This window comes from Dietzia sp. PP-33 (assembly GCF_033790845.1).
Classification (GTDB): Bacteria; Actinomycetota; Actinomycetes; order Mycobacteriales; family Mycobacteriaceae; genus Dietzia.
Map to the genome: position 1 here is coordinate 115344 of NZ_JAMYEI010000007.1, position 57671 is coordinate 173014.

Below are 57671 nucleotides of genomic sequence, written 5' to 3' on the forward strand. Positions count from 1 at the left end.
CAGCCCGCCCGCGCCGATCATCACGCAGGTGTCGCCTGCGCGCAGCTTCGCTGCCGCCTTGGCCACCACGTGATACGCCGTGAGCCCGGCATCCGCCAGGGCCGCCACGTCGGATGGCTCCAGGGAATCGTCCAGCCTCACGCACGAGCGCGCGCTGGTGAGGAGGTACTCGGCGTAGCCACCGTTCGTACTGATGCCCGGGAACGCGTCGTTCTCGCAGTGGCAGTCCTCGCCGGATCGGCATGCGCGACACAGGCCGCAGGTGATCAGCGGGTGGCAGATCACCTTGTCGCCCACGGCGACGTTGGTGACCGCGTCGCCGATCGCGTGCACCCATCCAGCGTTCTCGTGGCCGATCGTGTACGGGAGCGTGACGCCCGACTTCTCCCGCCACTGCTCCTCGAGCACGTGCAGGTCCGTCCTGCACACGCCGGCCGCGCCGATCCGCACGATCACGTCGTGGGGCCCCGTGATCTCCGGCTCGGGGATGTCGTGCATCTCCATGTCCCGGTGGTATTCGACCACCCGCACCGCTCTCATGACCGGCCCCTCGAGTCGGTGACGCGCGTACTCATGTCCCCGGCCTCGTCGTCGGAGTACCGGGTCGCCAGCAGCCCGCGACAGAAGTGCGAATTGCCCTCGATGGACACCCGCGCCGCCCGGGCGAACTTCAGCTTCATCGGGATGTCCTCGGCCGGGACGGGGCGACCTTCGTCGGTCACCATCACCGGGGCGTCGTCGGCGGTGGACAGCCCGATCGCTGCGCGCCTCTGGACCAGGGCGTCCGTCGTGCGCCCGGCCGGGAGCTGGCCGAGTCGCACCGACCCGAGGTCCGCCACCGCCAGCGAGGGTTGCGTCCTGAGCAGGCTCTGGAGGCTGCGCTCCATCGCCGCGGTGTGCGCCTTGCTCTTGAACGCCGCCCGTAGGTCGTCGAGAGAGGTCTGCGCCTCCGAACCGAACGTCCCGCGGTACCCGGCCTCGGCGGCCAGGCCCGCGTTGATCTTGTCGGAGTCGTGGTGGTCATCGAGTTCGACAACGATATGACCTATGTCGGGGACTCGTTGAAGCGCGTCCCGGGCGTCGGAGGCCATTAGGTAGGCGAAGTTGGGCGAGCAGAACGAGGTGGGGAGCCGGAGGTGGACGGCGACACCGACGTCGTCGATGTCCACCGAGCGGACGAACCCGAGATCGGTCACGGGTTCGTCCAGCTCGGGGTCCACGACGGTGTCCAGTGCGGCCATCACCTGATCTGCCAGTGATGTGATCGTGGAGGTCATGGCGATCAGGCCTCCGCACCGACGGCGACTTCTTGCTTGCCGACGTCCGCGTCCGTGCCACCGGGCACCTGGAACTGCTCAGGCACCTCGATGTCGTACATCGCGGCGGTGTTGAGACCGAGGATCCGCTTCTTGTTCTCCACGGTGATCTGCCCGTACTCCTCCACCATGTCCTCGGGGAGCTGGAAGTCCAGGAACGACTCGATGAGCCACTTCGGCTTCCACAGGGCGTAGTCGGACGAGAACTGCATCTTCTCGTCGCCGACCCAGTACAGCAGCTCCCCGATGACCTGCGCGAAGTAGCGAGGGCGAGTGTGGATGAACGGCATGACCACCGACAGGCCGGCGTGCACATTGGATTCCTGCGTCGCGATCCAGCAGAAATCCTCCAGGCGGGGTAGGCCGCAGTGCTCGACGATGAAGTTGAGTTCGGTGTAGTCCGACGCCACCTTGTCGACGTCCATGACATTGAACGCGTCCATGTCCAACGGCCGCAGAGTCGGCCCCTTGTGGACGTGGATGTTCTTGACGCCCAGCTCGATGCACTTCTCGAGGTAGCGGCGGGACCAGGGCTCGTCCAGCTTGTACCCGCGTGAATCCCCGTGCCATTCGGCGGTGTACAGCTTGACGCCCTTCAGGTCGTACTTGTCGGCGTCCTCCTCGAGTTGCGTGAGCCCCGGTTCGCCGTAGCGCGGGTCATAGGCGTGGTTGTAGGTGATGCGCTCGGAGTTCTCCTGTGCGACCCGCCAGTTCTCCTCGGTGGGGGAGAACCCTTTGTGGTAGAAATCCGAGAGCATGGTGGTCTGCAGGATCGCGTGATCGACCTGGCCTTCGTCGAAGACGTCGCGCAGCATCCTGTCCCCGCCGTAGTAGAGGAATTCCTCGTATCCCCACTTCTCCTCGCCAGGGGAGAGGTTTGAGTGATAGCCGAAGAACGTGTCGATGAACTGCTTTCCGTGGATGTTCTTCTGGTTCTCCTCACTGCCATCCCAGATATGGATATGGCTGTCGACGATGAAGTAGTTCTCTCCGTTGTGCGTGTACATGGCGTCCGGAACTCCTTGCCTGGATTGTGGAACCTCGGGGCGATCCGTGCCCGAGGGGTCGTGCCCTCCCGGGCCGCGGGGCAGGCGCCTCACGGCCCGGGGTCATCAGGGGTCGAGCGGGAGCCTCACCTGCTCTCACTGGCGGTGAGGTTGAAGCCGATGTACTCCGCGGCCGCCTCCGGACTGGCGAAGATCATCGTCTGGTCGTCCAGGTGGACCATGCGGCCGTAGTGGGTCGACGAGATCTCCTCAAAGGTCATCTCGTTGAAGTCCTCACCGAGCGCATCGGTGAGTTCCTCGTAGTCGAAGACCAGCTTCTCGCTGCCGTCCACGCGGATCATCGAGGGGTACTCGACCAATTCGACTCCGGGCTTGGCCTTCATCACCTCGGCCACGACCTGGCCCACCGGGGTGTTCATCAGCGTCACTCCGCACATGTTGGAGAAGGTGGCGTCTGAACCGAATGTCATCTCACTCATGACTGCAGCTCCTTCGGGATTTCCAGCTCGAGCTCTTCGAGCAGATTCGAGAATTTCTGGCTTGCCAACTCACAGGAGGTCGTGAACGTCACCGGCTTCTCGGCGGGCTGCGACCAGATCGGTTGAAGAGCAGTGGCCGCGGCGACCGCCTTAGGCATCCACTTGGTCAACCACTGGCCGAACAACTCCTTGTTGGCCTCGCCGTGGACCTCGTCGCGCACGAGCATGCGGAACAGTGCGCGCGTGTACTTGAGGTCCCGGTCGTAGTCGTTCTCGCCCGTGCCGACGATGGTCGGCGTGATGTAGTCGCCGTTCTGCGCGGCGATCTGCATGACCAGTTCCGAGCGGAAGAGTGATCCGACCAACTGTTCGAAGACGATGTTCGTCGCGAACAGGAGTTCACACCAGTCCTCCGTCGCCGTGAGTTCCTCGACGAGTCTGCGGGTCGGCTGCCACTCCGGGGACGACTGCCAGACCTCCTTGTGGATCTGTCCGTCGAACTCTTCGCGCTCCTCCGAGAGGTCGAGGTTGAACAGCGCCAGGTCCTGCGCGAAACGCATCTTGTGTGCCGCGTTCACCGCGACCGCGTTGTTGACCATGTTGGTCGGACCCGAGCGTTGGATAGCCGTGAACACATGGAGCGCCAGGCCGTTCTCGACGTGCATCCACGCACCGATGTTGCGTGCGACGAAGGACTTCCACGCGGTGTTCCAGCCGTCGTAGGCGTGTGCCCGCTTCGCGTTCTCGAGGCACAACTGCACCTGCCGAACCACCGCCGCGTTGTTGCGGTAGATGGTCTGTTCCCACTCCTGGTTGGGGTCGCGGAAGTCATGCCACACCTCGGACTTCGCGGCGGTCCAGTCCTTCGGGTAGCCACCGGCCCCCTCGGCGAAGCCGTAGATCCAGCCCTGTGTGAGATACCGGTCCGGGTCCGGCTGCACGTCGACGGTGACGTCCTCGTACATGGTCGCCCTGAGCTTGGCGGGCGTGAAGTAGCTGTAACTCCGGCTCTTCGAACTGGGGAACTCCAGTGAGCCGGCCTGGGCATCGGTGAACTCGATCGAGGGGTATCGATCGTCCGTCGCCGCCTTGGCAGTCGCTTCGGTCATTTCCATCACTTCCGTTTCTCTGCTCAGACGCCTTCAGACGTCATCGGGCTCGTGAACTTGTCGTAGAAGACCTGGTCGCTCGGCACCATCTGGCCTTCGAGCATTTCGGTCGCGGCATCCACCATCGGCGGCGGGCCACACATGTAGACCTCGGTGGACCGCAGAGCCGGTTCATGCCGTTCGGCGACCGAGTGGATGAACCCCTCCTCCAGGACCACGTCGTCGTATCCCCACTCCGCGGGCAGCTCGTCGGACAGTCCCACCACGAATCGGAAGTCGACGAGCCGCTTGCCGATCTCACGGATCTCGTCGAGGTAGAAGAGGTCGTCGACTCGGCGGGCGCCGTAGTAGAAGTGGACGCTGCGGTCCGAATTCGTCTCGGCGAGGTGCCGCAGGAGTGAGAGGATCGGTGCCATACCCGCGCCGCCCGCGATCCCGACGACGGGGAGCACCCGGCCCTCCTTGATGGTGCAGTTCCCGTACGGGCCGTTGAGAAGCAGTCCGGTGCCGGCCGAGATCCCGGTGTCGAGGAGCGAGGAGAAGCGGCCACCCGGGTACTTCTTGATGATGAACTCGAGATGGTCCGCACCACTCGGAGTGGTGGCCATCGAGAACGACCGTTTCTCCCCGTCCTCTCCACCCGGCACGAATACGTCCGCGTACTGCCCCGGCTTGAAGTCGAATACAGCCCCGTTCACTGGGCGCACTTTCAGCGACACCATGTCCGAGGTGAGTTCCACCACCGACAGGACCTCACAGTCGACATCCTGGATGGGTATCGAGTTGAGCAACTCCTCCTCGTCGAAGTTGAGGAGCTCGATGGTGCAGTCCTCGAACGCGTGGGCGCGACAGAGTAGGACGAATCCCTCCTCGACCTCGGTGTCGTTGCAGGCGAAGGTCGAGTACTTGTCCATCTGGATCTCGCCGTCGAGGACGAAGGACTTGCACGCCGAGCATTGACCCTCGCGACAGCCGTGCATGAGGTGGACGTTCTGCCGGAAGGCCGCGTCGAGGATGCGCTCGTCCTCCGAGACCTCGATGTCGATGTCGACAGGTTCGAAGTGGATGCGGTGTTTTTCGGGCACGATCTCGCTCCTGTTAGGTGGAGAGTCGGAATCGGGAAGAGGTGTGCATGGCGCCGTCGTCCTACGGAGTCCGGCGCCACACCCCCTCCGGGGCCGCCGCCCTCTCACCTACGGCGGCCCCGTCCTCCCTCTGGCGTCAGACGCTGATGTTCGGGTTGGCGCGGTACGCCGCGACGTGCGCCTCACGCTCGGCGTCGGACATCTGGTTGAGGAGCACGTTCGGACTCTGGAACGTGATGCCCCGGAGGTCGTCGGTGGTCCACATCTTCGCGGGATCATCGAGGTCCAGATGCGGCTGCGGGATGAGGGTCCTGCCGTCGTCCCGGACGTACCCGAGCTTCTCCACCACGTCGGCCAGATCCTCGTTGTGGTGGAGGGTCTCCCACTCGCGGTCGCCGGTGAGCCTGCCCATGTTCGGCGTCGGCCGGCCCTCGTACTCGCTGCGGAACGCCACGGAGTCGGTCCAGTGACAGGCCTCGGAGCAGTAGGTCCGCCACTGCCCGTCGACCTTGTCCACGACCATGTCCTCGCGGATCAGGGCCGGGACCATGCAGGTCCAGCAGCGGTGCGGGTACTCGTACCCGACCTCCTCGAAGGCGATCGGCTTGTTGCGGCCCGGATACTTCATCCGGTTGTAGTTCTCCCACCACTTGCCGAACCGCGAGTACCAACCCGGGTACTTCTCCTCGAACCACTCGAAGTCCGCATCCGTCATCGGATCGATCTTCCAGTAGTTCACCGGCCAGCCGGTGGCGAAGAATCGCGCCACCTCGTGGTGGTAGAACTTGTTGGTGATCCGGTTCCAGGCCTCCTCGACCAGGTCGTGCGGGATCGTGAGCCCGTACTTCTCCAGGGGGAGGAGGTAGGACCGGTAGTAGTCGTCGTAGATCCACCGACGCCACATCTCGGCGTAGGACTCACGGTTCTTGCGACGGTCCTTGGTGCCGTACTCGATGAACGTGCCGATCGCGGCGTCCACCACGCAGTGGTTGTTCCACCACGCGTAGCGCAGGTCGCGCTCCAGCAGGGGCCGGTTCCGCTCGTCGGCCAGGGCCATGAGCAGGATCGAGTAGCCGTTGGAGATGTGCCGCGACTCGTCCGACTGGACCGAGTGGAACACCGTGGGCAGCAGGTAGTCGCCGTTGGCGGCGGCCTCGTCGGGCATCGCGACGAAGAGCGTGTTGGTGAACGCGGTCTCCGCGACGACGGTCAGATAGATGTTCGCGGCCGTGATCGCGTCACCGGTGATGAAGCCCTCGCCGAACTGCCGCCCGATGGTGCCGGCGTAGTTGTTCGCGAACCCCTTCTCCGAGATGTCGAACCCCGCCGGGTCGACGTAGTGGTTCATGTAGAGCTTCTTGAGGTTCATCTGGATGGTCGAGTGACGAACCTCGTCGATCATCTGCACCGCTAGCCCGTTGTGGATCTCGGGGTTCGGGACGGCGTCGATCGCCATTGGCATCGCGCGGGCCGCGGAGATCTCCGGGAACGGGATGATCGACAGGAACAGCTTCTGCCATTCGAGCCAGCGGGGCTGGACCTGGCGGAACATGTTGCCACGGATGGCGCCGTCCATAGCGCCGTAGACCCGGTTGTCCTTCTCCTCCTCCATCGGGAAGTAGGACCGCATGATCTGCTTCAGCGGGTCCTTCTTCGGTGCCTTCTCGAAGGTGTAGTCGGTACCGAAACGTGTCGCGGGTGTCGCGAAGGTCGGTTCCCACGTCAGCTCGCTGATCTTGTTGTGGGCCTTGGTCAGACTCTGTCTGCTCATTGCCGTTCGCCTCCTGGTGGGTTGGCATCTGGAATGGTGCGGCCGGGCCGGGGCGTCCAACCGGTTCGACCAATCCGGGCGTGAGCTCTGCCCGTGGTCCGAGTACAGCCGAGCGTGGAAGTGATTTATGTCTCACACTGAGAACGGCCTCCGAATGGCCGCCACACTGGTGTCTCATCTTGAGACGCGCACCAGAAAAGCCCTGTAGCTGCGCATTCGTCGGCAAGAGGATTGTCCGGAACCGCTCGGGAGGCCGTACTGTGAGTGACGTACCCCACACATCGTGGGTTCCGATTCGCCCGGCGGTGTGACCGCCTTGATCGCGTTGCCCAGCGACGAGGGCGCGGCGGAACCGATCCGGTGAGGAGCACGAAGGAATGGCGAGAAATCTGGGACACCAGCACGTGGACGCGCAGCTGGAGTACGCGGAAATGGATCTCCACTCCGGCACGCCCGGCCCCGAGGAGCAGTTCCCCCTCGTCCGGGGGCCGATCGCGGATTCCTGGCGGCGGAGTCAGCTACTCGGCGTCGATCGATCCGAGATCGAGCCGCGGTCCTCCGACATCTCCTGCCACGACGACCAGGTCCTGCGATGCGTCAACGCGGTGCTCACCCGCAACGCCCAGCGACTGGCCAATGAGCCGGTCACGATCATCTTCGCCGCGCCGGACGGGTCGATCATCCAGCGCTTCTGTGGCGATTCCAGCCTGGCCCGGCAACTGGACTCGGTCCACCTCGCGCCCGGGAGCGGCTACGACGAGGAGACGATGGGGACGAACGGCATCGGGACAGCCGTGGAGACCGCGAGCCCCATGCTGGTCCACGGCAGTGAGCACTACAACGACAAGCTGGCGGTCTTCACCTGCGCCGGCCAACCCGTCTTCCACCCGCTCACCGGGTCACTCGTCGGGGTGGTCGACATCACCTGCTACGCAGACGACGCCACGGGGCTGCTCATGACCACGGCCGGAGCGTTGGCCGACCAGATCGAACAGTCACTCCTCGATGCGGCCAGCCCCGGCGAGACCCAATTGCTGCGCGAGTACCTGGGAGCGTGCCGGCACACCTCCAACCCCGTGATCGCCCAGAGCGAGGAGGTGGTGATGATGAACCGGCACGCCCAGCAGCTGCTGACGCCGGAGGATCGGGCGTCGCTGTTGATCCACTCCGCCGACTTCACCGGCGACTCGCTCCAGGAGTCGGTCGTCGCCGATCTTCCCAGTGGCCTGTCCGCACGACTGACCTACAAGCCCTCCACGCTGAACGGCAGGGTGGTAGGCGGGATCGTCCGCGTCCGCCTGGGTCAGTCGGCCGCCCACGAGGCGCCGGCCGGTCGCCATCGGCCACTGCGCGGCCTGGTCGGGACGTCGCCGGAGTGGCTTCGTGCGTCCGAGTCGCTCCTCGGACACGCCCGCCGGGGGACCTCGGTGATCGTGACCGGCGAACCGAGTGTCGGCCGGACCACCATGACGCGCGCGGTCCACGCCACCGCTTTCCCTGGCGAGCGGCTGGCCGTCATCGACTGTGACGACTCCGGCGACGTCGAGGCCTTCATCGCGGAACTCGAAGCCGAACTCGACGGCCGCGGCTCGCTTCTCCTGCGGCGGATCGACAGGCTCGACGAGCAGGCGATCAGCGCTGTGTCGGAACTCCTCGTGGAACACCGGTCCGTGCCTACCGGCTCCGGCCCGGCCTGGATAGTGGCCACGCGCGCGAGCGGGTGCGACGACACGGGGATCGACTCTGCCGTTCTCCCGAACTTCGACGTCACCGTCTCCCTGCCGCCTCTGCGCCACCGGCCGGAGGACATCACCAAGCTGGCGATCCACCTGCTGCGCCGGCTCGACCGCGAGGGACGGGTCCGGTTCGACGACGCCGCTCTGCGCCACCTGTCGCGACTTCCGTGGCACGGCAATCTCGCCCAACTGCAGGGCGTCGTCCGGGACTGCGTGCAGACCAAGCGCTCCGGACTGATATGCATCGATGATCTGCCCGCCCAGTGCGACTCCTCCATCCGCCGCTCACTGACGCCGATCGAGGCGATCCAGAGGGACGCGATCGTCGATGCGCTCCGGATCCACAGCGGCCGCAAGCTCGCCGCCGCCAATCATCTGGGCATCTCCCGGGCGACCATTTACCGGAAGATCCGCGAGTTCGGCATCTCCGTCCGCAACCGCACCCCCGAGGCGTAGCCACCGCTCCCGGGGGCCATCCCTCACCGAGCGTCCTCAGGCCTCGAGCAGCTCACTCGCCGAGCGGCGCCCCGTCGCGCAGGTGCGGGGCCAGCGTGTTGTCGAACATCGTCAGCGCCGACGCGATGGCCATGTGCATGTCCAGGTACTGGTAGGTGCCCAGACGGCCGCCGAAGATCACGCGGTTCTCCGCGGTCTCGGCCTTGGCGCGCTCGCGGTAGACGGCCAGCCGCTCACGGTCGGTGGACTCGTTGATCGGGTAGTACGGCTCGTCCTCGCGCTCGGCGAAGCGGCTGAACTCGCGCATGATCACGGTCTTGTCGGTGGGGTAGTTCGTGCGCTCGGGGTGGAAGTGCCGGAACTCGTGGATGCGGGTGTAGTCGTACTCCGCGTCGTTGTAGTTCATCACCGGGGTGCCCTGGAAGTCGCCGGTGGGCAGGACCTCGGTCTCGAAGTCCAGTGTGCGCCACCCCAGTTCACCGTCGGAGTAGTCGAAATACCGGTCGAGCGGGCCGGTGTAGACCACGGGCGCGTCGGGGCTGGCGGCGCGGACGGCCTCGCGGACGTCGAACCAGTCGGTGTCCAGGACCACGTCGATCCGCTCGTCCGCCGCCATGTTCTCGAGCCACGCGGTGTAGCCGTCGACGGGCAGGCCCTCGTGGGTGTCGTTGAAGTAGCGGTTGTCGAAGGTATACCGCACGGGCAGGCGGGTGATGTTCCCGGCGGGCAGGTTCTTGGGGTCGGTCTGCCACTGCTTGGCGGTGTAGTCCTTGATGAACGCCTCGTACAGCGGCCGGCCGATCAGCGAGATGGCCTTCTCCTCGAAGTTGGCCGCGTCCTCGGCCGAGAACTCCGCGGCCTGCTCGGCGATGAGCGCGCGGGCCTCGTCGGGCGAGTAGTAGCGGCCGAAGAACTGGTTGATCAGGCCCAGACCCATCGGGAACTGGTAGGCCGTGCCCTTGTGCATCGCGAACACGCGGTGCTGGTAGCCGGTGAAGTCGGTGAAGCGGTTGACGTACTCCCACACCCGCTCGTTGGAGGTGTGGAACAGGTGGGCGCCGTACTTGTGGATCTCGATGCCGGTCTCGGGCTCGGGCTCGGAGTAGGCGTTGCCGCCGATGTGGTGCCGACGGTCGAGCACCAGCACCCGCTTGCCGAGTTCCGACGCCGCCCGCTCGGCGACCGTCAGGCCGAAGAAACCGGACCCCACCACGATGAGGTCGTAGGTCCCCCACTGCCGCTCGCCTGCCATCACTGGTGCCTTCCCGTAGTCCGTCACTGCTTCTCGCAGGACCACACGCCGGTCGGCGCGGGTCCGGGTCCAAGGGTATCGGGCGGGTGGGGGTAGCGGTCCGGGGCCACACCAGGCGACGACGACGAGGAGGGCCCCTCCGCACCGTGTGCCGCTGCTCAGTTCACCCGTCGGGCCATCTCGTCGTCGTACATCGGTTCGAAACTACATGCTTGTGACCACAAAATTCACTTCTGTATCGCTTGGTTTCACGCGTTTCTTAGCTACCATTGACCACGTTCGTCACATTCGTCCCAGTGGTCGCTCTGCAGTTCGGCCACCGGGGAGAAGTGCCCCGCAGCAGGATCCGCGGGACACAGACCTGATCTGGAGAAGCCCTTGAGCACACGACGCCGCCCCCTGAACGTCAGCGGTCGACGCAGGACCCTCGCCCTCGCGGTGGCGGTCGCGGCGTCCGTCGTCACGCCCCTCGCCGTATACGGGGCGGACCACCTGGTCGAGTCCGGAGACGACATCACCGCCACCGCCGGTAGCGCCGCCCCCACCGGGACGACGGAGGTCTCCCTCGCGGAGGCACCGTCCGCGGCCGGCGTGGACACCGACATCGCGGTGGGCGCATCACCCGTCAAGGAGGTCACCTCCGAGACCCCGTTCTCCATGGTCGGCGTCACGTGGAAGGGCTACAACCCCGAGGCGCTCGCGGCCCTCCGCGCCAAGAACCCTGACGGCTCCTGGGGCCCGTGGTACGAGGCCGAGGCCGTCGACGGCAAGGGCGAGAGCACCACCGGCACCGGCGGCACCGAGCCGGTGTTCCTGGGCGTGGACACCACCACCGTCCAGATCAAGCTCTCCGGCGTCGACCCGTCCGACACCTCGGTGGCCGACGCGCCCGAGGCCACAGAATCCGGCGAGGCGGAGCGGTCCGGGTCCGAGCCCGCCCAGTCCGAGTCTGCCCAGTCCGAGCCTGCCCAGTCCGAGTCGGCGGAGTCCCGGCCCACGGAGTCCGTGCCCGCGGTCACCCCGGCACCGGCGACACCCGCACAGAAGGACGTCGCGGCCACCCGGTCGGCCACTGACGACGCCCCGCCGGTCCCGACGCGCTACGCGGACATCAAGCCGGTCGCCGAGACCACGGACACGGGCGTCGCCGACGTCACCGCCGTGCTGCTCTCCCCCGACGACACCCCGACCCCCGACCCCGAGGCGTTCGGCGACGTCGCGGCGCAGGGAGGGTCCGGCGTGAACGGCGACATCGCCGCCAAGCAGCCGTCGATCATCACCCGCGGCGGCTGGGGTGCCGACGAGTCGATCCGGTGCGGGGGCACGGCCTACGACGACACGCTGGCCGCCGCCACGGTCCACCACACGGCGGGCAGCAACAACTACACCCGTGAGGGTTCGGCGGGCGTCGTGCGGGGCATCTACGTGTACCACGCACGCAACCTGGGCTGGTGCGACGTCGGATACAACGTGATGGTCGACAAGTACGGCCAGGCCTTCGAGGGCCGGCGGGGCGGACTCAACCGCAACGTCCAGGGCGCGCACGCCGGCGGCTTCAACGGCAACACCTTCGGCATCTCGATGATGGGCGACTACTCCACCGTCGCGCCGTCCGACGCCACCGTGCGCAAGATGGGCGAGGTCATCGGCTGGCGCCTCTCGATCGCCGGCGTCGATCCCAAGGGCACCGACACCCACTACTCCGAGGGCACCTCGTACACCAAGTTCCCCATGGGCACCGCGGTCCGGTTGCCCAACATCTTCGCCCACCGCGACGTCGGCACGACCTCGTGCCCCGGTGACGCGGGCTACGCCAAGATGGGGCAGATCCGCGATATCGCCGCCTCCTACGCCAAGAGCGGCGGCGGTACCCCGGCACCGTCCAACCCCACTCCCCCGGCCACCAGCAATCCCGGGACGCCCCCGCGGCCGGGCACGGGCACGGGCAGCTCGACGGCTCCGGGAATCACCCAGGGAAGCGTCCAGGACGCGGTGGCCTCGGCGCTCCGGACGGTCCTGACCGGCGGCCGGTTGGACGCCGCCGAGCTGACCCGGCTCCTGACCGGCGGAAAGACGCTGGCCGACATCCCGTTCGACGCGGGCTCCGTGCGGGACGCGATCGGGGCCGACGCGGGCTCCACCGGGAACCTGTCCGGAGGCGACTTCTCCAGGATCGCCTCGCAACTGTCCGGCCCGCTCGGCAAGGCGCTCTCCGGCCTCCAGCGGTTCGGCGACGTGTCGCTGGTCAAGCACGAGAACGGAGCGCTGTACTCGTCCCCCGACACCGGTACGCACCCGGTGTGGGGCGTGATCGGCGATGCCTGGGCCTCCCAGGGCTTCGAGCACGGCCCGCTCGGGCTGCCGGTCTCGAGCGAGACCGAGCGCGAAGACGGCACCGTCACCCAGCGTTTCGAGGGCGGCACGCTGGTCTTCGACCCGGCCACCACGCAGCTCGCGGTCGAGCCGAACCCCTGATCCCCGGCCGACGGCAGACGTCGGCCGACCAGACCCGCGGACCGGGTCCCACCAGGTGTGCCCGCCATCCTCGTACCGGGGGGGGCGGGCACACCGGGGAAGTGGTGGGGACCGGTCCGCGCGCACCACCGATGGCTCAGCGCATGGCCATCACCCGGCACCACGCGGCACCACGCGGCACCACCCGGACCCCGGCATCCGCTCGCGCGCCTGTACACCTGCACGAGATCCGCCCGCGGGGATGCACTCTCGCCCGCACCGGCGCGCACGCGGGAGTTCATCGCGACGGGCGGATGTGGTCCGATGCCGGGGCCGTGGCGCCCAGAGCCAGGGAGCTCAGGTCCACCAGCGGCGCAGCACGTGCGCCAGGCCCGCCTCGTCGTTGGTGAGCGTGACCTCGTCCGCCACGGCGTGCACCGAGGCGATCGCGTTGCCCATCGCGACGCCGTGGTCCGCCCACCGCAACATCTCGAGATCATTGGGCATGTCGCCGAACGCCACCGTGACGGGGACGGCGGACGGCACGGCCGAGGACGCCGCCGTGGCCGCGGCGAGCCCGGCCAGCGCACTCGCCTTGGTCACCCCGCGCGCCGCGAACTCGATCAACCCGTTGGTGGTGGAGTAGGTGACGTCCGCCAGGTGCTGCACCTCTCCCCGCAGGGCGTCCACCATGTCCGCACTGGGCATACCGGGGACCCGCGCCAGGAGCTTGAGGACGGGGCGGGCGAGCACCTCGGAATGTCCGACCTCCAGGTGTTCCGGCTGGATCCAGGCGTGTTCGTAGTCCGGACTGGCCACGAACTGGTGGTCGGCGGCGTCCGCGCCCAGACGTTCGGCCGCGATCCCGCTGCCCGGCAACCTGTCGCGCAGGACCTCGTCGATCGCGGCCAGCGCCTCCGCCTCCAGTAACCGGCTGCTGAGGAACTCACCGCTGGCGGTATCCATCACCACCGCGCCGTTGGCACATACCGCCAGGGGCGCCACCGGCAGCTGGTCGACCACCTGGGAGAGCCATCGCGGCGGTCGGCCGGTGGCCAGTACGAAGATCGCCCCGTCCGCGACGAGTTCGGCGATGACGGCCCGGTTCGCGTCCGGTACGCGTTCGTTCCGGTCGATCAGCGTGCCGTCGATATCCGTGGCGACCAGGAGCGGCCTCGAACGGGTCACGGAGCGTCCGGGCCCGGCGGTCCCTTCGGGGCGTCCCCGCCCTCCGCCTGCACCCGACGACGCATTCGCTCGGCGTGCTCGGCCTCGTCGAGGGCGGTGGCCTCCTCGAGGGTGGGCGCCGAACCGCCCAGGCGGGCCGGTACCCAGTTGGCACCGGACGGGTACGGGCCGTAGCGCCGGGCGTACTCGTCCTGCAGTCGCTCGAGGGTGGCCTGCATCCGCGAGCGGAGCTCCTCGGTGCACGCCTCCACCGGCTCGTAGGCCCGCATCGGCTCGCCGACCTCCATCATGATCGGCGCCTTGGGCCGGAGCAGCTTCTTGGGCAGACCCTTGGTCCACACCCGCTGGGAGCCCCACAGGGTCACAGTGATGATCGGGACATCCGCGGCCCGCGCCATCCGGACGGCGCCGGACTTGAAGCCCTTGATCTCGAAGCTGCGGCTGATGGTCGCCTCGGGGAACACGCCCACCAGTTCGCCGGCCCTGAGTCGATCGACGGCCTCGTCGAACGACGCCTTGCCGGCGGTGCGGTCGACCGGGATGTGCTTGAGCTCGCGCATGATCGGCCCGGACACCTTGTGGTCGAACACCTCGACCTTGGCCATGTAGCGGATGAACCGCTTGTGGACGCGCGCCGGGATGCCCCCGTAGACGAAGTCGAAGTACCCCGTGTGGTTGATCACCACCACGGCCCCGCCGACCTCGGGGAAGTTGTGCTCCCCCCGGATCGTGATGTCCAGTCCCTGGACCTTGAACAGCGTGCGGGCGAACCCGATGATCCCCGTATAGAGCAACTCCACGGGCACCAGCGTAGCGGCCCACCACGGCCGGTGTGACCGCCTGCCGGTAGGTTCGACCGGGTGGATGACGACGAGCCCTTCGATTCGGTCGACCCCGAGGCGCGCAGTCGCCACTATTCCTGGCCTCCGCTGCCCACCGCCGCCGAACGCAGCCCACACGCGGGGCTGGACGCACTGCGGCGGATCATCGACGGCGAGCGTCACCTCTCCCCCGGGGCACACACGCTCGGCCTGACTCTCTCCTCGGCCGCCGATCGCGTGGTCACGATGACCGCGGAGCCCGCCGAGTGGGCCCTGAACAACGGCGGGACGGTGCACGGCGGGATCGTCTCTGGATGGGTCGACTCCGCGCTCGGCTACGCCACCGCGACCGTCGTCGAGGAGGGCGTGGGCTACAGCACGCTCGACCTGACCGTGCGGTACATCCGCGCACTCCGGCTGGAGCGGACCCCCGCGACGATCCGGGCGGAGGTGGAACACGTGGGCCGGTCGACGTGCGTCGTGCAGGCCACGGTGCTCGACACCGACGGGCGTACCTGTGCCAGCGCGAGCGGTGTGATGATGCTCTTCCGGCCCTGAGCGTCGCGACGGCCCGGTCGCGACGACCTAGCGGGGCGGCTCGAGCACGTCCTTGCCGACGAACGGGCGCAGCGCCTCGGGCACGATCACGGAGCCGTCCGCCTGCTGGTGGTTCTCCAGGATCGCCACGAGCCACCGCGTGGTGGCCAGCGTGCCGTTCAGGGTGGCGGCCGTCTGGGGCCTGCCGCCCTCGTCCCGGTAGCGCACGCCCAGTCGGCGGGCCTGGAAGGTCGTGCAGTTGGACGTGGACGTGAGCTCGCGATACGCGCCCTGGGTGGGGACCCACGCCTCGCAGTCGTACTTCCGGGCGGCCGACGACCCCAGATCGCCACCGGCGATGTCGATCACGCGGAACGGCAGACCCATGGCCTGCAGCATCTCCTTCTCGAAACCCAGCAGGCGCAGGTGCTCGGAGTGGGCCTCCTCCGGCGTGCACCAGGAGAACATCTCGACCTTGTCGAACTGGTGGACCCGGATGATCCCGCGGGTGTCCTTGCCGTGGCTGCCCGCCTCACGGCGGAAGCACGAGGACCACCCGCAGTACCGCTTGGGACCGGCCGAGAGGTCGAGGATCTCGCCCTGGTGGTAGCCGGCCAGCGCCACCTCGGAGGTGCCGACGAGGTACAGGTCGTCGTCCGCCAGCCGGTAGATCTCGTCCGCGTGCGCTCCGAGGAAGCCGGTGCCCTGCATGATCTCCGGACGCACCAGCACCGGCGGGATCATGAGCGTGAAGCCGTTGGCCGTGGCCTTCTGCGCCGCCAGTTGCAGCATTCCCAGCTGGAGGAGGGCGCCGTAGCCGGTGAGGAAGTAGAAGCGCGCGCCCGAGACCTTGGCGCCACGCTCCATGTCCAGCAGCCCCAGGCTCTCGCCCAACTCCAGATGGTCCTTGGGTTCGAAGTCGAAGGTGGGGATCTCCCCGACCCGCTCGATCTCCACGAAGTCGTCCTCGCCGCCGGCGGGTGTCCCCGCCTCGACGACGTTGGAGATCAGCCGCTGGAGTCGGTCGACCTCGGCCGCGGCGGTCTTCTCCGCCTCCTCGGCGTCCTTGACCGCCTGCTTGAGCGCACCTGCCGCCTCGAGCAGCGCGGGGCGGTCCTCGGGCGCGGCCTGACCGACGGTCTTGCCGTGGGCCTTCTGCTCGGCGCGTGCGCCGTCGGCGGCGGAGATCGACGACCGGCGGGCCTCGTCCGCGGTCAGCAACCGGTCGACCAGCGAGGGATCCTCACCGCGGGTGCGTTGGGAGTCGCGGACGAGGTCGGGGTTCTCGCGGAGCAGCTTGAGATCGATCACGGCGACCAGCCTAGCGGCCCGGTCTCAGCGCCCGGATCCGCTCCTGCGCCTCACGCGCCGTCAGGCCTCACGTGCCGTCGGGCCTCAGACGCCGAAGAGTTCGAGAAAGGCGTCCTTCTCGAACATCCGGGCGGTGTCGACCGCCGTGGGCGTGCCGCCGTACGGGTCCGCGCCACCCTCGAACAGCACCCGGACCACCTCGCCGTAACCCTTGAACACCGCACCCGCGAGCGGGGTCTGACCGCGATCGTTGGCGCGGTCGACCTCGGCGCCGCGGGCGAGCAGGGCACGGACGGTGTCGGCGTGCCCGTTGTAGGCGGCCAGCATGAGCAACGCGTCTCCGCGCTCGTTGGTGAGGTCCGGGCTCACGCCGGCGTCCACGTAGGCCGCCAGTCGCTCGGTCTCGCCGTCGCGCGCGAGCTGGAAGAGCATCTGCGCGAACTCGAGAACCTCCGGGTCGACGCCCTCCCGCGGCGTGCGGGTTCCACCGGCCGGGCCGTCCGCCTCGTCTGGGTTCTGTCCGCTCATGCCCTGGATCCTATCGGGGCGGCGAAGTTGCGGCATCATGGTTGCGATGATGACTACCTCCCGTTCACCACACCCGGGTGGGTCTCTACTCCGGACCCGGGGTGCGGTCATGGCCTCACTCGTCGCGATCCTGTCCGGCGGGGCGATCACCGGCGGTCTGATGGCCTCGGCCATGGGTGACCCGAACTCGGCGGCTGCGGAGCGGATCGCGGCGATCGTCCCGCAGGTCGACCCACGGACACTGTCCGGTCCCGCCTACGCCGGCGCCGCGCCGGGAACGTGCCTGACATGGTCGGTGGACGCCGCGGACCGCGTCACGGCGTTCACGACCGTCGACTGCGCGGAGCCCCATCGATTCGAGGTGGCCGGCCGGATCGACCTCTCCGATGTCCCCGGGTTCGGTGAGGGCGCCCCGTTCCCGGACAACTCGGATCTGGCCCCGATCGGCACGAACCGGTGCCTGCCGCTCGTCAGCCGCTACGCGGGGGGCCGGGAGGTCGACCCCGCCGGCCGGTTCACCGGACTCGTCGTCCCCCCGTCCGAGGAGGGCTGGAACAAGGGCGATCACACGGTGCTCTGTGGTGTCGCCGCGGCCGAGCTCGACGGCCGCTCGACAACCTCGACCGGGGTGTTCGCTCAGGCGGACCAGCATCGCCGGTGGGACCCGGGCACGTGCCTGGGATTCACCGAGGAGGGTCTGCCGGGGTCGCCGGTGCCGTGTTCGGCGGACCATTCGATCGAGGTCGTCTCCGACGTCGACGTCACCGGGATCTTCCCGGAGGCGCCCGAGCCGCCGGAGCCGCGGGTGCAGTCCGAACTCACGGCGGAGGCCTGTCTCGCCGCCGGGACCGCCTACCTGGGGGATGCCGAGGCGCTGCGCCGAACCACGCTCATCTCCACGCTCGTGAACCCGATCTCGCGGATCTCCTGGGCCACCGGGAGCCGCACCGTCAACTGCGGGTTGATGAAGGCCGCCGACCCCGGGCCGTTCGCGGTCCTGCGGGGCTCCGCGCGGCAGGGCGTGTTGATCGACGGCAACACGCCTGTGGCGCCCACGACCACGCAGGTCCCACCGCCCGGCGTGGGTCAGGGCAACCCCGGTCCCCCGAGCGATCCGGAGCCCGGGACCGTGTCCGTCCCGATCCCCGGTTCACCGTGAGCATCACGGTCGGGGAGACGCGGTTCGAGTCACTCGTCGACGACGCGCTGGACTCCGTGCCGGACGCGTTGTTCGCGGCGATGGACAACGTGGTGGTGCTCATCGCCGACCGTCATCCGGACGAGCCCGACCTCCTGGGCCTGTACGAGGGGGTGGCTCTGACCGAGCGCGACACCACCTATTCGGGGTTCCTGCCCGACACCATCACGATCTACCGGGGCGCACTCTGTGACTTCTGCTCGACCGAGGAGCAGCTCGTCCACGAGGTGGCGGTGACGGTGATCCACGAGATCGCCCATCACTTCGGGATCGAAGAGGAGACGCTGCACGGGTTGGGCTGGGGCTGAGCGACCCGCCGTTCCCGGGCCCGGTGTCTAGAACTGCGGCCGTCCCAGGTGGTCGCCCCACCGCTCACAGGACCACCCACCACGATCCGGTGCGAGTTCGATGACCCCGCAGTTGGGGATCCGGTTGTCCAGGGCCCACTGGGAGGGGACGGCGCCGGCGAAGACCGCGATCATCCGCATGAGGGTGCCGTGGACCACCAGGACCACGTCGGTGCCGTTGTCGAGATAGCTCTCCCGCAGCTCCGAGACCACCGGCATCGCCCGGTCCCGCACGTCGTGGGCGCTCTCACCCCCGGGCAGGCACGCGGTGAGCTCACCGTCCTCGAGCCAGTCGCGTACGACCCGGTTGTACGCCAGCAGCGCCTCGGCCCCCGTCCTCATCTCGAACTGGCCGGCCTGGACCTCGTACATCCCCGGCACGGCCTGGGTGGACAGTCCCATCGCCTCGGCGATCAGCCCGGCGGTCTCGCGGGCGCGGGCGGCCTCGGAGCACAGGACCACCGAGGGTGAGATCCCCGACCCGGCGAGCTCGTCACCGACCGTCTCCGCCTGCGTGCGACCGAGCTCGGTGAGAGGGGCGCCGGGAAGCGCCGTGTCCAGCGCGCCGGCGACGTTCGACGGGGTCTGCCCGTGCCTGACCAGGTGCAGCCGCGCGCTCATCGCTGGTCGGCTCCGCGCTCGTCGGCACCGCGCTCGTCGGCACCGCGCTCGTCGGCACCGAGCTCGTCCACCCCGCGCTCGTCCACCCCGCGGCGGAGACCGTCGATCCAGTCGAACGCCTCGGAACGGTCCGGGGGTGCGGAACCGGCTCCGGCGCCCTCCCGGACCGGCCACGAGCCGAGGAAGCGCAGGCTGTCGGTCCGGTGGTGCAGAGCTGCCAGCGCCTCGGCGACCGCCGGGTCGTCGAGGTGGCCGACCAGATCCACGTGGAAGAGGTAGGTGAACCGCTCCACCCGGGTGGGCCGGGACCCGATCCGGGTGAGGTCGATGCCCCGGATCGACAGTTCGGTCAGCGCCTGGACCAGGGCATTGGGCTCGTGCGGCAGCCCGAAGACCACGCAGGTGCGGTCGTGGCCCGTGCGCTCGGGCGGCGGCCCCGGGCGACCCACGAGGACGAACCGGGTCCGGGCCCCGCCCACGTCGGCGACATTTTCCGCCAGCGGGACGAGACCGTTGATCTCCCCGGCCCGGGCGGGCGCGGCGGTGGCGTCGGCGTTCCCGGCCGCCACCTCCTCCGCCCCGGCCGCGGTGGAGGAGGTGGTCTCGATGAGCGCCTGCGGCAGGTGCACGCCGACCCAGCGGTGCACCTGTGCGGCGGCCACCGGGTGGGTCCGCAGCACCCGCACGTCGGTGGACGCGGTGCCGGGACGCACGAGGATCGAGAAGGCCACGTCGAGTTCCGTCTCGGCGAAGATCTGCAGGCGGTCCCCCACGGCGAGCGCGTCACCGGTGGGATTGACGGTCCCGTCCACGGAGTTCTCGAACGGCACGCAGGCGTAGTCCGCGGCGCCCGTCCTGACCAGGGTCAGCGCCTCGTCCGGGGTGCCGGCAGGGACGGCCTCGGCCCCCGCGAGCCGGCCGGCGGTCCGCTCGTCCGACCGGAAACGGTGGAGGGCGGCGTCGGTGAAGGTTCCGGGCGGACCCAGGTAGGCAACGGTGACCACGACGACAAGAGTAGCCAGCGTCAGGGGCGCCCGGCGGACGCGAGGTCCGCCGAGACCTCTTCCACGGCGTCGGCGGGCACCAGGGCGCACGTCACCACGTCACGGATCGCCTCCCGCGCGGACCGCGACAGCGCGACGAGGGCGGCCGCGTCGGGGTCGGCGAGAGCAGCGCGGACGTCGCCGCCCGTCATGGCTGCCACCGCGCCCGCGAGCAGTGCCCAGACCTGCCCGGCGTCGACGCACCGGGGGACCAGGCCCGATCCGAACCCGACACCGGAGTGGGCGGCCACCGCCAGCAGGTCGACCAGACGGTCGGCGGCGGGCCCCGGACCGGCCAGTCCCGGCGCCACGTCCACCACCGCCGCGGTACCGGCGGCCAACACCTCGGCCACGGCGTCGGGGCCGGGCAGTCCGAATGCGGGTTCCGGCGAGACCTCGACGGGTTCCGGGGCGGACCACCGGGACAGCGTCGCGGCGAGTCCGGAACCGGCCACCACGAGGTCCTCGAGGAGGTCGGGGCGGGAGGGGCCGCGGCTGAGCAGTTCGAGCGAGACCGTCATGACCACAGGTCTACACCGAGGGCGTTGCTACTCTCTCCCCCGATGGGTTCCGACGACTCCCCCGCCCCCGACTCCAGCTCCGCGGCCGACCACACCTCCGCCCCGGTCGACGCTGCCGACGCCTCCCACCTGACACCGGAGGAGAAGCGCGGCCCGCGCACGATCCACGTGGCGCTGGCGCTGCTGGCCGCGCTCCTGCTCGTGGCGGTGGCGACGGATCCCGAGTCGGTGTTGCCCCGGGACTCGACACTGCACGGTGCACATCACCTGGACGAGGAGTCGGGCCTGGAGATCGCCGTGCCGGTCGGGTGGCAGGTCATCGGTCAGCCGGAGATCGGCAGCGTCCAGATGGCACCCGTCGGGTCCGGGCACGCCCTGGACACGCGGATCCTCGCCGGAGTGCTCGAACCCGGGATCGCCGCCGCGGCGATCACCGACGACCAGGGGTCCGCCACGGCACTGGCGGAGACCATCCAGCTCTACCTGATGGGCGTCACGGGAACCCGCGACGAACTGCGGGTCTCCGACGTCAGCAACGAGGCGGGAAGCGGGGCGTCGGTCTCGTACGTCCTGGTCCCCGACGATTCCGAGGACGCCGACGCCGGCGGACTGGTCTACGCCGCGGTGTTCGGATCCGAGGGGCGCCGCTGGTGGGTCGCGTACCTGACCACGGCCCAGCAGTCGACCCCCGGCACCCGCTGGATGGACCGGATCGTCAGCGACATCCGGCTCGCCGAGTGACCGACCGGGCGGGGCGGGCGAGCCGGGTGCGCCGGGCGCTCTCGCCGCGGGAGGCGTTCCGCGGTTACGTCTGCGCGTTCGACCCGGTCACCGATCCGCGCACCCGCCGGCTGATGGTGGCCGAGCTCGTCGTCGTCCTCCTGGTGACCTTCGGCCTGTCCGGCCTCTACTCGGTCCTCGACCTGGTCTCCGCACTACTCGCCCCGGAACCACTGGCGGGCCAGACCGCGACTCTCAACTCCTCGCGGTCCACCCACGAGTGGCTCGACGCGGGCTACCAGCTCCTCGGGGTACTGCGGCTGGCCGCGTGGGCGCTGTTGCCCCTCGTCCTGCTCGCGCACACGGGGATCGGACCGAGGGCGGTGGGGCTCGTCCGCGAGCGCGCCGGGCGTCAGGTCATGTGGGGGATCGCACTGACCGCCGTCATCGGGATCCCCGGCCTCGCGTTCTACCTCGGTGCGGTGGCGGCGGGATTCAACCTGCAGGTGGCGGCGTCCGGGCTCTCGGAGACCTGGTGGCGTCCGGTCGTGCTGGTCCTGGCCGCGGCGGGCAACGGTGCCGCCGAGGAGATCCTGGTCGTGGGTTATCTGCTCGTTCGCCTGCGCCAACTCGGCGTCCCCCCGGCACTCGCGCTGGTGGGAACGGCGCTGCTGAGGGGGTCGTATCACCTCTACCAGGGCGTCGGTGGCGGGCTGGGGAACCTCGCGATGGGGGTCGTGTTCGCCCTCTGGTGGATGCGGACCCGTCGGCTGTGGCCGCTCGTCCTGGCACACACCCTCCTGGACGTGTTCGCGTTCGTGGGCTACTCCGTGCTCTCACCACACGTGTCCTGGCTCTGACCGCCGGCGTGACACGGCCCACCGCGGCGCGGTGCGAGACGCCGACCCGACACCTGGCCAAGTAGAGTCCGATCCCATGACCGACGACCCCAGGCGCCGGCACCTCACCCCCGAGGAGTCCGCCGAGCTCCGGCGCCGCGCGCGTGAGCGTCGCGGCTACGCCGACCCGGGTGCATCACGTGGCGCGGCGCCGCGCCGGGAGCCGGGCCGTGACCCCCGCCGTGACCCCCGTGGCGCGGCGGACCCGCGTCGTGCGGCCGGTCGCGAGCCGCGCCGGCCGACCGAGCCCGGGCGCGGGAGAACCGCGGCTCACGGCGGCTACCAACCCCGACAGGAGCCCGAGCCGCTCCCCCGCGACCCCCGTCGTGACCCGAACCGTGACCCCGCCCGGGCGTCCCGGCAACGGACGGGCGCACGCGATCCCTACCGCCAGCCCGTCGACCCGCGTGACCCACGGGCGGCCCGGCGGTCGCCGCGAGGCGGGTACACCGCGCCACCACGGGGTCGACGCCCCCGCAGGGCACCCGGCAGCCGCCGGATCGGCCCCGCGAAGATCCTCGGCCTGGTGCTGGTCGCGATCCTCACGCTGGGAGTGGTGAGCCTGCTGTGGGCGGACTCCAAGTTGCAGCGCATCGACGCACTCACCGACTACCCCGGACGGGGCGGCAACACCCCTGGCACCGTCACACTGCTGGTGGGGACGGACTCCCGCGAGGGGCTCACCCCGGAGCAGCAGGCCCAGCTGTCCACCGGGTCGGAATCCGATGCCGGCGGCAGGCGCACGGACACCATGATGCTGGTCTACACGCCACGGGGCGGTGGCCGCACCATGCTCATCTCGCTGCCGCGCGACCTGTTGGTCGACATCCCCGACTACGGGCAGAACAAGCTCAACGCCGCCTACACCTTCGGTGGCCCGGCGCTGTTGACCCGCACGCTCGAGGAGCAGACCGGGGTGCGGATCGACCACTACGCGGAGATCGGCTTCGGTGGCTTCGCCGGGATCGTCGACGCCGTCGGTGGTGTGGACATCTGCGTCGAGGAACCGATCAACGACCCGCTGGCCGGACTCGACCTGGCCGCCGGGTGTCAGACCCTCGCGGGGCCACAGGCGCTGGGGTTCGTCCGCACCCGCTACGGCTTCGCCGAACAGGACCTCCAGCGGGTCCGCAACCAACGGCAGTTCCTCGGCTCGCTCATGCGCGAGACCATGTCCCCGGGGAACCTTCTCAACCCGTTCACCGCGGTGTCACTGGTCGACGCCGCCTCCGAGGCCGTCACGGTGGACACCGGCGACCACATCTGGAACCTCGCCTCGGTGATGTGGAAGCTCCGGGGAGACCCGCTCACCGTGACCGCCCCCTACGACGGCATGGCCTCCGGCACCGTCGGCTCCTACCTCGTGTGGGGCCCGAGCACCACCGAGTTCTTCGACGCGGTCGCCTCCGGCCGCACCCCGCCGCAGGACTACCTCGACCCCGGCCCCTGAGCCGGCGGGATCATCCCGCGGGCGTGATCGAGACGATGCCCCAGGTGCCGTCGGGGTTCTCCGCGACCCGGACGCGCTGACGCATCACGACCGGCTCGGCGTCCGGTGGCAACTCGGTGAGGCTCACCTCGAGCAGCGTGGGCGACAGCTCCCGCGCGTCCACGCAGTGGGCGGTCCCCTCGGGCACCAGGTCCACGCCGTCGGTCCGCAGCCGCTCCTCCGTCATCCGGCTGGAGGGCGAGACCGCCCGGAACGCCCTCGCCGCGGACCTCTCGACGTAGTAGGCGTGGTCGAAGGCCAACACCGTCTCCAACGGGGTCTCCAGTGAACCGGGCCCGTCACCCACCACGTGGCCGGGTTCGGAGACCGCCGCGCAGTCCGCAGCCTGCTCGTCCGACGGGGTGAGGGCTCCCCTGGTGATCGCGAACCCGAGCACCGCGGACCCCACCACCACCGCGACCCCGGCCCCGGCCATCAGTGCCACCGCACGGACCCGACCGTCGCCGGTCGCGGGTTCGTCGGAACCGCGGTCCGTGATCGCGGACCGTGCGGGACCCGGCGACCCGGAGCCGAGGGTCAGCGTGGACAGATCCCCCGTCTGTCGCCCGCTCCCGCCCGGGGCGGGTGCCACGGGTGCCCCGGATCCACCGTGTCGGCCTGATCCACGGGGTGCTCGCGGCTGCTCGGCCCGTTTCTCGTCCCGCCCTGTCGTTTCCAGCCTGATGCGGTTGGGCGCGCCGGGGAGGTGGGGACCGGCCTCCGTCGATGGCCCCTGGACCCCGGCCCCGGGCCGCTCCCGGTCCACGCCACCCTGCCCGTGGGCGGACTCATCGGCCGCGGACCGGGCGGGAACGGACTGCCCCGGGGTGGGCCCGGTACGCAACCACGGTGGGACGGTCACCTCAGGTGGTGCCGCCTCGTCGTCGTCGCCCCTTCCAGGCTGGTCGGCCACGCAGGCCACACCCCCTCCGCCACACTCCCCGACTCGGCGACCCGGTGGTCACCCGAGGGGATACTAGAGGCTCCCGGGGCTGGTCGGGGGCTCGTGCCGCCTCAGCGCAGGGTGACCTGGCGTGCCCGGAGGCCGTCGCGCGACGCCCGCTCCTCGGAGCTGAGCGGATCATCCTGGGCCAACGCCTCGCCCAGGCGGGCATCGAGTTCCCGCAGGCCCGGCGCCCACTCCTGGTGGTGCATCTCCGGGTCCAGATCGAACACCGGCACGAGCAGACCGTGGGTGCGGAACGACCCGGCGAACCGGGACCCCTCGCCCAGGTGCAGACCACCGGCGGCGTGGACGCGTGCGAGTGCCTCGAACAGCGCGTCCTCCTCCTCCGGGCGCACCCACCGGACGTGTGCCTTCTCCCCCGCATCGACCCACCAGGCGGCCTCGATGCCGTCGGCCGTCACACGGGCGGACGGCATCATGACCTCGTTCGCGTTCTTGATGGCCTGGGCGATCTCGGGACTGACCTGCGCACCCTCGGCAAGCCACCACGAGAAGTCGGAGTGAACCTCGATCTCCATCGGGGCGCCGGCGACCACGACGTCCTCCAGCGCCGGCGTGGAGTCGTCCGGGTGCGAGGCGTTCAGGGTCTCTCCGCCACCGGCGCGCGAGGCCCAGTCGACCGCGTACGCCAGATCGGCCGCCGGGTCGGGCCCGTGGACCTGCACCTGGAGGCCGACCATGGCCTCACCGCCCAGCTCGTCGTCTCGCACCAGGCCGGCGATGGCCCCGGGGAGGACGGTCGCGAGGGTGATCTCACGGCCGTCTGCGGTCGTGGTCAGTCGCGCGGTGGCCGACGGCACGAACTCGCGCATCGCGACCATGTCGCACTCCCCGGCGAAACCGGCGAAAGGCCGGGACTCGGTGCTCAGTTCCTCACGCTCGGCCGCACGCGCGGCGATCTTGGCCTGGCGGTTGCCGCCGGACTTGGGCTCATTATGGCGCTGACGTCTACCCACGGGCACCACGATACGGTGCGCCCGCGCGGCCCGTCCGCCGGACATCCGACTCGGGCCCTGTCATGCCACGACGCCGTCGGATCTGGTCCAGTTCGGTCGGCTAAGGCGCGGGCCCGGGCGGCTCAGGCGCGGTCGGCTCAGGCGCGGCGCGCGGACCCGTCCAGGACGGTCAGGGCCCGCGACGGGACGTTAGTGGCCACCCAGTCCACGCCGAGGTCGCGGCAGAGGAGCAGATCGGCCGGGTCGTCGACGGTCCAGCAGTAGGTGCCCATCCCCCGTGACCGCCAATACTCGACCAGCCACGGCCGCGCCCGGAGCGCACCGATGCTCGGCCCCATCAACTGGGCCCCGAACCCCTCCGCCGGCCACGACTTCAGGACGTTGCCGCGCTCGCGCAGCTGCACCGCCGGCACCTGTGGGGCCAGCTGCCCGAACCGACGCACCGCCATGACGGAGAAGCTCATCATGGCCGCGCGGGACTCGGCGTGTGAGGCGGGACGGTCCAGTCCGAAGTACCTCAGCTCGTCCCGCAGTGCCATCTCGACCCGACCACCGGAGGGCACCGGGTGCTTGGTCTCCAGGAACAACTTCACGTCCGGGTACGCCTCGGCCATCACGAGGAAGCTACGCAGCGTGAGCAGCGGCTCGGGCGTGCGGTGCACCGGGTGCCAGGTGCCCAGGTCGAGGGTCGAGAGTTCGTCCAGAGTGGTCGAGTGGACCCACACGTCGCGGTTCGCGACCCGGGAGGTCCGGGGATCGTGGAGCAGCACGGGGACACCGTCGGAGGTGAGACGTATGTCCACCTCGAGGGCCTCCGCGCCCTGTTCCAGCGCCTGCTCGTAGGCGACGAGCGTGAGTTCGGGGAACTCGGCCGAGGCCCCTCGGTGGGCGACGACCCCGCTCCTGGTGGACACCGGAGACTGCAGATGTGTGGTCGCGGGGACCGTCACGTCTCACTCCTTCCGAGCTGGGGACGTGTTCACGATCCCCCGCGGGAGAAGCCTGTGGGTGAACCGCGGGGAAGGCTCGTCGAAACACCGCATGACGGTCCGGGTCTCCCGGGCCGCCCACACCGCAGCCAGCGCCGCCAGCGCCGTGAGCAGCACCGTGTCTGCCGCCGCCTGCGGCCCCTCCCCCGTGCCCCGCCACAACGCGAGCGCCACCGCGGCGCCGTTCACGGCCACGGCCAGCCACCACCGGCGGAGTTCGGACCTGTCCGGCGAGCGCGGCGAGGCCTGGCGGAGTTCCTCGAGGTAGACCGGGATCCGGAACCAGTTGACGACGGGGAGGAGACAACCGATCCACAGGCCCGCCCGTCTCCGCGGGTCCGGAGCGGGCGAGTACACGCGACGCCGGGCCTCGACGAGCCATGCGGTCGCCGCGACGGCCGCCGCGATTCCCACCGCGATCGCGACCACTCCCGCCACCCACACGATCGCCGCGGTGACGGCCTCGACCCACCACGGGGCGAGGCGGTCGGCGTACCAGACGAGCACCGCGTAGCGCAGCCCGTGGGCGACGGCGGCCGCCGCGAACCACGTGGCGGCCGCGCCGACGATCCCGGGTGCCGCCCCGGCCACACGGGCCCGCCGCGGCGAACCGGACTGTTCCACCCTGTGGGGGATCGCGACCAGCGGCAGACCCCACCTCGGGGTGGCCGGGTAGGCCGGGGTGCGGTCCGCCCAGGCCGGCCCCGTGCGGTGTCTGGGCGGTGGAGGTCTGGTCCCCTGCACGGGCGGACGCCACGGCGGGTGCGCGACCCAGCGCCACTGGCCGGGCCGCCGCGGTGAGGTCATGGCGACCATGCTGGCACAGCGGGCGCGGGGTGCGGCGGCGGTGGTGCCCGTCAGTCCCAGCTGTTGACGTGGCGCATCAGGGGCAGCGCCTTGCGTTGGATCCGACCCATGCGTGAGTGGATAGCGTCGAGCGTCTCGATCGCCTCCGCCACGTACGGCCCCTTGTTGAGCATCACGCACTCGGACCGCTGCGCCGAGCCGGCGTCGGAGATCTCCGCCCGTGACGGCATCCCGGTCTTCGCGAGCGATTCCAGTACCTGGGTCGCCAACACCACCGGGACGCGGGCGGCCTGGCACATCAGCGTGATGTTTCGCGGGATCTCCGAGAGCGACTCGAAACCCATCTCGACGGCGAGGTCACCGCGCGCGATCATCACCCCGACGCGGTCGTGGCGCATCGCCTCCAACAACAGGTCCGGCAGCTCGCGGTAGCCCTGCCTGGTCTCGATCTTGAGCAACAGTCCCAGATCCCGCCCCGTTCCGGCGGTCGCCGCACCCAGCGCCCCGACAGCGGCGGCCACATCCGCCCTGGTCCGGACGAAGGACAGCGCCACGATGTCGGCGTGCCGGGCCGCGAATCGCAGGTTCTGCCGGTCCTCGTCGGTGAGGGCGGGCGTGTCCACCTCGAGTCCCGGCACGTTGATTCCCTTCTCCGAGCCGAGCCATCGCCCTCCCTCGCGACAGCGCACGACCTCCAGCCGGGCCCACGGGCCGTCGACCTGACCCGGCATCGAGGTCGAGGTCACGACCGCCGAGATCACCCCGTCGTCGAAGAGGACACGGTCCCCCGCCGACAGCGCCTCCACGACCGCGGGCAGGGCGCATCCCAGTCGGATCTCCTCGCCGGGGCGCGGCGGCTCCACCGGGTCCATGTCCGTGGTGAGGAGGATCCGGTCTCCGGCGCAGACCCGGATCCGCTGCGGGACGGCGGGGATGCCACGGACCCTGGTGCGCTCGAAGTCGCAGTCGATCAGCGTGCCGTCCCGGACCCACGCGTTGCGGTCCCCCTCCGCCAGGACACCGTCGTCTCCGGCCGAAACCACGGTGAAGCGCCGTCTGAGCCGCCGCGCGTCGGGCACCTCGATGACGTCCCCGGGGGACCGCCCCCCGAGCCACCCCGGGTCCACCCGGACGCACAGGGGAGGGCGGCCGCGGGTCGCGGGCGGAGCCGGCACCGCGGCCTGGTCGAGGTCGGATCTGGTGAACCACATCCGCGCCGGGTCGACCACGTCGCCCCCCGGCTCGCGGGTCACCCGGGCCCTGCCCACCGGCGCGCCGAGTGCGATCGGCCCGGTCCGCAGCTTCGGCCCGGCCAGGTCCATGGAGACCGGGATACGCCGGCCGACCGACCGCTCCGCCGCGCGCACCCCGGCGACCATGGCCTCCCACCGCGCCGGGTCGTCGTGGGCGCAGTTGATGCGGGCCAGCCCCATGCCGCGCTCGGCCAGGTCGAGGATCGACCGGGGATCGTCGGCGGCCGACGACGGCAACGTCACCATCACACGTCCGGACCTGCCGGGACGGGGCGTTCCGAGCAGTTCGTCCGCGTGGGCCGCCAGGGCGGCGTCCCCGGCTTCGCGTGCCCGGGCCGTGGCCTCCCGGTCCGCGAAGTGCGTCGGGTCCTGCCCCTGGAGCGCGGCCACCGCGGCCCGGGTGGCGCCGAGCGCCGCTGTCACGTCGTCCTCACAGCCGACCAGCGGGGAGACGCCGGCGTCGAGCAATCGGTCCTGCAGGTCCTGCAGGTCCCGGCGGCGCAGCGTGGCGTAGTCGACGAGGTTCAGAGCCCCGCCACGGTGCGTCGGGGCCACCGCGTCCACATCCGAGGCCCGCTCGGCGCGGCCGGGGGCGAGGTCGTCGAGGATGGAGTCGAGTTCACGCGCGAGGTCGGAGTACACCTGCCCAGTCTGGTCGCTGCCGGGCTCCGCGAGCATCCCCTGCACCGAGGCGGAACAGCGAATTCACCTGCCGGACACCCCGTGGGGGTGACGGACCGGCTCTGAGCCTGTAGGGTTCTTCTCAGTAGTTGAAAACGTACGTTGTATTTCTGTAGATCCACCGTTCTTGCGAGAGAACGATGCGGCACCGCAGGGAAACACACAGCACGCTCTCTGCTGCATCATCTGGTACTCCGACAAGCGGAGTGCCGCCTCTCGAAAGGACGCCAATATGGCTACCGGCACCGTTAAGTGGTTCAACGCTGACAAGGGCTTCGGCTTCATCGCCCCCGACGACGGCTCGGCCGACGTCTTCGCCCACTTCTCCGCCATCCAGGGCTCGGGCTACCGCTCGCTCGAGGAGAACCAGCAGGTCTCCTTCGACGTCGCGCAGGGCGCCAAGGGCCTGCAGGCGGAGAACATCACCCCGATGTGATCCGACGTCAGAGCAATCTGACGCCGCACTGACGACAGGGCCCGGCCCGGGAGCAATCCCCGGCCGGGCCCTTTCGCGTGCCCGGACATCCGGGCATCTGCGCGCGCACGTGACATCCGCTCCCGGCCATGAACAGCCGCCCGCCCCGCGGCGCACGCGAGAGTTCATCCCCGGGAGCGGATCCTGGTGGGTCGAGCATCCGCGGTAGCGCCTGCCGGGCGCGGTGCCATCCGCTCGCGCGAATGGCGCGTCAGATGGGCGGAGATCCTGAGGTCCGGGGCCCGGGCTTGAGCCCAGGCCCCGGCGGGGCGTGGCGGGGCGGGGCGGGGCGGAGCCTCAGATCGGGCAGGCCACTCCGCTTCGCACGTGACAGTCGTACCCGCCGGGGTTCTTGACCAGATACTGCTGGTGGTAGTCCTCGGCGTAGGCGAACTCCCCGGACCGGACCTCGTCCAACATCCCGAACTCCGTGGTCAGAGGACCGTAACCGGCCGCGTCAAGTTCCTTCTGGTACGCGGCCCCGAGCCGGCGGGCCGTCTCCAACTGCTCCTGCGTGGTGGCGAACACCACCGACCTGTACTGCGTCCCCCTGTCGTTGCCCTGCCGCATGCCCTGCGTGGGGTCGTGCCACTCGAAGAACGTGGCGAGCAACCGCTCGACGGGAAGCACCGCGGGATCGAACACCACCAGGACCGCCTCGGTGTGCCCGGTCGCGCCCGTGCACGTCTCCTCGTAGGTGGGGTTCGGTGTCCATCCGCCCGCGTACCCGGCGGCCGTGGTCCACACGCCCTCCAGCTGCCACAGGATCTTCTCCGCGCCCCAGAAGCACCCCATCCCCAGGACGATCGACTGAAAGCCGTCGGGGAACGGTGGCGTCATCGGGTTGCCGGTGACGATGTTGGTCGGCGCCACCGCAACGGGTTCCGACCGACCCGGCAGCGCCGAGTCCGCATCGATCACCTCGGTCGCGGTACGCATCGTGGATTGTCTGATCGCATCCTGTAGCCAGCCCATGTCGCCAGAGTAACCCTGCCGCGGGACCGTGATCCGGCCGTGATGTGACGAACACCATAGTTCGCGCTAGGCTGGCCGACAGATCGACCGAGGGGAAGCCGGACGTGACCACTTCTAAGCCCGCCGCGCAACAATTGCGCGATGTCCTCGACCGCGGTTCATCCCAGCCCTTCGAGGGGTCGGGGTGCAGTGACCACGTCAGTCATCGCAACCTCGTGGTCAGCGTCGCGATCGTCGCCCTGTTGCTGATCACGCTCATCGCGATCCTCGTGGTCTGACCTGCCCGTCCGGCGGCTCACCGCCGCCACCCCGCCCGGCACGGTGTCTCGGCAGCCCCTCCCGGGCCACCCGGACCAGTAGCGGAGCCCACGGAGCACAATCGTCCTCCGGGAGCGCGGCGACGGCCCTCCATTCCGCCGCCGACACCCAGCGCGTCTCGGCGATCTCCGCCAGCGCCTCCACCCGCCCGCCCGTCTGGGCGGCGAACACCTCCGAGACCAGCCGGAAGCCGGGCTCGTTCGCGGTCGCGGTGGTGAACCGACCGACCGGGGTCAGCCCCTCAGGGGCGATCGTCACCCCCAGTTCCTCCCCGATCTCCCGGACCGCGCACTGCAGAGGCGTCTCCCCCGCCTCCCACTTCCCACCGGGCAGCATGAAGCGATCCGTTCCGGCCTTTCGCACGGTCACGACCGCCCCGTCCGCGCGGGTCAGCACCACCGCCGAGACGGAGATGACGCGCCCATGACCCCGATCAGAATTATCCACGTCCCCGATCATGGCAGGTAGTGCGCATCGTCCCAGCAGGACTGCCGCGGTGGCCGACACCGTCGGTGTGCGATCACTATGGTGGGAACCGGACGTCGTGACGGGCGCCACGGGCAAGTCCCGCGTGCTGCCCGTCACCCAACTGAGAGGACTCTCCACTATGGCCGAGTACGTTCTTCCCGACCTCGACTACGACTACGGCGCTCTGGAGCCGCATATCTCCGCCGAGATCATGGAGCTCCACCACTCCAAGCACCACGCCACCTACGTCAAGGGCGCCAACGACGCGATCGAGCAGCTCGCCGCCGCCCGCGAGGACGGCAGCATCTCCACCAAGGCGCCGCTGCTGAGCAAGAACCTGGCCTTCCACCTCGGTGGGCACACCAACCACTCGGTGTTCTGGAAGAACATGTCGCCCAACGGTGGCGACAAGCCCGAGGGCGAGTTGGCCTCGGCCATCGACGCCGAGTTCGGCTCGTTCGACAAGTTCCAGGCCCACTTCAACGCCGCCGCCACCACGCTGCAGGGTTCGGGTTGGGCCGTCCTGGGCTGGGATCACATCGGACAGCGCCTGATCATCCAGCAGCTGACCGACCAGCAGGGCAACATCTCGATCAACATCACCCCGCTGCTCATGCTGGACATGTGGGAGCACGCCTTCTACCTCCAGTACAAGAACGTGAAGCCGGACTACGTCAAGGCCTGGTGGAACGTCGTGAACTGGGCGGACGTCGCCGAGCGCTACGCCGCGGCCAAGGGCTGACCGCCCCGCCCACAGGCTGACGACCGGGCCCCCGCGCAGCACGCGCGGGGGCCCGCCGTCGTCTATGCCGCTGCACCCCCCAGGTCAAGCGTCCAGTTGGTAACCTCACCCCCATGAGGTGACCGAGGTCACCTGCCGTCCGCACCCTGGGAGCACCATGTCGTCGTCTGATATCTCCACAGACCTCACCGCACCCTCCGGTCATCCCGGAGTCGGGCGTCGTTCCGTCCTCGGCGGGGCCGCCGCTCTCGGCGGGGTGGCGGTCCTGCACTCACTCCTGCCCGCGGTCTCGTCCGCGCAGGCCACCCGGATGCACGTGGGCCGGGGCATCGGCGACATGACCGGGGAATCGCTCGGTGCGGGGATGAACGGGTACGCGGACCCCGAGCAGGGCTCGGTCGGACTGCACCTGCGGCAACGGGCCCGGGCGTTCGTCTTCGCCGACTCGCCGTCGTCGCCCCGGTTCGTCCACGTGACCGCCGAGATAGGGCTGATCTTCCAGTCAATCCAACAGGAGGTCCTCCGCCGCCTGGCCGCCGAGTTCGGCGGCACCTACCACGAGGGCAACGTCGTCATCACGGCCACGCACACCCACGCCGCGCCGGGCGGGACGTCCGGTCACCCGATGGTCGACCTGTCGATGCTGGGCTTCCGCCCCGTCACCTTCGACGCCAACTGCGCGGGCATCGTCGACGCCGTGCGCATGGCACACCAGGATCTGGCACCGTCCGCCGTCGGGGTCACCACGGGCGCGCTGCACGACGCCGGCGTCAACCGTTCCCGCGGCTCCTTCGATCGGGACACCCCCGATGAACGCGCGCACTTCCCGGCCGGTATCGACCCCCGGTCGCAGTCCCTGCAGATCACGCGGGACGGGCGGCTCGTCGGGGTGCTCAACTGGTTCGCATCCCACGCCACCTCGATGACCGCCGCCAACCGGCTCGCCTCCTCGGACAACAAGGGGTTCGCGGCCTGGCACTGGGAGCGCGAGGTCGCCGGGCAGGACTATCTGGACGGCGGAACCCCGGCCCTGGTCACCGCGTTCGCCCAGACCAACCCCGGGGACGTCAGCCCCAACCTCGACCTCGAGCCCGGGCAGGGCCCGACATCCGACGAGTGGCTCAACACCCGTATCACCGGCGAACGGCAGTTCGCCGCCGCCCGCGACCAGGTGAGGCGCGGGGTCCGACCACTCGGCAGCGGGATCGACGTCCGCCACCGCTGGGTAGACATGTCAGCCGTCGACGTGCGCCCCGAGTTCACCGGGGACGGCCGCACGCACCGGACCGCGGTCGCCGCCCTCGGCGCCGCATTCGCCGCCGGGAGCCAGGAGGACGGCGGAGGCGCCGAGGAACTGCCCTTCACGGAGGGCGACCGCGGCGGGAACCCGGTGGTCGGGTCGATCGCCGACGTCGTGATCCCCGCCTGGCTGCGGGAGGCACACGGGGCCAAGGACGTCCTGCTGCCCGTGGGCCTGGTCCCGCACGCCATCCAGCGTGTCTTCCCCTTCCACCTCGTCCGTCTGGGCAACCACCACTTGTTCAGCCTGGGCTTCGAACCGACCGTCGTGGCGGGACTGCGCATCCGGCGCACTCTGGCGGCCGAACTGGGTGTCCCCGAGGATCACGTCACCGTCCAGGGGTACTCCAACGCGTACGGGCACTACGTCACCACGCCGGAGGAGTACACGGCCCAGAACTATGAGGGCGGGGCCACCGCGTTCGGGCCGTGGACCCTACCCGCCATCCAGCAGGTCGCCGCCGACCTCGCGCGCTCGATGAGGTCGGGCACCCCGCTGGATCCCGGCAGTCCCGAGCGGGACCTCACCGGGCAGATCCCCGTCTCGCCACTGGGTAACCCGCTCGTGGACACGCCGGCGCCGCTCCGGGACTTCGGAGACGTCCTCGATCCACCCCTGGGTGAATACCGGGTGGGACAACGGGTCCTCGTCCGGTTCTGCGGCACCAACCCGAACTCCGACCTACGACGGGGGGACACCTACCTTTCGGTCGAGAGGCAGGAGGGGAGCCGGTGGGTCCGCGTCCACGACGACGGCGACTGGTCCACCATGATCGTGTTCGAGGGCCTGCTCACCGTCACCAACGCCCTCATCACGTGGGACATCCCCGAGGGGACCCGCGCCGGGCGGTACCGAGTGGTCTACACCGCCTCCGGCCGGGGGATCGACGGCCGGTTGTTCCCGGTGCGGGGGGAGAGCCAGGCCTTCGACGTGCGCTGAAGACGGTTCTGGGACACTGGGTGGGTAATTGCTTGCACCTCCTAGTGCTCGCCTCCTGAAGAGAAAGGACATCCCCGTGGACATCAAGGGTGCTTCCGTCATCGTCACCGGCGCCGCCTCCGGTCTGGGCAACGCCACCGCGCGTTCCTTCGCCGAGAAGGGCGCGACCGTATTCGGCCTCGACCTCCAACAGTCCATCGACAAGGCCGTCGAACAGGGCATCGATGAGGGCATCACCCTCCTCGCCGCCGACGTCACCAACGAGGACGACGTCAAGGCCGCGATCGCCAGGGCCACCGAGGCCGCGCCGTTGCGCGTCGTGGTCAACTGCGCGGGCATCGCCCCGGCAGCCCGCATCGTCTCCAAGAAGGGCGTGCACGCCCTCGACCTGTTCCAGACCTGCATCTCGGTCAACCTGGTCGGGACGTTCAACGTGCTGCGTCTGGCCGCCGAGGCCATGTCCACCCAGGACACGGTCGACGAGGACGGCCAGCGTGGTGTCATCATCAACACCGCCTCCGTGGCGGCCTACGAGGGTCAGGTCGGCCAGATCGCCTACGCCGCGTCCAAGGGCGGCGTGTACTCGATGGGCATCTGTGCCGCGCGCGACCTCGCGCAGTTCGGCATCCGTGTCAACACCATCGCCCCGGGGACCATCGAGACCCCGATGCTCCGCGGCCTCACCGAGGAGTTCCAGAAGACCCTCGAGGCCTCGATCCCGTTCCCGTCCCGCCTCGGCCGCCCGTCGGACTACGCCCAGCTGGCAAACGCGATCGTCGAGCAGGACTACCTCAACGGCGAGAGCTTCCGCATGGACGGCGCCCTGCGCATGGCCCCGCGCTAGATCTCGCACCACCTCCGGACGCGACCGAGGCCCGTCCCCCTCGTGGGAGACGGGCCTCGGTCGTGACCGGGTGTGGTCGGTCGGGGTGGACCAGCCGAAGAGCGATCTGACCACCGGCGACAGAGTGCTGAATCATCGGCAGTCCGCTCGAGATCGCTCGGGGCGCGGGACCTGAGGGGGCAGTGCATTGCGGGGCGCTTGTGAGGCACCACTGACAAAGGCCCGCCCCCTTCCGGGAGCGGGCCTTCGGAGTTGCGTGACGGCCGCGTCAACCGCAGACGCGAAACCGCGATCGCTCAGCGGCAGTCGCTCAGCCGCGGCCGTTCGGGGTGTCCGGGCCGGGGGCCGGGGCGGGAGCCGGGGCCGGAGCGGGCTGCGGAGCCGGCATGCCCGGGAGCGGCGGCAGCTGGATGCCGGCGTCCATGAGACCCTGCTGGATCTGCGGCCAGAAGTAGATGCCGGCACCGACCGCGGCGGCCGAACCACCGACCAGCACCAGGGGACCGAGCGAGCCAGCGGCCGGCAGGGACCCGGCGTCGGAGCCGAGGACCAGGGTGGCGCCCTCGCCGACCCCGAGCGAACCGGCGGCCGACGCCGCCGCCGGCTCGACCGAGCCCACGAGGCTCTCGTCCAGGAGGGAACCGCTGGCGTCGACGGAGCCGGTGCCGGGTGCCGGGTCGGTCAAGGTGATGGAACCGGCGCCGTCGAGGACCGAACCCGCGACGGGCGCGAGGGAACCCGTGGACGGCTCACCGAAAACGGCGGAGCCGGAGGTGTCGAGGGAGCCCTCCCCGGTCGCGTTCGCGTCCAGGATGAGTGAGCCCAGGTCCTGCGGGACCGAGCCGTCGCCTGCGGAGTCTCCGCTGCCCTCGCTGCCGCTGCTCAGAGTGCCCAGGCTGTCCGCACCCAGGCTGTCGGCGGACAGGCTTCCGGTGTCCTGGGCGGTGGCGACTCCGGAGGCTCCGGAGATGGCGAGGGCGGTGGCGGCTGCGATCGCGGCGGCCTTACGGGTTGTCAACGTCATGGGTTCGTCTCCTCGTGTGGCGCGGCATCCGGCGTGGGGTTCGCGTCGGGACGCCCGTGGGGTTGGGCTCACGGGATCCGGGACCGACGCGTGGGTAGCGGCGTGAACGTGGGATCCGTTCACCCCACCCTATCCCCGACTCTAAGCAAAGGAACAGGTCACTCTCAGTTAAAACTCGGTCACAATCGACTCGAGATCCATTCCCGCACAGCCCGGGTGGCCCGGACGTCGTCCTCGTTGTAGGCGAGGATGCGCTCGCGGCCGGAGTCCCGCTCGACCCCCCGGGAGGCCTGTGCGTCCCGGTACCAGCCGATCGACGCCTCTCCCCCGGCCTCCGGGTCCCGCCAGTGGAATCCGGACACCGGTGCCACCACCTTGAGTCCGAGTCCGGAGGTGGAGACGAACTGGGTCGCCACCGCCTCGTGGACGTCGACCCACTGCGGCGAGGAGATGAAATCGCGCACCTCCGCCACAGAGGGAACGCCCCTGACCACGGCGCTGGTGCCGTCGGGCCCGAACCTGGTGGCGGTCGAGAGCATCCAGGCGTTCTCGGCGGATCTCGAGTAGCAGTAGGCGCGGAAGGTGCGCCCCTGCCCCGCGGCCCTGTCCCGGATGCCGGTGAGCCAGCGCCAGAACTCGGCGAACGAGCGACCCTCGTCCGGGTCCGGGAGCCGCGCCCAGGTGACGAACGGCCGGTAACCCTCCGCCTCGAGCCGTCGCCCGTCCCGGAGGGTGAGCAGGACACCCCAGAGGTAGGCGCCGTCGTTGAGGTGGCTCTCCAGGTCCACGTCCACCTCGATGTCCGCGCGCGGGATGGCGGGCCGGGCCACTTTGGGGACGACCACCTCACCGTCCCGGTGCGCGCGGGCCCGCAGGACCGCGTCGGAGAACGGCTCGCCGTTCCAGTCCGGCGGACGCTCCGGCCCGGCCTCGGCGAGTTCCGCCACCGTGCGGACCCCCGCCGCACGCAACGGCCCCACCTGCCCTCCGCCCACGACGAGGCTCACGTCGTCGGCGACGACCAACTGGTCGCGGCACCCCTCCACGGGCGTGCCCCGATCGTCCCAGCCCTCCCACCACGGGCAGGTGCGGCACTCTCCGATCCGGCTGGGCGCCGTCGCGAGCTCGCCCCGGACCACCGCCAGCCGCGTCGCGTGGTTCCGATCGGCGGCGGGCAGGACCGGTTCGAGATCGTGGACGACGGCGCGCGCGGACCCCAGTCCGAGCACCGCCCCGACCGGCGTGGGGGCGGCGTGTCCCAGCACGTCGAGGAGGTGCCAGGCGTGGGCGAGACGGTCCAGGTCCGCTGGATGACGACGAAGCCGCAGTGTCGGATCGGGGGCCGGATCCCAGTCGAGCAACCGGGTCACCAGCGCTCCCGCCGACCGCCGGCTCCGCCGCGGGTCCACCACCTTGTGGTTGACCACCAGGACGGGCGCGTGGCCCCCGCCCGGTACGGCGGCGAGCGTGCAGCGCAGGCCGACCCGGCCCGAGCGGTGATCGGCGGGCAGTGCAGCGCCCCACACCAGGGTTGCCCCCTCGGATAGAGCACGTCGCGTCGCCGCTTCGTCGTCGTCACCGGGGACGTCACCCGGCAGATCCGTCCAGTGGTCCCCCACCACGTCCACCACCCGCGCCTCGGGGCCGGCGTGTCGGAGTGCCCGCTCGCGCAGGCCGGCGCGGCGGTCGGCGGCCGCCATGGCGCGCAGCCGAACGCCCTCGTCGAGCGGAGCCGTCCGCCACCACGACGGACCCGCATCCCGCTCCCTCGCCACGCGGTGCAGGCACCGGGCCCCCGAGGCCGGCCCCACCACCGCGCCGTCGAGGGCCCGGTTCGGTCCGTCCCGGGCGTCGTCCATCGATGTCCATCATGACCCACGCCGGGCACGGATACCGGTCCGGTGCTCACCGAGGATCGATTCGCCTAGGCTGGGGCCCTGATGTTCGCGACGAGAGAAGGATCGACGCCCATGGGCAAGCTGACGACCTACCGCGACAAGCGCGCCGAGCTCCGCGCCCACGCCTCCGCGCTCAAGTCCACCGCCATGACCGAGGCGAAGCTCGCCGCCAAGGAGGCCAGGCACAAGGCCAAGGAGGCGCATCGCGTCGATCTGGCGGAGGCCAAGAAGCGGGCGAAATTGGAGGGCAAGAACGCCGACCGCAAGGCCAAACGTGAGGCCAAGCGGGCGAAGCGCCAGGATGAGCTCGCCCGGAAGGCCTCCAGGCGGAATCGAAAGGCGGAGAAGGTCATGTCCAAGCAGGAGCGTGCCACCCTCAAGCGCGAGGCGAAGCTGCTGGCCAAGGACCGGAAAACGGCCGAGAAGATCGACGCGGCCGGCCGCAAACACGAGTACCAGCTCGCCGAGATGGAGCTGAGGAAACTCGAGGGCACCAAGCTCGGCAAGGAGGACGTGCAGCGCTGGCTGGACGTGGCCAAGGTCGCGACCCCGGTTCTGCTGCCGATGCTCTACAAGCTGGTGTCCAATGCGCAGAGCTCCGCCGACAAGTCCGCCGGAGGAGTGGATCTCAAGGCCGCCGGTATCGATGCCACCGGTCCCGGTGCGGCCCTCGGGTCCCGGATCGTGCGGCTCGAGCAGACCCTCGACCAGCTCGCCGTGAGCCGTGGCGGCGACCGCCAGGTCGAGGACTTCCTGGCCTCCACCCGGACACGTCTGAAGGATCTGCGCACCGCCGTCGAGACCGCGGAGACAACACCGACCGCGAAGCGCCGCGAGGTGCACAGCGCCATCTCGGGTGAACTCGACCGGGTCAGCAAGGACGTGTTCGCCCGCCTCGGCGTCACACCGTGACGGCATTCTCCGCGCGGCTCGCTACAAAGGCACCCGGTCGGCTCGCCACACAGGCACCCGGTCGGCTCGCCTCCAAGGCACCCGGTCGGCTCGCCGCCGTAGCGTTCGCCCTCGCCCTGACCGGCGGCGCCGCGGCCCCCGCCACCGTGTTCGCCCCCACCGCCGCCGCGCACTCGGCCCTCGTCTCGGTGGACCCGCAGGACGGCTCGACGCTCGAGGCCTCCCCCGACCAGGTCACGCTGACCTTCAACGAGGAGATCAACCAGATGTTCGCCTCGGTCGCCGTCACCACGGACGCCGACCGGACCAACCTCGTGGTCGACGAGCCCGTCGTCGAGGGGTCGACCGTCACCGCGGCGCTCGACGACCTGGCGGCCGGCGCGTACACCATCGGCTACCGGGTGACCTCGGCCGACGGTCACGTCGTGAGTGGGTCCTCGGCCTTCTCCGTCGAGCCCGGATCACCCGGCGGCACCGATTCGTCGGCCACGGCCACCACCCCGGGCGCGGCCGCCGACGACCGGTCAGGGGCCCCGACCGGGGGCCAGGCCGATGACCAGTCAGTCGAGGAGACCTCGAACGAGGCCTCCTCCGGTGTCGACCCGGCGCTGTGGGTGGTGGGCGGCCTGGCCGTCCTGCTGATCGGCGGCGCGTTCGTGTTGCTGCGCCGCGGCAACTGACGGCGTCACCGGGCCCCCGGAGCACCGGGATCGACATCGGGGACGTCGTTGCCGCCGGGCCGGCGGGGTGCGGTCCGCACCCCGCCTGCAGGGCCTACCTCCCCGGGAGGAACCGCATCGCGTCCGTGGCGGGTGCGAGGACCTTCTGCCACCGGTTCCGGGGCAGGAACGAGGGCCCGCCCAGGTGCATGACACGCTGCGTGGCGATGGTCTGCGCCTCGGTGTACTTGAGCAGGCCCTCGTCGCCGTGCCTGCGGCCGACGCCGGAGGCGCCCATCCCGCCCATCGGGCCGGCGATCGAACCCCAGCCGGCCACGTATCCCTCACCCACGTTGACGGTGCCGGTCCGCAGGCGAGCCGCGATCTCCTCGCCCTCCGCGTCGGACGCGGCGAACACGGATGAGTTGAGCCCGTACTCGGTGTCGTTGGCCTTGGCCACCGCCTCGTCCACCGAGTCGACCGGGTAGATCGACACGACCGGACCGAACGTCTCCTCGCCGTAGCAGGTGGCGTCCTCCGGTACGTCCGCGAGAAGCGTGGGCTCGTAGAACAGCGGGCCGAGATCCGGGCGGGGGCGGCCACCGGCCAGCACCCGTGCGCCCTTGGCCACGGCGTCGTCCACGTGGGCGGAGACGGTGTCCAGTTGATCCTGGGAGATGAGGCTGCCCATCTCGGCCTCGAAGTCGTATCCCGGGCCGACACTCATGGACAGCACACGGGCGGTGAGCTTCTCGATGAGCTGCGGGGCCACCGACTTCTCCACGTACACCCGCTCCACGGAGATGCACAGCTGACCGGAGTTCGAGAAGAACGCGCGGGTGGCCACCTCGGCGACCTCGTCGAGGTCGGCACCCGCGGCGACGATCATGGCGTTCTTGCCGCCCAGCTCGGCGGAGAAGCCGATCAGCCGCTCGCCGCACTGGCGGCCGAGGGTGCGTCCGGTGGCCGTGGAGCCGGTGAACATGAGGTAGTCCACGTTCTCCACGATCGCGCCGCCGACGGTCCCGCCCGAGCCCGGGACGACCTGGAACAGGTCGCGGGGCAACCCCGCACGGTAGAGCATGTCGGCTGCGGCGAGCGCGCAGAACGGTGTGATGGACGCGGGTTTGATCACCACGGCGTTACCTGCGGCGAGCGCGGCGAGCGCGTCCGTCGCGGCGAGGTTGAGCGGGTAGTTCCACGGCGCGATCACTCCCACGACCCCCTTGGGGTGGCGCCGGACCACGGCCTTGGTCAGTCCCGGCAACATGCCCTTGACCCGCTTGGGTGAGAGCAGCCTCGGAGCGGTCTTGGCGTAGTGCCGCGCGGTGAGGAGGCAGTCCAGGACCTCTTCCTGCGCCGAGGACCGGCTCTTGCCGGTCTCCGCCTGGACGATGTCCATGAGCTGCTCCCGGTTACGCATGACCAGGGACGCGAACCGCTTGAGGATCGCGACGCGGTCCTCGGGGTCGCGCTCGGCCCACGCCACCTGTGCGGCGCGGGCTCGCTCGACCGCCGCCGCCACGTCGTCGACCGTCCCGACGGGGATCTCCGCCAGCGGTTCGCCGGTGAAGACCTCCTCGATGACGGCTGACGGGCGGCTCGACGGATCGGCGCGGAACTCGGGGATCGCGACGAGGTCGCGAAGACGGTCGTAGACACGGGGCGTGGGTCGGCTCATGCCCCGATGTTACCGACGGGTAAGCCGTCGCGGTACCGCCCGGCCCCTTGACCCTGACGTCGTGTCAGGGCTCAGGGTGATCGATGTGAGAGATGCTGGAGGAATGACGACGAGTGACGGACTCACCGTGGGCGCGGTGGCCGAGCTCGTCGGCGTGAGCGTCCGGACCCTGCACCACTGGGACCGGATCGGGTTGGCGCCGGCGAGCGAGCGGACATGGTCGGACTACCGGGTATACGACGACGACGACGTCGCGCGCATCCACCGGGTGCTGGTCTACCGCGAGCTCGGCTTCCCGCTCGCGCAGATCGGCGCACTCCTCGACGACCCGTTCGTGGACGAGTCCGCACACCTGGCCCGGCAGCGTGAGCTGCTCCTCGCCCGCATCTCACACCTGCAGGAGATGGTCTCCGCAGTAGACCGCCTGAAGGAGGCGATCGCAGTGAACGCACCACTGACACCCGGGGACCGGGCCGAGATCTTCGGCACCGACTGGAACGAGGAATGGCAGACCGAGGCCGAACAACGCTGGGGCGACACCCCGCAGTGGGAACAGTCGCAGCAGCGAACCAGTTCGATGTCCAAGGAGGACTGGCGCCGGGTCAAGGCCGAGACGGACGCCCTGAACTCCGACCTGGCAGCAGCCAGGCGGTCCGGGGTGGACCCGGCGTCGCCCGAGGCCGCCGCCTTGGTCGGGCGTCACCGCGCGTCGATCTCGGAGTTCTACGACTGCACCCGCTCGATGCAGGTGTTGCTGGCGCGCATGTACCGGCAGGACCAGCGCTTCGCCGAGACCTACGACTCGCTCGAGCCGGGACTGACGGAGTGGATCATCGCCGCAGTGGAGGCCGACGCCCGCGCGCACGGGATCGATCCCGATACGGCGACCTGGGGCTGACTCGGGCGCCCCCTCGTCGCGCCCGCGGCTGCGCTGCCAGTTTGTCCGGAACGCGACCGGTTACGAGCCCGGGCCGGCCCATTCCGGGCTCGCGAGTCGGCCGACGAGGGGGCGGGACGTGCGTACGCTGGACGAATGACCAGCAAATGGACCACAGCCGACATCCCTGACCAGACCGGCCGGACCTTCGTCATCACCGGCGCCAACGCCGGCCTCGGGCTGCAATCGACCCGGGCACTCACCGGGGCGGGGGCCCGGGTGCTGATGGCCTGCCGGGACACCTCCCGCGCGGAGGCGGCCCGGGCCGGTCTGCCGCACCCGGAGCGGGCGGAGGTGGTGGAGTTGGACCTGGCCGATCTGGACTCGGTCCGCTCCGCCGGCCAGGTGTTGGCCGGCCACCGGCCGGATGTGTTGATCAACAACGCCGGACTCATGAACATCCCGGCGGCGCGCACCGCGCAGGGCCACGAGATGCAGTTCGGGGTGAACGTGCTCGGCCATTTCGCGCTCACCGAGCAACTCGTACCGGTGCTCACCGACCGGGTGGTGTGGCTCGGCTCGATGATGCACAAGACCGGCACCGTGGACCCGGAGGATCTGGACTGGACCCGACGCAAGTACGCGGCGATGCCCGTCTATGCGGCCACTAAACTGGAATGCATCATGCTCGCCTATGAGCAGCAGCGCCGGTTCGACGCCGCGGGGTCACAGCTCAAGGCCGTGGCCGCCCATCCCGGGTACTCGGCCACCAATCTGCAGTACCGCAGTGGCAGCCGCGTCCAGGATCTGATGATGCGCGTCGCCGAGAAGGTCCCGTTCCTGGTCCAGCCGGCCGAGCGCGGGGCACTGCCGCAGCTCTACGCCGCCACGGTGGCCTCCGTTCCCGGCGGCGCATATGTGGGTCCGGACGGGTTCGGCGAGCTCAGCGGCCACCCGAAGATCGTCGAGTCCAACCGCGCCTCACACGACCGCGCGGTCGCCGCGGCACTGTGGGAGCGCTGCGCGGAGATGACGGCGAGCTGAGCCACGCCGGTTCGACCGCGGTGGCTCAGCTGCGGCAACTCCGTTGCGGTGGCTCAGCTGCGGCGCCGGGACGCCGCCAGCAGCAGGGTCCCCAGCACCAGGCTCATCGTCGCGAGTCCCGCGATCGCGGTCGTCTCGACACCGGTGTCCGCCAGGGTCGCCGGCGCCGCGGTCTGCATCTGCGGAGCCTGCATCTGCGGAGCCTGCGCCTGCGGGGCACGCGACTGAACCTGCGCGGCCTGCGCCGGCACGGCGGGCGTAGCCGCGTCGGTCAGCGTGGGCGCCCCGTCGCCGGTGACGCCTGCGGGTGAGACGCCACCCTCGACGCTGTCGTCGTCGACGGTGCCGTCCGCGCCCTCCGCCTCCGCGGCGGCCTCGGCGATAGCCCTACGCCGCTCGTTCTCCTCGAACGGGTCCTGCAGTGCGGAACGCTGGACCGCGTCGATGCTGCCGGCCAGCCCGCCGGGGAGCCCGGTCCCGGCGGCCGCCGCGGCGTCCTCGAGGAGTGCGCCGCCCTCGGCCGAGCCCACCACCACGTCGTTCCAGAACGTCAGCTCGTGCGGGTACAGCTCACCGGCCTCCTGGCGCTCGCCCAGAGCGGTGAAGAACCCGCCGGCGAACTGCACGCTGAGCACGGGGAAGATGTACTCGGGGATCGAGAGTGAACCCAGCCCGATGGTTCCCGAGCCGAGCGAGCCGGTCGGATTGGCGTAGACCGACCCGGGCAGGCTGCCCGAGGAGGCCACGGAGGCCACCGCGGACCCTCCCGTCGACCCCAGTGCCTCCAAAGGCGCCACCGAGCCCAGCACCTGGCCGGCGGACAGCGCGGCGTCCGGCACGGCACCGCTGCCCAGGTCCCTCAACCCCTCGGATCCCCCGCCGATACCGGGGTCGCCGACGACGATCTCGTCCGGGATCAGGCCGGTCAGGTCGTCGACGCTGCTGTTACCGGTCTGACCGGGCATCGAGGAGTCGGAGCCCGAGCCCTCTTGCCCCTGCGCCACGGCCGGGGTCGCGACCGCTGCGAGCGCCGTGGCGACGACGACGGCGCCCACGCGCCTCGTCCGGAGTCCGGAACCACGGTTCTGGGGCATCTGCACTGGCCTCTCGTCACGAACAGGGCCCTGTCGGCCCACGCAGGCAAAGCGTACTACTGCGGTGCCGGACACTACTGAAGTGCCGAACTCAACCGCGCGACGTTGTCGACGTAGCGTCCCGGCCAGGGGCGGCGCTGCCAGGTCTCCAGTCCGAGGGACGTGCTGTCCTCGAGGTAGGCGTCCACCGCCTCGTTCATCTCCGCCAACGCCTCCCCACCGAGGACCAGAAGGCTGATCTCGAAGTTCAGGTTGAACGAGCGCTGGTCCATGTTGCTCGAGCCCACCACCCCGCCGTAGTCGTCGATCAACAGCATCTTGGTGTGCAGGACCGCCGGGGAGCGGAACCGGTTGATCCGCACCCCGGCCTCGAGCAGCGCACGGAAATAGGACCGCTGGGCGTGGTGCACCATGAACTGGTCCGCGTGATCGGGGACGAACAACTCCACGTCGACGCCCCGGTAGGCCGCCGAGGTGACCGCGTGGAGTAGCGCCTCGTCCGGGACGAAGTACGGACTGACGATCCTGATCCTGTGCTCGGCCTGTCCGATGAGCTGGGTGAACATGCGCAGGTTCGGCTGCGTGCGATAGCCGGGACCAGACGGGACGAGTTGGAATGCGCTGACCGGGTCACCGGCGGTGGGGTCCCCCGCCACGTGTCCGGTCGTCACCGAGCTGCCGCCGGACAGTTCGTCGAGGGTGCCGATGACCTCACCGCATTCGGAGTACCAGTCCACGGCGAAGACGCCGTTCATCGCCTGGACGATCTCCCCCCGTACCTCCATCATGAGGTCCACCCACTCCCGGCCGAGCCGGGTGTTGCGCGGGCTGCCGTAGTTGCGCGCGATGAGGTTCTGCGAGCCGATGAACCCGTGGCGGCCGTCGACGATGAGCATCTTGCGGTGATTCCGGAGGTCGGGGCGTCGGAACCTGCCGACGAACGGGTTGATCGGCAGCATCAGGTGAAGCTCGACCGGCGAGTGACGCAGGCGCCGCCGCAACCGCTTGAAGCCCCGGTACCGCAGGGACCCGAGATGGTCCACGAGCACCCGGACCGTCACCCCCCGCTCGGCGGCCTCGACCGCGGCGGTGAAGAACTCGTCGGTCTCGTCGTCCCAGGACTGGGCGTAGAACTCGACGTGCACGTGGTCCCGGGCGGAGCGCACAGCAGCCGTCATCGTGGCGAGAGACGTCGCGTAGTCCGAGTGCAGACCCACGAACTCCCCGGACATGCAGGGGATCGCGGTGAGGTTGCGGTTCATCTCGAGGATCGTCCGCACCCCGGGTTGGACCCGCACACTGTCGGGGACCGTGGGCCACTTCTCCAGCGCTTCCTCGTAGAGCCGGTTGGCCTCGGCCTGGATGATGTGGCGTCGGCCTGTGAGGTACGGGTTGCCCAGCAGGAGGAACAGCGGCACCCCGACGACGGGGATGAACAGGATCGCCAACAACCAGGCCTGCGAGGAGGACGGTTGTCGGTTCTCCGGGACCATCCCCAGGGCGAGGATCTTGAGGGCGTACTCGGTAATGAGCAGCGCCGAGGTCACGCCGTCCGGGAACGGGATGAAGGCCAGTCGCTCCATCGCGGGGTTCACGTTGTGGTTCGGGACAGGACCGCGCCCCGGGGCAGGGCGCGGGCATCGACGAACCGGCCGTCCGTCATGGTCCAACGCACCACTCCGGCAAGGGCCCGCTGCGCGTAGACCGAATCGGCCGAACCAAGCTCACGGACACCGGGGAGGACGACGAACGCCTCGTCGTCCGCGACCGCGGTGAAGTCCGCCCGTAAACCGGTGCGGATCTCCCCCCTGTCCTCGAGACCCACGACCGCGGCCGTCTGCCCGGACATCCACTGCGCCACGTCCGCGAGGTCGCATCCCCGGCGCCGCGCCTCCGTCCACACGACCGACAACCCGAGGCGCGCCGAGGCGATCGCGTCGATCGTGCCGTCACGCAGGGCGTCCCAGAGCAGCTCACGGGTGGCGGCGTCCGGAATCGGCGGATCGAGTCCGGCGGTCGCCGCGCCACCGAGGGTGACCTCCGATACCAGGGCGAGCAGGTGCGGACTCGTCGAGGTGCTGACGGGCAGGCCCTCCGCCCGGGCCGCCCGCAGGAGGGGCAACTCCTCGGCTTCGGCCACCGCGCGCAGGTGCAACCGGCCACCGGTCCGGCGACACACGTCCAGCAGTGCGGGCAGATCGTCGACCCCCGCGTCCGCGGCGAACAGACCTCCGAGGCCGGCGACCTCCTCCGCCGCCTCCGTGAGCCGGGCGCCTGACAAGGTGGGCGTTCCCGCCACTCCCTTGCCGTCCGCCACCGCGGAGATGCCGAACACCCCGTGGTCCAGCAATTCGCCGAGACGACCGAGGTTGCCCGGGACGGCGGCGCCCCACAGGCCCACGTCGACGAATGACTCTCCGGTCACGCCGTCGCGCCAGCGGTCCACGTGGTCTGGTTCGGTGGCGGTGGGATCGCCGTTCGTGCCGTAGTCGATCACCGACGTGATCCCCCCGAGGGCGGCCGAGCGGGTGCCCACCGCGACGTCCTCCGTGCTGACGTGTGGATCGACCAGTCCCGGCATCAGGACGACGTCATCACCGAGAGCGAGCGTGTGGTCGCCCGCCAGCCCGATGTCGCGGGCCTCGGACCCGGTACGCACGGACGAGATCACGCCGCCGTCCACCGCCACGGCCGCCTGCTGTATGCGTCCGTCGATCACGGCGCGGCGGGCGTGGATGAGGAGTTCGTACCTGGCCACGGATCGTCCCTCCTACGTCTGGAGAGGGCGCGGAGTCGCCCTCGGCCGCCATTGTCCCCCACAGGCGCGGTCTCCCGGGGCCAGGTCGCCCGATAGCGTGGAGTCGAGACCGAACGCATACCAGGAGGGCCCGCCATGACCGACACCCCGACCGGATTCATCCCCACCGCGGACCTCGTCGACGAGATCGGCGAGGACGTCCGCAGTTGCGACACCCAGTTCCGCGACCTCGGAGGCCGCACCGAGTTCTCCGGCCCTATCGCCACTGTCCGCTGTTTCCAGGACAACGCCCTGCTCAAGATCGTTCTCGGAGAGCCCGGCGAGGGTCGGGTCCTGGTGATCGACGGCGACGCCAGCGTGCACACCGCGCTCGTCGGCGACCTCATCGCGGAACTCGGACGGTCCAACGGCTGGGCCGGCGTGGTGGTGCACGGCGCGATCCGCGACTCCGCCGTCGTGGGACAGATGGACTTCGGGTGCAAAGCCCTGGGCACCAACCCGCGCAAGTCCAGCAAGACGGGCGACGGGCAGCGCGATGTCACAGTGAGTTTCGGCGGGGTCGACTTCGTCCCCGGCGACATGCTCTACGCGGACTCCGACGGAATCGTGGTGCGCTGAGCCCTGGTTGCGCGCGGGGCCCACGTGGTGCGCTCGGCACCCGAAGGTATCCGCTACGCGGGGGTCAGGACGCCCCGGCCAGGCTGGCGACCGGGCCGACGGACAACGTGCCGATCGACGCCTCCGGCCCGTAGCTGCCCAGGGATCCGGGCGCGTAGGACCCGGTCGCGTTGGGCAGGTCGACCGAGAGCGCGACGGAGCCGGTGTTGATGATCATCGAGAGCAGATCCATGAGCGAACCGGTGCCGAATGAACCGTAGCCCAGGCTGCTGAGGGAATCGATCATCTCGGGGGTGATCGTCATACACCGACCCGCGTTCGTGAACGTCGTGATCTCCACGCAGTACGGCTCCGCCGACTCCTCGGTCGGCGCTGCTGTCGCCGTCCCGGCTCCGGCGAGCAGGGCGGCGGCCGTCAGTGCGGTCGAGGCCGCGGCGAGAATGGTCGTGCGCATGACTGGGGCCCTCCGTGTATCCACCCCACCCGGGCGTGGGGCCGTCCGGGTGGAGTGTAGCGGGTATCACACCGGCATGGCCGGTCGACCACGTGTCAGGCCTCGCGCCGGATCCAGCGCAGCAGCGGTCCGAGCGACACGCGGTCGGTGAGGTCCAGTCCGCCGAGTTCGAGCATCGACTCCTCCTCCGGGGTGCGGTCGGGTTTCCGACGCAACGCGGCCAGGGCCGTCCTGACCCCGAGCCGCTGGCGGAACCCGAGTTGGTCAGGTGTCACCACACCGCGCAGTTGGAACAACTTGAGGTCCCGGAGTTGGTCTGCGGAGAACTCGCTCGACATGAGGTCGATCCGGGCGTCGTCGGTCACCGGGGTGGGGCCGACCATCACCACCGCGACCCGGCGTCCTGCCTCCACGAGCGCTTCCCAGTTGTCCTTGATGAACCCCGATCCACCCAGGCCGCCTCCCGGGCGCATACCGGTGACCAGCACGACGGTCCCGGCCACCACGAGCTCGCCGGGATCCACCGCGTCGTGGTGCGAGGTGCGGGTGTCGAATTCCTCCGCCAACCATCCGGCGTAGCGACGGGCCCCCGGGTCGTCGTCGTGGAGCACCACCGGGGCGGGAACGGAACCGGACGTCATCTCGTCCATTCAGACCTCCCCCTGCCCGTCACGGGCGACCACGCGGGCCGCACGTCCTCCGAACGACACCACGTCGCCGTCGACCAGTCCGCGACCGCGACGCACGTCCACCTCACCGTTGACGCTGACCGCACCCGCGGCGACCGCGTCCTTGGCCTCCGCCCCGGAGTCGAGCAGCGACGCCAGCTTGAGGAACTGCCCCAGTGTGAGCTTGCTCTGCAGGTCACACTCGACGTCGTCTACTGGTGGTCCGGCCGGCGGTGTCGCCCGCGCGGCCCGTCCCCGTCCTGCGATATGGCGGCTCATACCGCCGAGCTTATCGACCGCGGCGTCACTCGGCGTGATCCGAGGGTCGGGCCCGCTCCTCCCCGACCACCGAGCGGCCACGTCGCGTGACCACCGCCAGACCCAACGCTCCGGCGACAAGGGCGGCCCCCGCCAACGCCAGCGCGACGGTCTGCACCCCGGAGATTCCCAGGGAGGTCGAGTCCGCCCCCTCCTCCGACTGCGGGGAGTCTCCCTCCACGGGGAGCGGGGGGAGTTCGCTGAGCACCGGCAGATCCGACACCTCGACCCGCGCGCCGGGGCCGGGACCCGTGACCTGGGCGGACGCCGCCGGCCCGCCGACCATCACGATCGACAGGCACAACGCGCCTATCACGGCGGCAGGGCGACGGCGGACCATGGTTGCCTTCCGTGACGACGGCCGGGGCGGCCTGGGGCGATTGTGCCCTCGATCTTAGGTTCTCTTAAGGCACCACGGTACCCTGGCCCGCCCCGGACCGCGTCCCCCGTCTGTAGACCCCTGGTCAGCGTTGTGCGACGTCCGTGGGTCGGACGGGTGACGGAAGTGCGGTCTCCCCCATGAGGAACCGGTCGACCGAGGCCGCCGCCGCGCGCCCCTCGGCGATCGCCCACACGATGAGGGACTGACCGCGCCCCATGTCACCGGCGACGAACACGCCGTCGACGTTGGTCGCGTAGGTGCCGTCCCGGTCCACGTTGCCCCGGTCGCTGAAGTCCACGCCCAGATCGGAGCACAGTCCGCTCTTCTGCGCGCCGGTGAACCCCATCGCCAGGAGGACCAGGTCCGCCGGGTACTCGAAGTCGGTGCCGGGCACCGCCTCGAACCGCCCGTCGACCATCTTGACCTCGGAGCCCTTGAGGGCGGTCACGTGGCCACCCTCACCGAGGAACTCGGCGGTGGAGACGCTGTAGACGCGCTCGCCGTTCTCTTCGTGCGCCGACGCCGTGCGGAACATCAGCGGGTACATCGGCCACGGTGTCGAGGCCGCACGGGTGGCCGGAGGCCTGGGCATGATCTCGAAGCTCTTGACCGATTTCGCGCCCTGGCGGGTGACCGTGCCGAGGCAGTCGGCGCCCGTATCGCCGCCGCCGATGATGATCACGTGCTTGTCGCGTGCGTGGATCTCGGGCAGCCCGTCGGAGTCCACCACCGGGTCACCGACGGCGGCCTTGTTGGCCAGCGGGAGGAAATCCATGGCCTGGTGGATACCGTCGAGTTCGCGACCCGGGACCGGCAGGTCACGACGCAGCGTGGCACCGCCACAGAGTACGACCGCGTCGAACTCGCTGCGCAGCTGCGAGGCGGTGATGTCCTTACCCACGTTCACGCCGGCGCGGAACACCGTGCCCTCCGCCTCCATCTGGGCGAGGCGACGATCGATGATCTCCTTCTCCATCTTGAACTCGGGGATCCCGTAGCGCATGAGACCACCGATGCGGTCGTCGCGCTCGAAGACCGTCACCGAGTGACCGGCGCGGGTGAGCTGCTGCGCGGCCGCCAACCCCGCGGGGCCGGAACCCACGACCGCCACCGACTGGCCGGTGCGGAACGAGGGGATCACCGGATCCATGGGGCCGTCCGCCCACGCCTGTTCGGCGATCTCCACCTCGATCTGCTTGATCGTCACCGGCGGCTGGTTGATCCCCAGGACGCAGGAACCCTCACAGGGCGCCGGACAGAGTCGACCCGTGAACTCGGGGAAGTTGTTGGTCGCGTGGAGGCGATCCACCGCCGCGTCCCACTGCCCGCGGTGCACGAGATCGTTCCACTCCGGGATGATGTTGCCGAGCGGGCAACCCTGGTGGCAGAACGGGACACCACAGCTCATGCAGCGACTGGCCTGTGTCTGCAGGTCGCTCTCCGGCAGGGTCGTCGACTCGTAGACCTCTTTCCAGTCCATGATCCGCAGATCCACCGGACGACGCTCCGGGAGCTCTCGCTCGGTGTGCTTGAGAAAGCCCTTCGGGTCAGCCATTTGCGGCCTCCATGATCGCCTCGTCCACGTTGCGTCCGTCCTTTTCCGCCTGCTCGATGGCCAGCAGCACCCGCTTGTAGTCGCGCGGCATGATCTTGGCGAAGTGGTTCACGTTCTGCGCCCAGCCGGACAGGATCTCGCGGGCCCGGGTCGAGTCGGTCTCGTCGGCGTGCTGCTCCACGATCTGGTGCAGGAACTCGACGTCCTCCGTCAGCAGTTCCTCGATCTCCACGAGCTCGTCGTTGAGGTTCACCGGGAGCTCGCCGTGCGGGTCGTAGAAGTACGCGACGCCACCCGACATACCGGCGGCCACGTTGCGACCGGTCGAGCCGAGCACCACCACCTTGCCGCCGGTCATGTACTCGCAGGCGTGGTCGCCCACGCCCTCCACCACCGCGGTGACCCCGGAGTTCCGCACGCAGAAGCGCTCGCCGACCATCCCTCGCAGGAAGATCTCGCCGCGGGTGGCGCCGTAGCAGATCACGTTGCCCGCGATGATGTTGTCCTCGGCCACGAAGTCGGGGGCCGCGTCCTCGGCGGGCCGCACCACGATCCGGCCGCCCGACAGCCCCTTGCCCACGTAGTCGTTGGCGTCACCGAACACCCGCTCGGTGACACCCGCGGCGAGGAATGCGCCGAACGAGTTGCCCGCCGAACCCGTGAAGGTCAGATCGATCGACCCCTCGGGCAGCGCGGCCGCTCCGTGCGCCTTGGAGATCTCGTGACTGAGCATGGTGCCCACCGAGCGGTTCACGTTGCAGATCGGGTAACGGCCGGTTGCCGGGCCGGACGACGGATCGAGGATGACGGACTTGAAGTCCTCGATCAGCGTGCGGTCCAGCACCCCCTCCAGCTTGTGGTCCTGCTGCTTGGTGCAACGCAGGTCCTGGTGCATGAAAGGCGAGTCCGCCTGCGCGAAGATCGGCTCCAGATCCAGTTTGGCCACCCGCTTGTTGTGGGCGAAGGCTCGCGACTTGTCTAGGCACTCGGAGTGCCCGATCGCCTCGTCGAGGGACCGGAAGCCTAGCTCGGCCAGGTACTCGCGGACCTCCTCCGCGATGAACTCCATGAAGTTCACCACGTACTCGGCCTTGCCGTTGAACCGCTCACGCAGCACCGGGTTCTGCGTGGCCACACCCACGGGGCAGGTGTCGAGATGACAGACACGCATCATGACGCAGCCGGCCACCACGAGCGGGGCGGTCGCGAAACCGAACTCCTCGCCGCCGAGCAGGGCCGCCACGATCACGTCACGGCCCGTCTTGAGCTGGCCGTCGACCTGCACCACGATACGGTCACGCAGGCCGTTGACCAGCAGGGTCTGCTGTGTCTCGGCCAGGCCGAGCTCCCAGGGGCCGCCGGCGTGCTTGAGCGAGGTCAGCGGCGACGCGCCGGTGCCACCGTCGTGACCGGAGATCAGCACGACGTCGGCGTGCGTCTTGGACACACCGGTGGCGACGGTCCCCACGCCCTGCTCCGCGACGAGCTTGACGTGGATCCGCGCCTCGGGGTTGGCGTTCTTGAGATCGTAGATCAGCTGCGCCAGGTCCTCGATCGAGTAGATGTCGTGGTGCGGCGGCGGAGAGATCAGGCCCACGCCCGGCGTGGAACCACGGACCTCCGCGATCCACGGGTAGACCTTCCCCGGTGGGAGCTGGCCGCCCTCACCCGGCTTCGCGCCCTGCGCCATCTTGATCTGGATGTCGGTGCAGTTGCTCAGGTAGTTGCTGGTCACGCCGAAGCGACCGGAGGCGACCTGCTTGATGGCCGACCGGCGCCAGTCGCCGTTGGGGTCCGGGCTGAACCGGGCGATCGACTCGCCGCCCTCACCCGAGTTCGACCTGGCGTGCAGGCGGTTCATGGCGACCGCGAGGGTCTCGTGCGCCTCCGCCGAGATGGAGCCGTAGCTCATCGCGCCGGTGGAGAACCGCTTGACGATCTCCGATACCGGTTCGACCTCCTCGATCGGCACCGGTGAACGGTCGCTCTTGAGATCGAACAGGCCGCGCAGCGTGGCGAGGCGCTCCGACTGGTCGTCGACGAGCTTCGAGTACTCCTTGAAGATCTCGTAGCGGCCGGACCGTGTGGAGTGCTGGAGCTTGAACACCGTGTCCGGGTTGAACAGGTGGTACTCGCCCTCACGACGCCACTGGTACTCACCACCGATCTCGAGCTCGCGGTGCGCGGCCTCCTCGGGACGGGGCAGGAAGGCGAAGCGGTGTCGCCGCGCCACGTCCTCGGCGATCTCGTCGAGCCCGATCCCGTCGATCGGGCTGACCGAGCCGGTGAAGTACTCGTCGCACAGTTCCTGCGACAGACCGGTGATGTCGAACAGCTGGGCGCCCGTGTAGGAGGCGAGCGTGGAGATGCCCATCTTGGACATCACCTTGAGCACGCCCTTGGCGGCCGCCTTGCGGTAGTTGGCGCAGGCCTGGACCGTGTCGATCCCGGTGAGGTCGCCGGTCTTGACCAGCTCGTCGATCGACTCGAACGCCATATAGGGGTTGATGGCGTTGGCGCCGTATCCGAAGAGCACCGCCATGTGGTGCACCTCGCGGGCGTCGCCCGACTCCACCACCAGGCTCACTCGGGTACGGGTCTTCTCCCGGACCAGGTGGTGGTGCACGGCGGAGGTCAGCAGCAGTGACGGGATGGGCGCGTTGCGCTCGTCGGACTCGCGGTCCGAGAGCACGATGATGGCGGCGCCCTCCTCGATCGCGTCCGAGACCTCACGGCGGATGCGGTCCAGGGCGATGCGCAGACCCCGTCCTCCGTGGGCCACGTTGTACAGGCCGCGAACGGCCACCGAGCGCAGCCCCGGCCGGGACTCACCCGCCGCCTTCAGTGTGGCCAGTTCGGTGTTGCCGAGAATCGGGTTCTCGAGCTTGATCTGCCGGCAGGATTCCGGGCCCGGGTTGATGAGATCGCCCTCGGGCCCGAGCGTCACCCCGTAGCTGGTGACCATTTCCTCGCGGATGGCGTCGAGCGGCGGATTGGTGACCTGCGCGAAACGCTGGGCGAAGTAGTCGAACAGCATCCGGGCCCGCTCAGAGAGGACGGGCAGCGGGGTGTCGGTGCCCATCGAGCCGATGGCCTCGGCCCCGGCGCCGGCCATCGGGGAGACGAGGATGCGCAGTTCCTCCTCGGTGTAGCCGAAGACGCGCTGGCGCAGTACCACCCGCTCGTGACTCATGATCTGGTGCTTGACCTGCGGCAGGTCCCCGAGGCTGACCATTCCCTCGTCGAGCCACTGCTGGTACGGGTGCTCGGCGGCGAGCTCAGCCTTGATCTCCTGGTCGTCGATGATCCGCCCCGCGGCGGTGTCGACCAGGAACATCCGGCCCGGCTGCAGGCGGGTCTTGCTGACGACCTTGTCCTGGGGGATGTCGAGGACACCCACCTCGGAGGCCATCACGACGAGTCCGTCGTCGGTGACCCAGATCCGCGAGGGGCGCAGGCCGTTGCGGTCGAGCACCGCGCCGACGACGGTGCCGTCGGTGAACGTGATCGACGCCGGGCCGTCCCACGCCTCCATGAGAGTGGCGTGGTACTCGTAGAACGCCCGCTTGGCGGGGTCCATCGTCTTGTGACGCTCCCAGGCCTCGGGGACCATCATCATCACCGCGTGCGGGAGGCTGCGACCACCGAGGGTGAGCAGTTCGAGCGCCTCGTCGAACCGCGCGGTGTCCGAGCCGCCCGGGCTGCAGATGGGCAGCGCCGCCGCGAGGTCCTCGATGTGTTCGCTCGACATGAGCGACTCCCGGGCCCGCATCCAGTTCTCGTTGCCGCGGGCGGTGTTGATCTCACCGTTGTGCGCGACGTACCGGAACGGATGCGCGAGCGGCCACGCCGGGAAGGTGTTGGTGGAGAAACGGGAGTGGACGATTCCCAGGGCGGACTCGATGCGCTCGTCCTGCAGGTCCACGTAGAAATCGGGGAGCTGCTTCTCGGTGAGCATGCCCTTGTAGACGAAGGTCCTGGGGCTCAGCGACGGGAAGTACACGGTCTCCGACCCCAGGTCGCCCTTGCCGGCGCCCTTGGAGCCGAGTTCGTGCTCACACCGCTTGCGGACCACGAAGCACTTGCGCTCGAGCGCCAGCTCGGTGAGCAGCGCTCCGTCTGCACCTGCGGCCTTGACGAAGATCTGGTGGATGGTGGGCTGGGCGTCGCGGGAGATCGCGCCGACCGTCGAGTCGTCGACCGGGACCTCACGCCATCCGATCACGGTCACGCCTTGTTCGGCGGCGATCCGCTCCACCATCCGCTTGGCGTCCATCGCGAGCATGCGAGATTGGGGGAGAAAACAAAGGCCGGTAGCGTATGCACCGGCCTCGGGCAGCTCCAGGTCCTGCTCCTCACGCATCACCTCGCGGAGGAACCGATCCGGCACCTGGATCATCAGGCCCGTGCCGTCGCCGGTGTTGGCCTCGGCTCCGACGGCGCCCCTGTGCTCGAGATTCACGAGCGCGGCGATCGCCTTCTCCACGATGTCCCGGGACTGACGTCCGTACATGTCCACGACGAACGCGACACCGCAGGAATCGTGTTCATATTCAGGGCGGTACAGGCCTCTGGGGCCGGGAGTCATCATCATCTGCTCGCCTTTGCTTGTCGACGGGCGGACTCCGTGGTGGCTGGAGCACCCGTACTCAGAGCACCGAGGTTCTCTGACCCGGAAATAATATGGGGTTAAGGGTGAACCCGCACAATTCGGATTGGCCAACCGACGCCTTCTGACGTGGAACGCCGATTCCACCTTGTGAGATTTCTCTCTGAATCAGGGCTCTACCGACTCCGAAATGTCGACCGCCCCGCCCCGAGTGGTCCACTCGGGGCGGGGCGGTCGACTGTTCAGATCAGCCGATGGCGGGCAACGGCGGCAGGTAGACGCCCGGTTCCCCACCGCGACCGTTCGGCGCATCCGGACCCGGCGCCGGCGGCGCCTCGGGGACAGCCACCGGCGCGGGCGGCATCCAGGGCAGCGGAGGCAGGGCCACACCGAGGTCGGCGATCGACTGTTGGATCATCGGGGCCGCTGCGACCGATCCGCCGATGAGGACCACCGGGAGCAGGATCGGCAGCGAACCGGCCGCGGACCCGGCCGAGCCGAGCGGTGCGAGCGACGCCGTGAGCGAACCGAGGGGGGCGAGAGAACCCGCGGCCGAACCCGGATCCACCGAGCCGGGCTCGAGCGAGCCGGGATCGAGCGACCCCTCAGCCGAGTCCGGATCCAGGGATCCACCTTCACTGTCGGCCTCCAGCGAGCCGGGATCGAGCGAGCCCTCCATCGAGCCCTCGTCAGACCCGGCATCAGAGCCCGCCGACAACGGAGCGAGCGAACCCGGCTCCAACGACCCCTCCATCGAGCCCTCGTCAGACCCGGCATCAGAACCCACCGACAACGGCTCCAGCGAGCCGGGCTCCAGCGAACCCTCCATCGAGCCCTCGTCGGACCCGGCATCAGAGCCCGCCGACAGCGGAGCGAGCGAGCCCTCGTCGGAACCGGAGGAACCGAGCGTCAGGAGCAGCGTCAGCGCCGCGAGCGATCCACCTTCGGCCGAACCCGGGTCCACCGAATCCGGGTCGAGCGAACCGGGCTCCAGCGAACCCTCCATCGAGCCCGGGTCCAGCGACCCGGCATCAGAACCGGCCGACAACGGCTCCAGCGAACCGGGCTCCAGCGAGCCCTCCATCGAACCCGGGTCCAGCGAACCGGGCTCCAGCGAGCCCTCCATCGACCCGGCCTCGAGGGAACCGGGATCCAACGAACCCGGCTCCAGCGAACCGGGGTCGACCGAGCCCGGATCGAGGGAACCGGATTCCAGCGAGCCGGGCTCGAGTGATCCGGGCTCCAGCGAACCCCCCAGCGAACCGGGCTCGAGCGAACCGCCTTCACCGGAACCGGCCGAGCCGAGCAGCAGCTCGAGGTTCAAGTCGAGTCCGGCGTCGAGCGATCCCTGGGCGTGTGCGACGGCGGGAGCACCGGCCGCGGCGAGCAGAGCGGCACTGGTGACCGCCACCGCACGAAGATGTAGTGCACGTTTCGATGTCATTTGCTCGTCCTCTATCTCTCGGAGACTCATGCAGGATCGCTAGCACCGATCCTTATGCCTGCTAGGCACATCGT

The 57671-nt window shown here is 69.8% G+C and carries 53 protein-coding genes (1 of these 53 only partly in view); 18 read left to right on the top strand and 35 right to left on the bottom strand.

The features are described from left to right. The 7 genes from NJE57_RS13180 to NJE57_RS13210 form a co-directional block, all read right to left on the bottom strand. Nucleotides 1-540: the 5' portion of an NAD(P)-dependent alcohol dehydrogenase gene (locus NJE57_RS13180; protein ID WP_319028910.1), read on the bottom strand. 486 nt of this gene lie to the left of the window's left edge; only the first 540 of its 1026 coding nucleotides appear in the window; the start codon lies at nt 538-540; its stop codon lies off the left edge, out of view. Further along, nucleotides 537-1277 carry an iron-sulfur cluster assembly protein gene (locus NJE57_RS13185; protein WP_319028911.1) on the bottom strand — a complete coding sequence of 247 codons (741 nt, stop codon included), beginning with the start codon at nt 1275-1277 and terminating at the stop codon, nt 537-539. Before NJE57_RS13185 ends, NJE57_RS13180 begins: the two co-directional genes overlap by 4 nt. Before the next feature lie 5 nt (nt 1278-1282). Continuing rightward, nucleotides 1283-2323, bottom strand: coding sequence for an amidohydrolase family protein (locus NJE57_RS13190; RefSeq protein ID WP_319028912.1), 1041 nt, complete (start codon nt 2321-2323; stop codon nt 1283-1285). A gap of 125 nt (nt 2324-2448) precedes the next feature. Next, on the bottom strand, nt 2449-2802 hold the full coding sequence (gene mimD, locus NJE57_RS13195) for a propane 2-monooxygenase effector subunit MimD (RefSeq protein ID WP_319028913.1): 354 nt from the start codon (nt 2800-2802) through the stop codon (nt 2449-2451). Further along, a complete protein-coding gene (locus tag NJE57_RS13200) occupies nt 2799-3911 on the bottom strand; it encodes an aromatic/alkene monooxygenase hydroxylase subunit beta (protein WP_319028914.1) in 1113 nt (370 codons plus the stop codon). The genes mimD and NJE57_RS13200 overlap by 4 nt, the downstream gene beginning before the upstream one ends. A 23-nt stretch (nt 3912-3934) precedes the next feature. Then, nucleotides 3935-4996, bottom strand: a complete 1062-nt coding sequence (locus NJE57_RS13205) for a 2Fe-2S iron-sulfur cluster-binding protein (protein WP_319028915.1) — start codon at nt 4994-4996, stop codon at nt 3935-3937. 136 nt (nt 4997-5132) lie between these two features. After that, on the bottom strand, nt 5133-6767 hold the full coding sequence (locus tag NJE57_RS13210) for an aromatic/alkene/methane monooxygenase hydroxylase/oxygenase subunit alpha (protein ID WP_319028916.1): 1635 nt from the start codon (nt 6765-6767) through the stop codon (nt 5133-5135). 377 nt (nt 6768-7144) lie between these two features. On the opposite strand from NJE57_RS13210, the gene NJE57_RS13215 reads away from it, so the two are divergent. Continuing rightward, nucleotides 7145-8959 carry a sigma-54-dependent Fis family transcriptional regulator gene (locus NJE57_RS13215; protein ID WP_319028917.1) on the top strand — a complete coding sequence of 605 codons (1815 nt, stop codon included), beginning with the start codon at nt 7145-7147 and terminating at the stop codon, nt 8957-8959. Between the two features lie 52 nt (nt 8960-9011). Here NJE57_RS13215 and glf read toward each other — a convergent pair whose 3' ends face one another. Beyond that, nucleotides 9012-10211, bottom strand: coding sequence for a UDP-galactopyranose mutase (gene glf, locus NJE57_RS13220; protein WP_319028918.1), 1200 nt, complete (start codon nt 10209-10211; stop codon nt 9012-9014). 378 nt (nt 10212-10589) lie between these two features. Between glf and NJE57_RS13225 the strand changes: the two genes are divergently transcribed. Beyond that, nucleotides 10590-12686 carry an N-acetylmuramoyl-L-alanine amidase gene (locus NJE57_RS13225; RefSeq protein WP_319028919.1) on the top strand — a complete coding sequence of 699 codons (2097 nt, stop codon included), beginning with the start codon at nt 10590-10592 and terminating at the stop codon, nt 12684-12686. A 336-nt stretch (nt 12687-13022) separates the two neighbouring features. Here the strand turns inward: NJE57_RS13225 and NJE57_RS13230 are convergent, their stop codons facing one another. After that, nucleotides 13023-13853: an HAD family hydrolase gene (locus NJE57_RS13230; protein WP_319028920.1), complete on the bottom strand. Its 831-nt coding sequence runs from the start codon at nt 13851-13853 to the stop codon at nt 13023-13025. Continuing rightward, complete coding sequence (locus tag NJE57_RS13235) at nt 13850-14653, bottom strand: lysophospholipid acyltransferase family protein (protein WP_319028921.1); 804 nt, start codon at nt 14651-14653, stop codon at nt 13850-13852. The genes NJE57_RS13230 and NJE57_RS13235 overlap by 4 nt, the downstream gene beginning before the upstream one ends. 60 nt (nt 14654-14713) lie before the next feature. Here NJE57_RS13235 and NJE57_RS13240 point away from each other — a divergent pair, with 60 nt between their 5' ends. Continuing rightward, nucleotides 14714-15232: a PaaI family thioesterase gene (locus NJE57_RS13240; protein WP_319028922.1), complete on the top strand. Its 519-nt coding sequence runs from the start codon at nt 14714-14716 to the stop codon at nt 15230-15232. Nucleotides 15233-15259: 27 nt separating this feature from the next. On the opposite strand, the gene serS is transcribed toward NJE57_RS13240, so the two are convergent. Next, complete coding sequence (gene serS / locus NJE57_RS13245) at nt 15260-16522, bottom strand: serine--tRNA ligase (protein ID WP_319028923.1); 1263 nt, start codon at nt 16520-16522, stop codon at nt 15260-15262. An 84-nt stretch (nt 16523-16606) separates the two neighbouring features. After that, nucleotides 16607-17050 carry an ankyrin repeat domain-containing protein gene (locus NJE57_RS13250; RefSeq protein ID WP_413464412.1) on the bottom strand — a complete coding sequence of 148 codons (444 nt, stop codon included), beginning with the start codon at nt 17048-17050 and terminating at the stop codon, nt 16607-16609. 109 nt (nt 17051-17159) lie between these two features. Between NJE57_RS13250 and NJE57_RS13255 the strand changes: the two genes are divergently transcribed. Both NJE57_RS13255 and NJE57_RS13260 read left to right on the top strand, forming a co-directional pair. Then, nucleotides 17160-18209, top strand: coding sequence for a septum formation family protein (locus tag NJE57_RS13255; RefSeq protein ID WP_319028924.1), 1050 nt, complete (start codon nt 17160-17162; stop codon nt 18207-18209). Nucleotides 18210-18211: 2 nt separating this feature from the next. After that, nucleotides 18212-18556, top strand: a complete 345-nt coding sequence (locus NJE57_RS13260; protein WP_413464414.1) for a metallopeptidase family protein — start codon at nt 18212-18214, stop codon at nt 18554-18556. A 27-nt stretch (nt 18557-18583) separates the two neighbouring features. Here NJE57_RS13260 and NJE57_RS13265 read toward each other — a convergent pair whose 3' ends face one another. The 3 genes from NJE57_RS13265 to NJE57_RS13275 are packed head-to-tail and all read right to left on the bottom strand — an operon-like array spanning nt 18584 to nt 20780. Next, nucleotides 18584-19216 (bottom strand): histidine phosphatase family protein, encoded by a 633-nt coding sequence (locus NJE57_RS13265; protein ID WP_319028926.1) that lies wholly within the window; start codon nt 19214-19216, stop codon nt 18584-18586. Next, the gene (gene pheA, locus NJE57_RS13270) at nt 19213-20220 is read right to left on the bottom strand and encodes a prephenate dehydratase (RefSeq protein WP_319028927.1); all 1008 of its coding nucleotides are present in this window, start codon (nt 20218-20220) and stop codon (nt 19213-19215) included. Before pheA ends, NJE57_RS13265 begins: the two co-directional genes overlap by 4 nt. A gap of 20 nt (nt 20221-20240) precedes the next feature. Then, complete coding sequence (locus NJE57_RS13275) at nt 20241-20780, bottom strand: hypothetical protein (protein ID WP_319028928.1); 540 nt, start codon at nt 20778-20780, stop codon at nt 20241-20243. A 42-nt stretch (nt 20781-20822) separates the two neighbouring features. Between NJE57_RS13275 and NJE57_RS13280 the strand changes: the two genes are divergently transcribed. The 3 genes from NJE57_RS13280 to NJE57_RS13290 all read left to right on the top strand — a co-directional run bounded on the left by NJE57_RS13280 (nt 20823) and on the right by NJE57_RS13290 (nt 23849). Then, nucleotides 20823-21521 (top strand): hypothetical protein, encoded by a 699-nt coding sequence (locus tag NJE57_RS13280; protein WP_319028929.1) that lies wholly within the window; start codon nt 20823-20825, stop codon nt 21519-21521. 113 nt (nt 21522-21634) lie between these two features. Then, complete coding sequence (locus tag NJE57_RS13285; RefSeq protein WP_413464415.1) at nt 21635-22360, top strand: CPBP family intramembrane glutamic endopeptidase; 726 nt, start codon at nt 21635-21637, stop codon at nt 22358-22360. A gap of 76 nt (nt 22361-22436) precedes the next feature. Further along, nucleotides 22437-23849, top strand: coding sequence for an LCP family protein (locus tag NJE57_RS13290; protein WP_319028930.1), 1413 nt, complete (start codon nt 22437-22439; stop codon nt 23847-23849). Nucleotides 23850-23859: 10 nt separating this feature from the next. On the opposite strand, the gene NJE57_RS13295 is transcribed toward NJE57_RS13290, so the two are convergent. From NJE57_RS13295 to NJE57_RS13315, 5 genes are all read right to left on the bottom strand, one after another. Next, nucleotides 23860-24801, bottom strand: a complete 942-nt coding sequence (locus tag NJE57_RS13295) for a hypothetical protein (RefSeq protein ID WP_319028931.1) — start codon at nt 24799-24801, stop codon at nt 23860-23862. A 101-nt stretch (nt 24802-24902) separates the two neighbouring features. After that, complete coding sequence (locus tag NJE57_RS13300) at nt 24903-25856, bottom strand: DUF5926 family protein (protein ID WP_319028932.1); 954 nt, start codon at nt 25854-25856, stop codon at nt 24903-24905. Nucleotides 25857-25948: 92 nt separating this feature from the next. Next, nucleotides 25949-26761 carry a glycerophosphodiester phosphodiesterase gene (locus NJE57_RS13305; RefSeq protein WP_319028933.1) on the bottom strand — a complete coding sequence of 271 codons (813 nt, stop codon included), beginning with the start codon at nt 26759-26761 and terminating at the stop codon, nt 25949-25951. Nucleotides 26762-26764: 3 nt separating this feature from the next. Beyond that, nucleotides 26765-27607, bottom strand: a complete 843-nt coding sequence (locus tag NJE57_RS13310) for a DUF4328 domain-containing protein (RefSeq protein ID WP_319028934.1) — start codon at nt 27605-27607, stop codon at nt 26765-26767. Nucleotides 27608-27657: 50 nt separating this feature from the next. Beyond that, nucleotides 27658-29502: a pyruvate kinase gene (locus tag NJE57_RS13315; protein ID WP_319028935.1), complete on the bottom strand. Its 1845-nt coding sequence runs from the start codon at nt 29500-29502 to the stop codon at nt 27658-27660. Nucleotides 29503-29773: 271 nt separating this feature from the next. Here NJE57_RS13315 and NJE57_RS13320 point away from each other — a divergent pair, with 271 nt between their 5' ends. Next, the gene (locus NJE57_RS13320; RefSeq protein WP_007629661.1) at nt 29774-29977 is read left to right on the top strand and encodes a cold-shock protein; all 204 of its coding nucleotides are present in this window, start codon (nt 29774-29776) and stop codon (nt 29975-29977) included. 336 nt (nt 29978-30313) lie between these two features. Here the strand turns inward: NJE57_RS13320 and msrA are convergent, their stop codons facing one another. Next, a complete protein-coding gene (gene msrA, locus NJE57_RS13325) occupies nt 30314-30991 on the bottom strand; it encodes a peptide-methionine (S)-S-oxide reductase MsrA (protein ID WP_319028936.1) in 678 nt (225 codons plus the stop codon). A 104-nt stretch (nt 30992-31095) separates the two neighbouring features. Here msrA and NJE57_RS13330 point away from each other — a divergent pair, with 104 nt between their 5' ends. After that, entirely contained in the window at nt 31096-31269 is a 174-nt protein-coding gene (locus tag NJE57_RS13330) for a hypothetical protein (protein WP_319028937.1), read from the top strand. Here the strand turns inward: NJE57_RS13330 and NJE57_RS13335 are convergent. Further along, complete coding sequence (locus NJE57_RS13335; RefSeq protein WP_319028938.1) at nt 31247-31756, bottom strand: NUDIX domain-containing protein; 510 nt, start codon at nt 31754-31756, stop codon at nt 31247-31249. The two genes, NJE57_RS13330 and NJE57_RS13335, sit on opposite strands and share 23 nt — an antisense overlap. A 160-nt stretch (nt 31757-31916) precedes the next feature. On the opposite strand from NJE57_RS13335, the gene NJE57_RS13340 reads away from it, so the two are divergent. From NJE57_RS13340 to NJE57_RS13350, 3 genes are all read left to right on the top strand, one after another. Further along, complete coding sequence (locus NJE57_RS13340; protein ID WP_319029063.1) at nt 31917-32519, top strand: superoxide dismutase; 603 nt, start codon at nt 31917-31919, stop codon at nt 32517-32519. Between the two features lie 157 nt (nt 32520-32676). Continuing rightward, on the top strand, nt 32677-34758 hold the full coding sequence (locus tag NJE57_RS13345; protein WP_319028939.1) for a neutral/alkaline non-lysosomal ceramidase N-terminal domain-containing protein: 2082 nt from the start codon (nt 32677-32679) through the stop codon (nt 34756-34758). Between the two features lie 76 nt (nt 34759-34834). After that, nucleotides 34835-35602, top strand: a complete 768-nt coding sequence (locus NJE57_RS13350; RefSeq protein WP_319028940.1) for an SDR family NAD(P)-dependent oxidoreductase — start codon at nt 34835-34837, stop codon at nt 35600-35602. A gap of 310 nt (nt 35603-35912) precedes the next feature. Here the strand turns inward: NJE57_RS13350 and NJE57_RS13355 are convergent, their stop codons facing one another. Then, nucleotides 35913-36626 carry a hypothetical protein gene (locus tag NJE57_RS13355; RefSeq protein ID WP_319028941.1) on the bottom strand — a complete coding sequence of 238 codons (714 nt, stop codon included), beginning with the start codon at nt 36624-36626 and terminating at the stop codon, nt 35913-35915. A gap of 179 nt (nt 36627-36805) precedes the next feature. Next, a complete protein-coding gene (locus tag NJE57_RS13360) occupies nt 36806-38485 on the bottom strand; it encodes a TM0106 family RecB-like putative nuclease (RefSeq protein ID WP_319028942.1) in 1680 nt (559 codons plus the stop codon). Between the two features lie 111 nt (nt 38486-38596). Here NJE57_RS13360 and NJE57_RS13365 point away from each other — a divergent pair, with 111 nt between their 5' ends. Further along, nucleotides 38597-39436 carry a DUF6474 family protein gene (locus NJE57_RS13365; RefSeq protein WP_319028943.1) on the top strand — a complete coding sequence of 280 codons (840 nt, stop codon included), beginning with the start codon at nt 38597-38599 and terminating at the stop codon, nt 39434-39436. Further along, entirely contained in the window at nt 39433-40116 is a 684-nt protein-coding gene (locus tag NJE57_RS13370) for a copper resistance protein CopC (protein ID WP_319028944.1), read from the top strand. Before NJE57_RS13365 ends, NJE57_RS13370 begins: the two co-directional genes overlap by 4 nt. Before the next feature lie 94 nt (nt 40117-40210). Here NJE57_RS13370 and NJE57_RS13375 read toward each other — a convergent pair whose 3' ends face one another. Next, on the bottom strand, nt 40211-41776 hold the full coding sequence (locus NJE57_RS13375; RefSeq protein WP_319028945.1) for a succinic semialdehyde dehydrogenase: 1566 nt from the start codon (nt 41774-41776) through the stop codon (nt 40211-40213). A gap of 103 nt (nt 41777-41879) precedes the next feature. On the opposite strand from NJE57_RS13375, the gene NJE57_RS13380 reads away from it, so the two are divergent. Further along, complete coding sequence (locus tag NJE57_RS13380; protein WP_319028946.1) at nt 41880-42674, top strand: MerR family transcriptional regulator; 795 nt, start codon at nt 41880-41882, stop codon at nt 42672-42674. 135 nt (nt 42675-42809) lie between these two features. Then, entirely contained in the window at nt 42810-43697 is an 888-nt protein-coding gene (locus NJE57_RS13385; RefSeq protein WP_319028947.1) for an oxidoreductase, read from the top strand. A 53-nt stretch (nt 43698-43750) separates the two neighbouring features. Here NJE57_RS13385 and NJE57_RS13390 read toward each other — a convergent pair whose 3' ends face one another. The 3 genes from NJE57_RS13390 to NJE57_RS13400 all read right to left on the bottom strand — a co-directional run bounded on the left by NJE57_RS13390 (nt 43751) and on the right by NJE57_RS13400 (nt 47549). Continuing rightward, nucleotides 43751-44791, bottom strand: a complete 1041-nt coding sequence (locus NJE57_RS13390) for a hypothetical protein (RefSeq protein WP_319028948.1) — start codon at nt 44789-44791, stop codon at nt 43751-43753. Between the two features lie 74 nt (nt 44792-44865). Next, nucleotides 44866-46374, bottom strand: a complete 1509-nt coding sequence (locus NJE57_RS13395) for a phospholipase D-like domain-containing protein (RefSeq protein WP_319029064.1) — start codon at nt 46372-46374, stop codon at nt 44866-44868. Between the two features lie 8 nt (nt 46375-46382). Then, the gene (locus NJE57_RS13400) at nt 46383-47549 is read right to left on the bottom strand and encodes an amidohydrolase family protein (RefSeq protein ID WP_319028949.1); all 1167 of its coding nucleotides are present in this window, start codon (nt 47547-47549) and stop codon (nt 46383-46385) included. 135 nt (nt 47550-47684) lie between these two features. Here NJE57_RS13400 and rraA point away from each other — a divergent pair, with 135 nt between their 5' ends. Further along, entirely contained in the window at nt 47685-48167 is a 483-nt protein-coding gene (rraA, locus tag NJE57_RS13405; protein WP_319028950.1) for a ribonuclease E activity regulator RraA, read from the top strand. A 64-nt stretch (nt 48168-48231) separates the two neighbouring features. Here the strand turns inward: rraA and NJE57_RS13410 are convergent, their stop codons facing one another. From NJE57_RS13410 to NJE57_RS13440, 7 genes are all read right to left on the bottom strand, one after another. Next, nucleotides 48232-48621 carry a hypothetical protein gene (locus NJE57_RS13410; protein ID WP_319028952.1) on the bottom strand — a complete coding sequence of 130 codons (390 nt, stop codon included), beginning with the start codon at nt 48619-48621 and terminating at the stop codon, nt 48232-48234. A 95-nt stretch (nt 48622-48716) separates the two neighbouring features. Further along, the gene (locus tag NJE57_RS13415) at nt 48717-49271 is read right to left on the bottom strand and encodes a hypothetical protein (protein ID WP_319028953.1); all 555 of its coding nucleotides are present in this window, start codon (nt 49269-49271) and stop codon (nt 48717-48719) included. Beyond that, nucleotides 49272-49484, bottom strand: a complete 213-nt coding sequence (locus NJE57_RS13420; RefSeq protein WP_413464416.1) for an RNA-binding S4 domain-containing protein — start codon at nt 49482-49484, stop codon at nt 49272-49274. A gap of 109 nt (nt 49485-49593) precedes the next feature. After that, nucleotides 49594-49947: a hypothetical protein gene (locus NJE57_RS13425; RefSeq protein ID WP_319028955.1), complete on the bottom strand. Its 354-nt coding sequence runs from the start codon at nt 49945-49947 to the stop codon at nt 49594-49596. Between the two features lie 124 nt (nt 49948-50071). Further along, nucleotides 50072-51544, bottom strand: coding sequence for a glutamate synthase subunit beta (locus NJE57_RS13430; RefSeq protein ID WP_319028956.1), 1473 nt, complete (start codon nt 51542-51544; stop codon nt 50072-50074). Next, nucleotides 51537-56138: a glutamate synthase large subunit gene (gene gltB / locus NJE57_RS13435; protein ID WP_319028957.1), complete on the bottom strand. Its 4602-nt coding sequence runs from the start codon at nt 56136-56138 to the stop codon at nt 51537-51539. Before gltB ends, NJE57_RS13430 begins: the two co-directional genes overlap by 8 nt. A gap of 262 nt (nt 56139-56400) precedes the next feature. Continuing rightward, nucleotides 56401-57597: a hypothetical protein gene (locus NJE57_RS13440; protein ID WP_319028958.1), complete on the bottom strand. Its 1197-nt coding sequence runs from the start codon at nt 57595-57597 to the stop codon at nt 56401-56403. Nucleotides 57598-57671 lie beyond the last annotated feature (74 nt).

Coding starts and splice junctions, on each gene's coding strand:
- NJE57_RS13190 (WP_319028912.1), bottom strand. CDS start 2,323: ATGTACACGCACAACGGAGAGAACTACTTCATCGTCGACAGCCATATC.
- NJE57_RS13310 (WP_319028934.1), bottom strand. CDS start 27,607: ATGACCTCACCGCGGCGGCCCGGCCAGTGGCGCTGGGTCGCGCACCCG.
- NJE57_RS13280 (WP_319028929.1), top strand. CDS start 20,823: ATGGGTTCCGACGACTCCCCCGCCCCCGACTCCAGCTCCGCGGCCGAC.
- NJE57_RS13380 (WP_319028946.1), top strand. CDS start 41,880: ATGACGACGAGTGACGGACTCACCGTGGGCGCGGTGGCCGAGCTCGTC.
- NJE57_RS13365 (WP_319028943.1), top strand. CDS start 38,597: ATGGGCAAGCTGACGACCTACCGCGACAAGCGCGCCGAGCTCCGCGCC.
- NJE57_RS13410 (WP_319028952.1), bottom strand. CDS start 48,621: ATGCGCACGACCATTCTCGCCGCGGCCTCGACCGCACTGACGGCCGCC.
- NJE57_RS13265 (WP_319028926.1), bottom strand. CDS start 19,216: ATGAGCGCGCGGCTGCACCTGGTCAGGCACGGGCAGACCCCGTCGAAC.
- NJE57_RS13300 (WP_319028932.1), bottom strand. CDS start 25,856: ATGTCCGGCGGACGGGCCGCGCGGGCGCACCGTATCGTGGTGCCCGTG.
- msrA (WP_319028936.1), bottom strand. CDS start 30,991: ATGGGCTGGCTACAGGATGCGATCAGACAATCCACGATGCGTACCGCG.
- NJE57_RS13340 (WP_319029063.1), top strand. CDS start 31,917: ATGGCCGAGTACGTTCTTCCCGACCTCGACTACGACTACGGCGCTCTG.
- NJE57_RS13210 (WP_319028916.1), bottom strand. CDS start 6,767: ATGAGCAGACAGAGTCTGACCAAGGCCCACAACAAGATCAGCGAGCTG.
- NJE57_RS13360 (WP_319028942.1), bottom strand. CDS start 38,485: ATGGACGACGCCCGGGACGGACCGAACCGGGCCCTCGACGGCGCGGTG.
- gltB (WP_319028957.1), bottom strand. CDS start 56,138: ATGATGATGACTCCCGGCCCCAGAGGCCTGTACCGCCCTGAATATGAA.
- mimD (WP_319028913.1), bottom strand. CDS start 2,802: ATGAGTGAGATGACATTCGGTTCAGACGCCACCTTCTCCAACATGTGC.
- NJE57_RS13430 (WP_319028956.1), bottom strand. CDS start 51,544: ATGGCTGACCCGAAGGGCTTTCTCAAGCACACCGAGCGAGAGCTCCCG.
- NJE57_RS13250 (WP_413464412.1), bottom strand. CDS start 17,050: ATGAGCGGACAGAACCCAGACGAGGCGGACGGCCCGGCCGGTGGAACC.
- NJE57_RS13185 (WP_319028911.1), bottom strand. CDS start 1,277: ATGACCTCCACGATCACATCACTGGCAGATCAGGTGATGGCCGCACTG.
- NJE57_RS13415 (WP_319028953.1), bottom strand. CDS start 49,271: ATGGACGAGATGACGTCCGGTTCCGTTCCCGCCCCGGTGGTGCTCCAC.
- NJE57_RS13385 (WP_319028947.1), top strand. CDS start 42,810: ATGACCAGCAAATGGACCACAGCCGACATCCCTGACCAGACCGGCCGG.
- NJE57_RS13440 (WP_319028958.1), bottom strand. CDS start 57,597: ATGACATCGAAACGTGCACTACATCTTCGTGCGGTGGCGGTCACCAGT.
- NJE57_RS13425 (WP_319028955.1), bottom strand. CDS start 49,947: ATGGTCCGCCGTCGCCCTGCCGCCGTGATAGGCGCGTTGTGCCTGTCG.
- NJE57_RS13200 (WP_319028914.1), bottom strand. CDS start 3,911: ATGACCGAAGCGACTGCCAAGGCGGCGACGGACGATCGATACCCCTCG.
- NJE57_RS13390 (WP_319028948.1), bottom strand. CDS start 44,791: ATGCCCCAGAACCGTGGTTCCGGACTCCGGACGAGGCGCGTGGGCGCC.
- rraA (WP_319028950.1), top strand. CDS start 47,685: ATGACCGACACCCCGACCGGATTCATCCCCACCGCGGACCTCGTCGAC.
- NJE57_RS13275 (WP_319028928.1), bottom strand. CDS start 20,780: ATGACGGTCTCGCTCGAACTGCTCAGCCGCGGCCCCTCCCGCCCCGAC.
- NJE57_RS13355 (WP_319028941.1), bottom strand. CDS start 36,626: ATGACGTTGACAACCCGTAAGGCCGCCGCGATCGCAGCCGCCACCGCC.
- NJE57_RS13255 (WP_319028924.1), top strand. CDS start 17,160: ATGGCCTCACTCGTCGCGATCCTGTCCGGCGGGGCGATCACCGGCGGT.
- NJE57_RS13375 (WP_319028945.1), bottom strand. CDS start 41,776: ATGAGCCGACCCACGCCCCGTGTCTACGACCGTCTTCGCGACCTCGTC.
- NJE57_RS13345 (WP_319028939.1), top strand. CDS start 32,677: ATGTCGTCGTCTGATATCTCCACAGACCTCACCGCACCCTCCGGTCAT.
- glf (WP_319028918.1), bottom strand. CDS start 10,211: ATGGCAGGCGAGCGGCAGTGGGGGACCTACGACCTCATCGTGGTGGGG.
- NJE57_RS13290 (WP_319028930.1), top strand. CDS start 22,437: ATGACCGACGACCCCAGGCGCCGGCACCTCACCCCCGAGGAGTCCGCC.
- NJE57_RS13320 (WP_007629661.1), top strand. CDS start 29,774: ATGGCTACCGGCACCGTTAAGTGGTTCAACGCTGACAAGGGCTTCGGC.
- NJE57_RS13215 (WP_319028917.1), top strand. CDS start 7,145: ATGGCGAGAAATCTGGGACACCAGCACGTGGACGCGCAGCTGGAGTAC.
- NJE57_RS13285 (WP_413464415.1), top strand. CDS start 21,635: ATGGTGGCCGAGCTCGTCGTCGTCCTCCTGGTGACCTTCGGCCTGTCC.
- NJE57_RS13395 (WP_319029064.1), bottom strand. CDS start 46,374: ATGGAGCGACTGGCCTTCATCCCGTTCCCGGACGGCGTGACCTCGGCG.